Genomic DNA, 45078 nt, shown 5'->3' on the forward strand with positions numbered 1-45078 from the left:
GCGAGAAAGGCGAGGAGAGTGCTGAGTCAATACTTCGTAGCTTACACGGTTTGCGTACTTACAAATTTGAGACAGTGAAGAGTAAGTTAGACAAGCGTGCTCGTGTTTCTCAGAGTTTGGTACATTCACGTGGTGGTAGCTGTTTGCTGCCATGTCGTGTAACAGTGCTGAAAGTGCACCATCACCAGCACCATTGGTGTTCTTAATTTCAAGTGGGCCACCGAGGTAAGGGCCAATATGAGAATACACTTTTACTGGGTCTTTGCAGTCTTGCTTACGCATAGCGCGGCTAAATTCGTATTTATTGAATTCAGGGATATTACCCGGTAACAATGGCAGTGTGGTTTCGCGTTTCGCTGGCTCGTCAGTGTAACCTGCCATGTATAGGCCAATAGGGCCTGCAGTACATAGAACTAGGTCAACCCACTCAAGTGCCTTGTTAGCAGCCAATAGAGGATCTTTTTCACCCGTTAGCGCTTCACCTTCATCTTCGTTCATCGCGACGATGGTTACGTTTTCTTTCAGGTATTCTTGCCACCATTCAGCGTTGCCTTCGATCACATACTTAGTACCAAGTGTTAGTACAACAGGCACATTGTGCGCTTTCGCGTATTCAATCGCTTTTTGTACCGCTTTTGGCATCGGATCTTCAGGTTTGCCACGCATTAGGTATGACGACACAACCAATGCAGAAGCTTTCTCGAAGACTTTTTCAGGAATGCTTTCTGGAAGAAGTTGGTTCATGTGGCCTTCGTTGATTGCAAACGTACGTTCGCCATCTTCAGAAATCAGCGTGTAACAACGACCAATTGGACCATCAACAGTTTGAAGGTGGTTTAGATTCATACGAGAAGAAGTGCGGCAAAGGTAACGATAACCAAATGAGCCAACTTCAATCTTCTTAGACATTACGCCAAGCAGGACAGATTTGCTGTCCGCAAGTACGGAATAGTTGTGCAGTGTGTTGCCGATAGTATCGCCAGGATATTGATGCGTGATCAAACCGCGCTCAACTAACTCTTCATACAGCGCATCTGCTTTACTTTCTTCCAATACCAGTGAGTGACCTTTACTCAGCTCGTATTTTTCTAGGAACTCGTTGTCAACACGGGCTTCGATATCAACAATCGTTTGGCCAACACCCACAATCGTTGCGCGGTGAAGCTTAGGCGTTTGTTGAATTTGGTTGACCAACGGATCACGTGCGTGAGTTGGAAAGTAGTGCTTAGATTTACGCTGTCCAGGAAACTTCATATGAAAAATACAGTGAAAAAATTTTGCCGCATGATATCACATTTTGTTTCTGTTTCTTTCATTTTTATTACATTTTGAATCACCTGCACAATGTCTGTACAGGTGATTCAACTAACTATATGTTTGAAACTACTCGGTTGGCTGTACTAACGTCGCTGGATCAACGTAAGCCTCTGTACCCCATAGTGGAACAGTTGAAAGGCTGTGTTTGAAGCTACCTTCTGTTTCTTTGGTGGTGTAAGACAAGTAGAGCAGCGACTGATTCTCTGCATCGTAGATACGACGAACCTTCATTGTTTTAAAGAAGATACTTTTCGATTGCTTGAATACCACTTCGCCAGACTTACTCTTGTCTATTTGAGCAATCATTTCTGGTGTAATTTCACCTGTTTGACGACAAGATATAGAGCTATCACTTGGATCAGAAAGGCTAAGGTTTGCTTCGATTGATGCGATATGACAGGTAACACCCGCGATCTTATCGTCATCTAATGAAGACATCTTGATATCCTTCATTGTGAAGAAACCCAGTGAGACGTCGCCAACCTCGTTGTCCGAACAGCCAGCTAACATTGTCACGATACCTGCTGCTATTAAGGCTTTTTTCATAAGAAGTCCTTTTTATTTATATAGTTCTGTTTACTATAAGGATATTGAAAGCTTGGATACGAGTGTAGAGCTTTTCGTTAAGTTCTTAAAGGATGTTGTTGGATAATGAAAAATATGAAGCATTTAAAGTACTTGTTGGCCTTGGTCATGCTCTGTATGCTCTCTGCTTGTAGCTCGGCACCTCAGCCGACCGTATGTCTTCCAAATAACTGCGATATTTGGGGATACTAACCGTAGGTACTAAAAGAATGAATAACGAAATACCTGAAATTGCACACAAGAAAAACCAATGGCTATTTAGTCAGCTCGATATTGCTTACCCCGCAAAAGAGAGCCTCCTCGGCCGTGAACTTTATCAAAGCAAACTTCCATCCAAGACATACCAACTCCTAGCACAAGATCAAACTCCTTCCCAAATTGATGAACTGCATAAAGTCGATTTCCATAAATTGACCGTGCTATTTTCACTCAACCAAGCAAGCGTTTACCAAGATGAAATCGAAAGGGCACACATGCTTGAGTTCTTGAGCCAAATTATGCTTTCTGACGATCATGTATTATATATTGGTACTCAAAACGGTGAAGTTGTGGCGAGCGCTATCGTCACAGAAGCGGATGGTTCCCTATTGATCTCGGATGTCGTTGCTGAAAATGGTCAAAGTATCAACAACTTTGCTAAGCAGTTACACGATTTTTGGGCACAAGATCATGCTTCTTGCGATAAAGTATGGATCGAGAACTAAAGATTCTTTGACAAAGCGTTAATCTAAGTACAATACCCCGTTTTATTTAAAGGGTATTGTATGTACAAGCTATTGATATCAATCGCTGTATTATGTGTTAGCGCTTATTCTTCACTCAGTTTTGCTAACGACTGGGATATTAAACGCATCCTAGTTTTACACTCATACGAACCTTCTTATCAATGGACTGCTGACTTCCAAAAAGGGATAGACAGTGCGTTCAGCCAGTCTCAAACCGAAGTTAAACTCTCAATAGAGTATTTGGATTCAAAGCGTGTCCACAGCCCAGAGTATTACGACTCTCTCGCGAACTACTTACGTGCGAAGTATGCAGGTTATAAATTTGATGGCGTAATTGCGACGGACGATAACGCAGCCAATTTTCTTGAATCTCTGCCTAATTTGATTGATCGCTCCACACCTGTCGTTGCAGCTGGCATCAATGATTTCAGCACCGACATGTACGCGGTGTCTGACAGAGCAACTGTGCTTTACGAGAACGATCAGATAGACGTTAATATTAAGCTGATCTCCAAATTAAGACCTAATCTAAAGAATCTCTATTTTGTAAATGATTACAGTGTCACGTCTGAATTGATTCATAAAGAAATGAAGAAAATGATGGCTGAATTTTCAAATATCAATCTCGTAGAAATTCGCGACTTGTCGCTGGAGCATACGAGCCAATTTTTGGAAGGGATCTCTGCGGACGATGCGGTATTGCTCAGTCATTACAACACCGAGTTAAAGCAAGGGGTTTATCACACTTACCAAGAGATTGCGGATACGTTGTCAAAATCGAGTGCTGCTCCGGTGTTTGCTTTATGGCAGTTCTATATTTCGGGTGATGTACTCGGTGGTTACGTTAATCACTCACAAAGCATGGGTGAACAGGCCGTCGATGCGTTGGATAAATACCTTCCACTTGGTTTTACTACACCGTTAACTCCCGGAGACAACAAACGTTTTGTATTCAATTACCCTGCAATGAAGAGATACGGGATTAGTGGAAACGCGTTACCTGACGAAGCGGTTTTCATTAACGAGCCTTCATCCTTTATTCGCAAAAACTTCCAGTTGTTATTGGGGCTGTCGATGGTGATTGCGGGTTTGAGCCTGATCATCTTGATGCAATTTGTCACTCTGCGCCAAAAGAAAGAGTTGGCGAATAAGAACAAACGAATCTTAAAGCTTCAGAAACAGACCTTGAATATTCAAAAGGATATGATTCATGTTCTCGGAGAGGCAATTGAAACCCGCTCTGGCGAAACTGGTAATCACGTTAAGCGTGTAGCCAAGTTGTCTGCACTGCTTGCTAAGTATCGTGGCTTGAGCCATCGCGAGGTCGAGATGATTGAGATCATCAGCCCAATGCACGATGTGGGTAAGATTTCAGTCCCTGAATCAATCTTGGATAAACCTGGGAAATTAACCGACCAAGAGTGGGAGGTGATGAAGCTTCATACTACGGCTGGCTATAACTTACTAAAGAGCGGAGCGGGTGATATTACCAACCTCGCGGCAATCATTGCTAACGAACATCACGAGCGTTGGGATGGTGCTGGATACCCGAATGGAAAAGTGGGTGATGAAATACACCTGTTTGCTCGTATCACTGCCGTAGCCGATGTGTTTGATGCGCTGCTTAGTGCACGTTGCTACAAAGAACCGTGGCCGTTAGATATGGTGGTCGATTTGTTTGAGCGAGAGTGTGGCTACCAGTTTGATCCTCAGCTAACTAAATTGCTACTGAAACACTTATCCGAGTTTGTCGCTATCCGAGATTCGTACCCCGATACTGGAACTGTAGAATATGCGTCTTCACCTTCGCTTGAAGCTAAGGTCTTAGAAGAGTCGGTTGTTAGCTAATTGTCGCTCTATCTGAGTAGCCTATAAGCCATTTTTTTTATCGATTCACCACGATCCGGCTAGGAAGTAGTGATTTATATTTTCTCCTGAAATTGAGTCGCTTATGTAAACCTCGCAGTATTTGGTTTCGTAGAATCTGGGTTAATTTAATGAAAACTGTTGCTTATGCTGAGCGATAAAGTGATCAACTCCATATTTCGCGAAGAGAAATAAGCATGTATCTGCAAACTGTTACCTCAATCATCTCGCGCATTGAAAGAACACTATAGGATAAAACTTGGATTCAATCTGAGTGAGATACCTATGCGGTTAGAACAGACTAAATGTGTGATTTTCGATTGTGACGGAACACTTATCGATAGTGAAAAGCTGTGCTGCCAAGCTTTGGTGAACGTTTTCACTGGCTTTGGAGCGGAGCTAAACGTCAACGACTGCTATGCGCACTTTCAAGGCGGGAAGCTAGCCGACATCTTAATGGATACACAAGAACGTCTTGGGTTATCTATCTCGATTGATACACTTGAGCCGTTATATCGCAATGAATTACAAGCACTGTTCCAGCGTCATTTAAAACCGATGGATGGCGCTATCGAACTTATTGAATTCCTCAAACAACAAGACATCGAGTTTTGTATTGCTTCCAATGCACCGAAATCTAGGGTTGAATCTTCATTGGCGATGACAGGCATGCTAGACGACTTCAAAGGCAAAGTGTTCTCAGCTTTTGATGCTAACAGCTGGAAGCCAGAGCCTGATCTAATCATGTACACGGCCATGAACATGGGCTTTCTGCCAAATGAGTGCATCTACGTGGATGATACGTTGAAAGGGATTGAGGCTGGTGTTCGCGCGGGTATCCAATCGTTTCGATTACGCCCGAGTATTGATGAAGCAATCGTAGATCCCGAAGCCGACTCAGCAGAACTCGCGGCTCAGGATATCTACAGTTTAGAAGAAATTTCAGTTTGGATTAATGGCAAGCACTGCTCAAATGGTGGTATATCGAATTCTGCAGCTTTGGTGGGGTAGAGCTTAGTTGAAGGCTGACTACCTTACTAAATTGTTTGGTGTGGAAACCGCAAGATGCACAAGTAAACTTTTCTCCACTTTCTGAAAGCAGATACTCGTCGTGTTGGCATAAAGGGCATGTAATGTCGTCGGTGTTTGGTGTTTCTGTTTTATTCATTATGTGTCACCTGCAGCAAGTGGGTAAGCGAAAAAAGACCCGTTCAATTAGATTACTCCTAAGCTCGAATATTAGACAGTTCTGACACTTCTTAATCTCTCCTTTGCGACTTGCTTCATGATAATTGATAATGTCATCGTTATTGACCATGGTTCTTGTAATGTTATTAAACAAAAGCCAAAAAGAAAGGACCCATTACGAGTCCTCATTAGTTTGTTTTCAATTCACGCCGCTAGTTCACCAGTTGATCCTTAAGTTCGGTAGCGTGCCAATGTCTGAGATAGAGAAACCGACGCTTCTGTTAGCCTAGATACGCCATTTGAAGAATTCTGAGCCACGTCTTTAATCACATCGGATTGGCTTCGAATATCGTTAAGCTCTGCTGCAATCGTATTGGCAACGTTACTTTGCTCATCGGCTGATGTTGCGATTTGGATACTCATGTCCATTAGCGCTTGAGCTGAATCTGCAATCGAGTTTACGTCGTGACCAATGTTTGAAATCAACTGGCTACTGGTTTGCGCTTGGTCAACCGTCTGTTCGGTGATCTTCGCGATATTTTGGCTCTCTTGCTGTAAGCGTTCAATCATCGCTTGGATTTCTACAGTAGCCGACTGAGTGCGGCTTGCCAGTGTTCTTACTTCATCAGCAACAACAGCGAAACCTCGGCCTTGCTCGCCCGCACGAGCGGCTTCAATCGCGGCATTTAAAGCAAGTAAGTTAGTTTGCTCTGAAATAGCATTGATCGTCGTGATGACCTCGTTAATTTGGCTCGTATTCACATTCAAGCTAGTAACAGAAGATGAGGTTTGCTCAATCAAAGAAGAAAGGGTGGTGATTTCCGAGATTGCCTGTTGAACCTTCGCGTGGCTATCGTTGATTTGCTGCGCGTCTTGTTCTGTTTGTTCAGTTGAGCGTGCAGAGATGTTAGAGACTTCATTTGCCGAAGCTGTCATCTGATCCATTGCTGTCGCTACAGAGTCTAGAGAGGCATTTTGGCTCATGATTTGTGTTTCGCTGCGCTTCATCTCAGTTTCGAAAGAAGCCGATGTTTCGCTTAGCGTTGCTGCACTGTGGTTTACGTTGTTGACTAACTCACTAAGCGTGTCCATTGAACGGTCAAGCGCACAACCAATCGTGCCGAACTCATCACGGCCAGGGTGGAAGCCAAGGCGTGATGTTAAGTCACCATCACCAATCTTTTGAGTCGTTGAATAAAGAACCCAAAGTGCGCCGCCTAGGAAAGTCGCTACCCAGTAACAGAAAAGACCAAAAGGCACACACCACAAGAAGCTCAGTAATAAAGTGTACAGTGCTTGCTGCTTTTGATTCTGTATATCGTTAGTTGAAACGGTAAGTGAGTAGTAGTTGCCATCTTGTGCGAGTGCTGTGGCAGTCACAGAACCATTATTTGAAATAGTGGTTTGTTGAGCGCGAGTTTGCTGGCTAACAGAGCGAACAGATGCCGGGGAATCTGATGCTGATAAAATGCCTTGCAGTTGATACTCGACCTGCTGTTTTGCAGTTACGTCAATGTGTTCCATTTTGTTGACGTAGTTCAGTCCAGCTAGGCTTGCCAGAGCGGCAAAAAAGATTAAGAAAATGACCCAAAACTTGTCGTTGATCGACATCTTAATAAACAGTTTGTCTATCGTTCGAAATTGTACTTCTTTCATAAAAACTCCACGGTAAATCCTTTACCGTGGACTCTAAATAACCGACCTCAATAAAAATGTGACTTCAATCGACTAATTGTGAAAATTAATGATAGTGATATGTCATTTATGAGATCTGAATCAAGTAAATTAGTTCTGTATAGGTTTATTAGCCTAAAGAAGGCAGTAACCCTACTGAAATAAGAACTTGAATCGCAATGATAAATACGCCAACGCTACCTGCTAAAAACAACGCTTTGCTACCGCCTAACACTTGGTAACTGGCTTCTGAAGATTGTGGTTTGACAGAGAAATCAGTGTAACGAACCTTGTAGACCATCACTGTTGGTAACAGAATCGCGAGCACTGAAAGTGCAATGGCTGCGTAGCCTAAAGCCATGATGAAGCCTTGTGGGTAAAATAAGGCAAACCCCAGTGGCGGTAAGAAGGTGATAGCAGCTGTCTTAACACGTTTTGCGTTACCTAGTTTCTTGTTCAGTGAGTCGCCCATGAATTCAAATAAGCCCAAGCTCACACCAATAAAAGATGTCAGCAGTGCAAGGTCTGCAAACACACCGACGATCACGCTTAGGTTGGATTGATGAACCGTTTGCGATAGCGAGACTAATAGCGCGCCCAAGCTTGTGTCAGACAACAACTGCTCTTGGCTAATCACGCCCAAAGTAACACTTTGCCAGAAAACGTAGATAACCAGAGGCAGTGCCGAGCCAATAATCATTACCTTACGTAAAGAACGAACGTCACCATCTAGGTATCGAACAATTGATGGGATGCTGCCGTGGAAACCAAAAGAGGTAAACACAACCGGAATAGCCGCAACAATCAGGCCTTGCTGTAAAGGCATGCTCATTAAGTATTGAGAGGTAATGTTTGGCGCTAGGAAGCTGAGTACCAAAACCATCGCGATAAGCTTTAAGCCAAACAAAACGCGGTTAACTTTATCAACACTGTGTGTACCAATCGTAACAACGCCGGCAACTAATAGGGTAAATAGAAGCGTGGTGATTTGAGCATTAAGTTCGATACCCGCGATATCCGAAATTCGTTGGTTAAATTGCGCACCGCCGCCAGCTATGTATGCCGCACACAGAGCGTAGAAAAGAAACATCACCGCGAAGCTCGCAATCCACTTTCCTTTTGTCCCCAAAATGGTATGAGCTAACGTGTGTAGGGTAGCGTCAGATTCTGCGAATTGGTGAAGCTCTACCATTAATAGCGCAGTAAAAGCCATTAACGCCCATAAACCCAGCATCAAGAAAAGTGAAGTTGAAAAGCCAATACCTGCAGAAGCAAGTGGAAGAGCGAGCATGCCAGCACCAATGGTTGTGCCTGCAATGATCAAAGTACTACCAAAAACCTTTGATTTATTCATTGTATATAATTCTTTACGTTAGGGTGTGTTTTCATTGTAATTCTTCTAGCTTAAGCGCATAAACCCAAAGAATATCTCGATTTTGAAGTATTCTGATTGAGTTTAATTCCAAATGCAATTCTTATTGTAATTAAAAACATCCACTGTAAATTAATATTTACACAAAGGGGCGTGTCAGCATTCAATTGAGCAAAGCAAACGTTTGACCATGATCGGTTTCAAAATTTATACAGTAATTTGTTGTACTTGGTGTAAGGTGGCAGTACATATGTCGTTCGCGTATACCCCTTTAGCGCAAAAAAGCGTTAATGATCGCGAGTAGCTTTAAGCTATGAATATGGAATGGGTAGAGTAGAGTGCGTTCATCAAAGTGACATAATATAAGTCCAAGATGGTGCACTAGTTAATCGGACATCATGTCCACATCAAGGAATAGAGGGGGCACAATGAGTGACCAATCTTATAACGACGAAAGTCTAGAGTTGTTAGATGCTATGGAAATTGGCATTGATTTGTCTGACTATGAGCAGACAGTGAAACAGTTAGCAGAAGAGCTTTTCAAGTCTTCGAACTAAGCTTTTAAGATCTTTAATTCAGTTTCAACTGAAACGTTTTAAAGCTAAAAGTTTTCTTAGCTAAAGCTTCTCAAAGCAAACAATTCTAAACTGAGCAAATCGTATTCGCTCACACGTCATACCAAAACTATCCTCATTAAAGTTCGCGAAGATAAACGAGTACGTTTACCATGTTACTTAGTTCTCGATACTTTAATGAGGTTCAATGAACTTTCTCGCACACCTTCACATCGCCAAGCACTGTAACAGCAACTTAGCAGGTAACCTGTTAGGTGATTTTGTTAAAGGCGACCCTAATAAACACTATTCTGATTCCCTTTCTGACGGTATTAGGCTTCATCGATTTGTTGATAGCTATACTGATCGTCATGATGTATCTCGTTCTGCAAAATCACTTTTCTCAGACCAAACACGACGCTTTGCGCCTATCGCACTCGATGTATTTTGGGATCACTGCTTAGCCAATCATTGGGATCAGTTTTCACAGCAGACATTAGAGCGTTTTTGTTTAGATAGCCATGAGCAGATCTTTGAACATCAAGAGCCACACTGGCCTGAAAATTTCGTTATGGTTCATCAGAAAATGGCTGAGCATAGATGGTTAGAGAGCTATCAAGACATGTCATCTATAGAGGTGGTGTTGCAGCGAATGGCGTTGAGAAGGCCTAAGCTCGGTATGCTCGAGGCATGTTACGATGACCTCGAACGTCACTATGATACGTTGCAGTGTCACTTTAATGAGCTTTATCCCAACGTTTTAGAGGAAGCTAAGCAGTTTAATGCGCTTCAAATGAAGAAAAATCAAAAGGAAAGGTAAACAGCGTAATGCAGGTTTGCTACAATCCGCGCCTATTTAATCTTTGAGCATCATACTATGTCTGAATCTACAAAATCTTTTAACCAACTAGGATTATCTGAGCATCTTCTTGCCACGTTGTCTGAGCTTAATTTTACGGCTCCTACCAGTGTTCAAGAACAAGCAATTCCATTGGTATTAGAAGGCAAAGATGTACTGGCTGGTGCTCAAACGGGTACAGGTAAAACGGCTGCGTTTGGTTTACCGATTATTCAAAGATTAATCGAGACAAAAGACAACGTTATTCCGAACCCTAAGCTCGTTCGTGCGCTTGTATTAGTGCCAACTCGTGAATTGGCACAACAGGTTTTCGATAACTTAACTAGCTACGCAAAGGGCACCGACATTAAAGTCGTGGTGGCTTACGGCGGCGTTAGCATGAAGGTGCAAACTGATAACTTACGCGGTGGCGCAGATATTCTTGTCGCGACGCCTGGTCGTCTTATTGATCACATGTTCACTAGAAACATCATGTTGAGCCAAACGGAAGTACTGGTGCTGGATGAAGCTGACCGTATGTTAGATATGGGCTTCATGCCTGACATCAAGCGTATTCTTTCTCGCATGAACGAAGTGCGTCAAACTCTGTTCTTCTCTGCAACGTTTGATAACAAAATCAAAGCGATTGCACACCGTATGATGCAGAAGCCAAGTGAAATCCAAGTTACGCCAAAAAACAGCACCGCTGAAACCGTAACACAGATGGTTTACCCGGTAGATAAGTCGCGTAAAAGTGAGCTATTAGCGTATTTGATTGGTTCAAAAAACTGGCAACAAGTGTTGGTGTTCACAAAGACTAAGCAGGGCACTGATGCTCTCGTTAAAGAGCTTAAGTTAGACGGCATTAAAGCGGCATCAATCAATGGCGATAAGAGCCAAGGTGCGCGTCAAAAAGCCCTAGACGATTTCAAGTCAGGCAAAGTTCGTGCGTTGATCGCAACCGACGTGGCAGCTCGTGGTATTGATATTCAGCAGCTAGAACAAGTTGTGAACTATGACATGCCATTTAAAGCAGAAGATTATGTTCACCGCATCGGACGTACTGGCCGTGCGGGTAACAGCGGCTTAGCGATCTCTTTGATGAGTCAGGATGAAGCTTACCTATTGGGTGACATTGAGCGATTACTTGATACGCGCTTGCCTCAAGAGTGGCTAGAGGGCTTTGAACCAAGCCTTGAAAAAGATCTAGCGCCCGATCGTGGTGGTCGCAGCAAGAGCCGTTCATCAGAAAAACGTAAGATGAAAGCGAAGCTTAAGATTCACCAAAACCGCGGTAAAGCACGTCGTTAACAAGCTGGACAAAGCTCCAGTTTAAAGATCTATACATATAAAAATGCGCCGTTACAGTGACTTCTGTAACGGCGCGTTTTTGTATCTTATAAGCTCATCATGGGTATGAACCCGATTAAGCTTTATGTTCCTGGTTACATTTCCATTCACATGGCACTTCATAAATCAGCTCTTCAATCGAGGTTGGGTTTAGAACCCACTCTTCATCAATATTGAACTTGCTGACCATCTGCGTGTTGAAAAGCTGCCAATGCTTAAGTAGGACATCTTCAGGAGAGGTGACCATATCGCCTTCATTCCAAGTGCTTTCCATAAAGGGAGTGAGGCATACAGCGCCGTTTGCGTACATGATCATTTGCCATTTAACTTCGTAAATGTTGATCATTTTGTCTGGGTTAGCTGCATTGTACTCAGCAGCAAGCCCGTTAATCTCTTTTTCAACATCGCCGACATTGTCGATGAAGTAATCAACTAGGTTGTCTTCTTGGCGAACAGAGTCTGAAATAAGCTGCATTGGCCTACGTGAGTGAATCATGTTGGTGAACAGACGCATGCTAAACAGGTAGATAGCGATATTTGGCGCAACATCTTTTGGCAGCTCTTCCATAATCTTACTGATGTAAGACTGAAAATAATCGTGTAAACAATCACTTATTGCATGCCAAATCTTTTCTTTGCTACCAAAGTGGTGGCGGATAAGGCTATGCGAGACGCCTGCCTTTTCACTGATGTTTCGCAGTGATACACGATCGTAGCCAAAGTCACAGAACATGTCTGCGGCAACGCTCATGATCAAAAAACGCGTCTCTTCGGCGTCTTTTGCACTTCTTCTACCTTGCTTCTTTTCGGTCATCTTCATTTCACATAATTACCTGATTACAACATTCTACACTGTTTTTACTGAAATAAAAAATACTGCACAAGTGGAAAGTAAAGCTTGAGAATTATTTAATATTAAATATACTGCCCACCTGTGTAATAAATCATAATAATTAAACGGAGAGGCATCATGCAGTTCAATTTGTCTATCAATGCCATATCGAGCAAGCGCATGGGATCTGTTATTGCAGCACTATTGCTCGCAGGCTCTCTAACTGGATGTGACAAAGTTCAGTCAGAGGAAAATGTGCAGGTAATCAAGCCAGTCAAGCTGTTCGAAATCCCACAACAGACTGATATTGATCTCGATAGCTTCATTGCAAAGGTTGATGCAACCGACCGTGCGGCACTTTCTTTCCAAGTGGGTGGAGATATAGAAACCTTCGATGTTCGTATGGGACAAGAAGTGAAGAAAGGTCAGGTGTTAGCCGTATTAGACGCGACGGATTACCGTATTGCCGTTGACGCAGCCCAAGCTAAATTTGATCTGGCGAACAGCCAATACAAACAAGCTTCTGAGTTGTATGCGAAAAAACTGGTCAGTACCGATTACTACGACCAAGCCGTAAACACCTTTACTGCCGCTGAAGTTGAGTTGGACCAAGCAAAAACAAACCTTGGCTACACCACCTTAGTTGCTCCATTCGATGGCGTGGTATCGATGGTGTTTGGAAAGCAATATCAATTGATCGCAGAAAAGCAGCCTGTACTGAATATTTTGAATCACAGTGAAATGGATGTGACGTTTTCAATTCCAGTATCAAAGCTTGAAGACCGTTCTATTCAAGACCTAACGAGCTCAAACATGTGGGTTGTGATGGACAGCCACCGCGGCATTCGTATCCCGACTCGCTTTAAAGAAATCTCAACGCAACCAGATGAAGATACCAACAGCTACCAAGCGGTTGTGTCTATCGAAAAGCCAGAAGGCATCAATCTACTTTCTGGTATGACAGCGCAAGTTGAAGTTCAGAAAAGTAAATCTGACTACGGCATTGGTATTGTGGATTCAGCTTGGTTAAACAAAGACGTAGGCCATGGTGAACTATGGCGTTATAACCCTGACTCTCAACTGATTTCTAAAGTACAAGTCCTTCTTGATGAGCAAGGCAAGGTTATCGACGGATTGTCGTCTGGTGACCTTATCGTTGAAGCGGGTGTGGATGTGTTATCAGACGGACAACAAGTAAAAGCTTGGCTTCGTGAGGGCGGTATTTAATGAACCTTTCAAAATTATCAGTTGTTGTCGCGTCGGTTCTGTTACTTCAAGCCTGTAACAATGAAGCTGTACACCGTGAACAACCACCTTTGTTGGTTTCTACCTTTGAAGTTGGCGCACCGCTTACTAATCAGTTCAGAAGTTTTAATGGACAGGTGATGCCAGCTGAATTGACTCCCTTGGCATTTAAGCTAGCAGGCGAGATTCAACAAGTATTAGTAGAAGCGGGCGACAATGTCGAAAAAGGGCAGTTATTAGCCACCTTAGATAACGCAACGTACGTACAAGATCTGACTGATGCTCAATCTCAATTCAAACTGGCAAGCAAGCAGTTAGCCCGTGGTACGGAGATGTTTGGTAGCAAGATGTTGTCGCAGTCAGAGCTAGACCAACTAACGGCTAACTATAAGCTCGCATCGGCGAATTTGGCGGCGGCGAAACGCAAGCTGAGTTACACAGAACTTTTAGCGCCGTTCTCAGGAACAGTTTCAACTGTCGATAAGCAACGATTCGAAAATACGACGCCTGGAGAAACACTACTGAGTGTGTACCAGAACGACAAGGTGTATGTGCGAATTCAAGTATCAGATTCGATCTTGGCGTCAATTAGCCCAGACATGCGTTCAAATAGCTATCGTCCTGAGGCGACCTTTGGCGGTCACACAGGCCAATATCCACTGACGTATCTAGAACACACCAGTGAACTGCACCCACAATCCCGTACCTACGAGTTTTGGATGCAGATGCAGCAGCCTGAAAGTGAAATTCTGCCGGGCACGAGCGTTACGGTCAATGTAGATATGGCGAAAGCGGGCCTGAGCGATGTTCAAGGCTACCAGTTACCAATGACAACACTAGAAGCGGGCTCTGAAGCGAATCAGTTCTATGTGTGGAAAATGGAAGACGGACAAGCATTCAAAAGCGAAGTAGAAGTCGACAAGATCAGTGGCCAAGGCGCACTCATCGCTCATGGTGTTGAGCAAGGTGAGCTACTCGTAAATTCGAATTTAAGAAAACTCCGTGACGGAATCCAATTGTCAGGAAAAGCAGAATGAACATCGCAGAATATTCAATAAAGAACAAAGTAATCAGCTGGCTGTTTCTAGTCATTTTGGCCATTGGCGGTGTGACGTCTTTTGGTAATCTATCCCGTTTAGAAGACCCAGCTTTTACCATTAAAGATGCAATGATTATTTCAACTTACCCTGGCGCTACGTCAATGGAAGTTGAAGAAGAGCTGACTTACCCACTAGAAAAAGAGATAAGACAGCTTCCGTACATCGACAAGATTACCTCGACATCATCGAACGGTATGTCCCAAATTATGGTCAGTATGAAGATGGACTACGGTCCAGACGAGCTGCCTCAGATCTGGGATGAAATGCGCCGTAAGATCAACGATCTACAACCAACACTGCCAAGTGGTGTAAATTCCGTTCAGATCATCGATGATTTTGGTGATGTGTTTGGTGTGATGATCATGCTGACCGGTGATGGTTACGATTACGTTGAGCTCAAACAGTACGCAGATTACCTAACGCGTGAAATCGAACTGGTTGACGGTGTCGGTAAAGTTAGCATTGCAGGTGACCAACAAGAACAACTGTTTGTTGAGATGTCACTGGAACGCTTAGCCGCATTGAACCTAGATATGTCGACGGTGACAGCATTGCTAACACAGCAAAACAGTGTGGTATCGGCAGGCGAGGTGATGCTGAATGGTCAAAGCCTTACGATCAAGCCAAACGGCACCTTAAGCACGGTTGAAGAACTAGAAAACCTGATCATTCATGGTCGCGATACAGGTAACCTGATTCGCTTGAAAGATGTCGCTGAAGTAACTCGTGGTATTCAAGAAAAGCCGGGCAATGTATTAACGTACAACGGTAAACCAGCAATCAACTTGGGTATTGCGTTCTCTTCTGGTGTAAACGTGGTTGAGATTGGTAAAGCACTGGATGCGGAACTGGATCGCCTAGAAAGCATTAAGCCAGCGGGTGTAGAACTGAATTACTTCTACAACCAAGCGCAAGAAGTAGACAAATCTGTGGCTGACTTCTTAATCAGCCTAGTTGAAGCGGTAGCCATCGTTATCATTGTATTGTTGTTCGCAATGGGCTTACGCAGTGGTTTGATCATCGGTTTGGTTCTTCTATTGACGGTATTCGGTACCTTCATCCTGATGGATTACAACGATGTTGAACTGCACCGCATCTCTCTGGGGGCACTGATCATCGCGCTGGGTATGCTGGTGGATAATGCGATTGTTGTCGTTGAAGGTATTTTGGTGGGCTTGAAGAAAGGCAAAACCAAGCTTCAAGCAGCGAAAGACATCGTCAAGCAAACACAATGGCCACTGTTAGGTGCGACCATTATCGCTATCACAGCGTTTGCACCGATTGGTTTGTCGAAGGATGCGACAGGCGAATTCATGGGTTCACTGTTTTGGGTACTGTGTTTCTCACTGTTTTTGAGTTGGGTAACTGCACTAACACTAACGCCATTCCTTGCCGAGATGTTGCTTAAAGAAGAAGACAAGGTTGATGAGAACGAAGACCCATACAAAGGCATTCTGTTTGTGGTATTCGGTGCGTGTCTGAAAGTAGCACTTCGATTTAGATGGCTTACTGTAGTTAGTATGGTCGCTCTATTAGCAGTTTCTGTCGTCGGTTTTGGTATGGTGAAGCAGCAGTTCTTCCCGCCGTCAAATACCCCAATGTTTTACGTAGACATGTGGATGCCAGAAGGCACCGATGTTCGTGAAACCATCAAGCAGACAGAAAAAGTTGAAAGCTACATTCGCCAGCAAGACGACGTGGAGTTTGTAACGACAACGGTTGGGCAGGGCATGCAACGTTTCGCACTGACTTACCAACCAGAGAAAAGCTACGAAGCGTACGCCCAGTTACAAGTAAGAACCACTGACCGCGACACTATGTTTAAGGCTCTAGCGGCGCTAGACAAAGACTTAGCGAACGAATTTGAGCAACCAACGTTCCAGTTCAAGTTGATTGAGTTTGGTCCGTCACCCGCTTCAAAAATTGAAGCGCGTATTATCGGTGCCGATCCACAAGTACTGCGTAACATTGCAGTTGAAGTCGAAGACATCTTGCTTGCCGATCCAGGCTCTCGAAATGTTCGTCATGACTGGCGTGAACGCACTAAAGAACTTGTACCACTGTTCAACGAATCTAAGGCTCGTCGCCTAGGCATTTCAAAAACTGACTTGTCTGAGACATTACAGATGGCGTTTGGCGGTTACAACATCGGCCTACTGCGTGATGGTACTCATATGTTACCTATCGTGGCGCGTTTACCGGAAGAAGAGCGTTTTGATTTCGAATCGCTAAACAATGTGAAGATTTGGAGCCCATCACTACAAACTTACATCCCAGTTGAGCAAGTGATTGATGGCGTAGAGCTTCAATGGTCTGAGCCACTGATTCAGCGTCGCGACAGAAAACGTACGCTAACAGTATTGGCTGACCACGATGTTCTTGGTGATGAAACGCCAGCGAGTCTGTTTGCTCGTGTGAAACCAAAGGTAGAAGCATTAGATTTACCAGAAGGCTACAGCATTAGCTGGGGTGGTGAGTACGAAAGCTCTAAAGATGCGCAAGAATCTCTGTTTGGTTCACTGCCAATGGGTTATTTGCTGATGTTTATCATCACGATGCTTCTGTTTAACTCGGTTCGTAAGCCGCTTGTGATTTGGTTTACGGTTCCACTCTCTATCATTGGTGTTTCAATTGGTCTGTTAGGTACCAATATGCCATTCAGCTTCACAGCGTTCCTTGGCTTATTGAGTCTAAGCGGCATGATTTTGAAGAACGGCATTGTACTGCTTGACCAGATCAACAGTGAGCTATCAACAGGTAAAGACCCATATTTAGCGGTTGTCGACAGTGCGATTAGTCGTGTACGACCGGTATCTATGGCAGCATTAACGACTATCTTGGGTATGATTCCTTTGGTATTCGATGCATTTTTCGGCTCGATGGCGATTACCATCATGGCAGGCTTAGGCTTTGCTACCGTACTAACGCTAATAGTAGTACCGGTGATGTTCGCTATTTTATATAGAATCAAACCGTCCACTGCGGGTTATTAGGGAATGATATAAAACAGATTCTTTTAAGCCAGCCCAGTCAAATTTGACTGGGTTTTTTATGCGTGTTGTCCCGTCCTGAAATGTGTTGACACGTGAGAGCGGTAAGAGGGTACGAATAGGCAAGCATTAAAAAATCCGCTACTCAATGGGCAAGCGGCTTTAAGAACAATAGGGCGATTCTAAATTGCTAGCCGTATGTCTAACTCAATCGGCTTTGGCATGGCTAAGTGATAACCTTGATACATATCGAAGCCTAAATTTTGCATCGCTGCGAGTTGTTGTTGGGTTTCTATCCCTTCGATTACCGTCTTCGCACCGATTTGAGTAGCAAGCTTTAGGGCCAACTCCATTTCACTTGTGTCGCCTTGTTCAAAATCCAACATCACAGAGCGATCTATCTTGATGATATGAGGATTAATATGGCGAACCCGCTGTTCTGTTGACGCTTGTGTTCCGAAATCATCAACAGCGATTTGAAAACCATTTTCCGCCAATGAATGGGCTGCGTCTTTCAAACGTTCTTCACTCTCTACATTAAGCTCGACCAACTCCATCACAATTTGTTCGCACGATAAGTTAAGCTCATGCAGGCGCTTAGCTAACAAGCTATCGCTCACTTTCTCTGCGGCAAATAACTCGCCAACATTAGGAAGAACATTCAAGAAAAGGTGTAAATGACGAATAGTCGACTGTGCGAAGTTGCGTATATGAATGGCTCGGCTCAGCCTCTCGACATTAATTTTGTCTGTGCATGAGGTTTCGTCGGAATGAAAGAAGTGATCAGGGCGAACAATGGCACCTTTGCTGTTCGAAATTCGAACTAAAGCCTCTACACCTATCTGAGTCATAGAAGAATCAAATATAGGTTGGTAGACACTTCTAAGTGTTAGGTCTTGATATTTCGCAATAAACTGCATATCGGCATCCACAGATATACAGCTAATAAATTCACTTCTGTCTGATAAAATCATAGTCGCTAATAAAGGTGTTTATTTAATGACGAGAATATACGTCACGGCTGTCACAATATTGACAGGTGTTACTAAATTGTCAATTAATAAAAATTCATTTGTAACGTCAATATTTAAATTAATATAACTAACGAAAAATCAGCATGATAAATGACATTAACCATTAAATTTACTTATCATTGACTGTGTTTGATAGTTTAAGTGAATCTAATGGCTGAGTAACGTCTCACATATTAACCCCAACCAATATAAGGCTAGAACGCTGATACACCAGAGAAAAGTAGTGTTAATGGCTTAAATTATGGGGGAGTGTCAAAGTTACATTATTAACAAACAACTCTGTTTGCATATAAATGATATCTACTTCTCAAAATATGAACGATGAGCTGATAAGTTATTATTTTATCGAAGATAAATTTTGATTGATTATTGGGTAGGGCTTGAGTTGGGTTTTATAAAATATTGGGATGGAGGTCTAACTATTTACTTTCAAGACTGATTAAAAAAGTTGACCCGTATTCTTACTGCCATTGAAGTACTGCGTAAAGTTGCAGGTATTTACGAACCAGTTGTTGATTTCCTGACCGCTTTAAAGGGTGTCCAAATTTAATGAAGCAAGGGCTGATTTTAAAATTATTATTTAAGTCAGTAGCGAATTGAGAATCACTCTCTCTTAGCGTGATACCTTGTTGGCTATATTCCGTGATCTCGTCTGGGAGTTCACCCATCCACCAATGCAATAATTCACCACTGTTTTTACTTCGGCTAATCCAATGGTCGGAGACAATGATCAAAACGTCATTGGGTTGAATGGAAAATCCATACTCTTGTTGCCAATTATGGATGTCCAACATTAACTTTCTACGACAGGTTTTCCCGGCGCTCACCATATGATGACTGATCATCCAAACGGTACCAATTTCGGAAGATATTCGGAAGTGTCGAGGCGTTTCGCCAGAAGAAAGCATTTCAAGTGGGCTGATGTTGCTTGCATGATTAAAGCTAACGAAGGTGTGCTCCATTCGGCGGGCAAATGCCTTACCTATATGGTGCTCACTGATCCCTTGATTGTGTACAGTAGGGTAGTGGCGTTCACAGAGCTTTAGGCAATCGTCTTGAAATTGATTAACGCTTTTAATCACTAGATCTAATAACAATGAAGTCCCTTATACACAGCTACTATCTTATTGATGGGCAATAGTACGGTAATTGCGGTTCCGTTACCTATCGTCAAAGTGCGAGTTCTTGATCTCTCTATCAAAATTAACCATTGCTGAGTGATTTTATGGATAGCACTGGCGCTCTACAGGTCTGTATTCTAAATTATGAGGAATTCTAGCTAGTTACCTCGACTATAGTCTAGTCAGCAAATCACAATTGATCTACTTACTCTTTATTTGGAAACATTCATGACCATTCAATTAGATTCGAAACAAAAATCTGAGCTTACTCATACGCTCCAAAAGTACCTGCAGGATGAACTTGATGTGGAGCTTGGTCAGTTCGACACGGAATTCTTGGTCGATTTCATAAGTAAAAAGTTTGGGGCGGTTTACTACAACAAAGGGATAGAAGACGCTCAAAAAGTCATGGAACGTAAAATGTTAGATATCTCAGATGAGCTTTACGAGATCGAACAAATCGTTGAAATCTAACGTTTAGCCCAAACTTGTTCAAATAATTTGAATAACTCGTTTAATTTGAAATGATGTTACCAATGTAAAGCTTGGTAAATAATATGTTACACAAACTTGGTGTAGGGTACGCTTTTCGAAACTACACTACTCGTTAACATTCGGAAGAGATGCATGGACAACAACGTTAGAAATTACAACCCTTTAGCAAGAGCGATGCATTGGATTTCAGCTCTCGCGGTATTTGGCTTATTTGGTGTAGGCCTGTGGATGGTTGATCTTTCATACTACAGCGAGTGGTACAAAACAGCGCCAGACTATCACCGCTCGGTAGGCATTCTTTTGGCTGCCGTTACCGTTATCCGCTTGGTCTGGAAACTAGTTACCGCGTCACCTAAAGTGGAAGGTAAAAGCTATGAAGTTGCAGCAGCGAAGATCGCTCACGGCTTCATGTACATCAACTTAGCGGTTTTGTTTATTTCAGGTTATTTGATTTCGACATCAGATGGCCGCGGGATAGAGGTATTCAATTGGTTCACTGTACCAAGTATGGGCGAACTGTTTGCAAACCAATCTGATCTCGCAGGTACGGTTCACTACTATGCTGCATGGGTACTGATCATTATGGCATCAGTGCACGCCTTAGCGGCGATAAAACACCACGTTATCGACAAAGACGATACGCTACGAAAAATGATAGGAGCTTCAAAATGAAAAAGTCAATTATCGCTACAGGATTAGCATTTGCTATGGCAATGCCTTTCGCTGCGAACGCCGCTGATTACGTGATTGATACAAAAGGTGCGCATGCTTCAGTTAACTTTAAAGTTAGCCACCTAGGTTATAGCTTTATCCAAGGCCGTTTTAACACATTCTCAGGTGATTTCTCATTTGATGAAAGCAACGTTGAAGCATCAAAAGTAAACGTAACTATTGATACAACAAGCCTTGATTCAAACCACGCAGAACGTGATAAGCATATCCGTAGCTCTGACTTCATTGATGCAGGTAAATTCTCTGATGCGACATTCAACAGCACAAAAGTGGTTGATAAAGGCAACGGCAAACTTGAAGTAATGGGTGACCTTAAGCTTCACGGCGTAACTAAGCCAATCGTTATCGAAGCTGAATTCATCGGTGCTGGTCAAGACCCTTGGGGCGGTGAGCGTGCTGGTTTCGTGGGTACAACTCGTCTAGAACTTGCTGACTTCAACATTCCAGTAATGGGCGCTTCAAGCTATGTAGACATGGAACTACACGTTGAAGGCGTAAAAAAGTAATCTAGCTTTCTAGCTCTCTGACAGGTATCAACATTATTTAGAAATATCAAAAGTTTGGTCGATACTAAATAGGTCAGCAGTTAGAAATAGAGAAAGGCGCAAAGTTTTCACTTTGCGCCTTTTTTATTGAGATAAATGGCAACGCGTTTAGGTCTGTTTTGTGTCAAACCGTTTAGTACGTTAAAAGCCACCATTTGCCTCTAGCCAGTCAACGTTGCCATGACTGAGTTATCTAATTGAACTACTAATCCCTAATAGTTCAACTTACGATTAGTTAAGCTGTTTCTAGTTCAGCTTGAGGAACCACGTTTAGTCGGTCACCGTAGATTGGACGCAGTGCTTGCATCACTTCAATGCGAGTCAACACACCCACCATCACGCCATTTTCTAACACTGGAAGCATATGTGGTTGGCTTACTTTCATCGCTTTTGCACGCTCTTCTAGAGAAAGAGATGTCAAGCGAGTTGCGAAGCCCATGCTTGTCGTCGGGTACAGTTGCTCTTTGTCGATGCATAGGAACTCAGCAACGTCTACTAGCTTGTCGTTTGCATCGATTGCCACAACGTCACGGCTCATTAGGTCTACGACTTTTTGGCCTTTAGTTGGGATGTAATCTTGGCACCAAAGGTCAACCATTACGTCATGAACAGAGAAGATACCCACTAGACGGCCTTCAACATCACAAACAGGAGCGCTAACAAGTTGCGCGTCTAAAAGTGTATCAATCGCGACTGATGTTGGCATTTCAACGCTCAATGTAATTGGTTGAGTGTTCATGATTTGCTTGATAGTAGTTGCTGTGTTCATTGTAATTTCCTTAACTGACGTAATTTCTGTTGTTTGTGTAATAGCGGTAATTTTTGCTGCTTTAAGTTGTGGGCGACGGTAGATACTCCAGTTGGCTAAGCCGACCAATACTGAACCACCTACGATGTTGCCGATTGTCACTGGTATTAAGTTTGCTGTGACAAATTGCATGACGTTTAAGTCTGCGTACTGCGCTGGTGTTGCACCGATTTGCATCCAGAAGCTTTCCGGGGCGAATGTTTGAATCGTGATGCCTAGAGGAACCATGAACATATTCGCCACACAGTGTTCAAAGCCTGAGCTTACGAACATTGCAACGGGTAACACGGTCATCATTGCTTTGGTCATTGCGTTAGCGGAGCTGAACGTTAACCAAATCGCTAAACACACCAACAAGTTACAAAGCACACCCAAAGCAAACGCTTGAACTGGGCTGTGGTGCAGCTTGTGTTGAGCAATGTTTAGAGCGTTTAAGCCCCATTGGCCGCCATCCAGTTGATATAAGCCTGCTGCGCTTACCAAAGCCAATAGGAACATGGCACCGATAAAGTTGCCGACATACACTTTGCCCCAGATAGACAGCATCTTAGTGAAGGTGATTTGCTTGTTAGCCCATGAGATGCTGGATAACACTGAGCTGGTAAATAGCTCACCACCGCAAATCACAATCAAGATCAAACCCATACTGAATGCAAGACCGCCGGCTAAGCGACTCAATCCCCATCCAGCATCAGCGCTGCCCGTGGTTACCGTGATGTAGAACAAAAAAGCAAGCCCGATGAATGCGCCAGCCATGATTGCCAAACTCAATGTCATGCTGCTGGTTTTATTTGCTTTACTTAATGCAAACTTCTCTGCTTCCGCCATCATTTCTGTTGGTGAGAACAGTTGATGATTTTCAGAAGTGCTGGTTGCCATATCCCCCCCTTGAACAATCCGTCATGTGTAATTCCTAGTGTTAATGACTTGGTTAATCCGTAATGGTTAATCAGTAATGTTTTGCAGGGCTCGTTGTGTCCTGCCATTCCAGATTAGGGCGTTGATGGGTAGAGGTAAAATTGATAATTTTTAGAAACCACATCAAATTTATTGATATAGATTGGGTTACGCGTAGAATGAAATTGATTGCTCATTGGCTTTATAAAAAACGAGCATCAGGACACAAATAATTAAAAGCATTAAGGATGAATTTTGCGTTATTCATTAAAGCAACTCGCGGTATTTGATGCAGTAGCAGACTCCGGGAGCGTTAGTCAGGCAGCAGACAAATTGGCGTTGACTCAGTCGGCGACAAGTATGTCTCTTGCACAGTTGGAAAAAATGCTCGGCAGGCCTTTGTTTGAAAGGCAGGGCAAGCAAATGGCTCTTACTCATTGGGGGATGTGGCTAAGGCCTAAAGCGAAGCGTTTACTGCAAGATGCGCAGCAAATTGAGATGGGTTTTTATGAGCAGCATTTACTAAGTGGAGAGCTCAAACTCGGTGCAAGCCAAACACCAGCGGAACACCTAGTTCCTGACCTCATCAGTATTATTGATAACGACTTTCCTGAGATGCGAATCTCGCTCGGCGTACAAAGTACCGATGCGGTTATTGATGGCGTATTAGATTATCAATATGACTTGGGTGTTATCGAAGGTCGTTGTGATGACAACCGAGTTCACCAAGAAGTGTGGTGTACGGACCATTTAACGGTGGTTGCATCGGCTCATCACCCGTTTGCGAAGCGTGAACGAGTAAGCTTGGCGCAATTAGAACAAGCAAAATGGGTATTACGTGAACATGGTTCGGGTACTCGCAAAGTTTTTGATAGCTCTATTCACCATTTAATTGGTGATCTTGATGTTTGGCGAGAGTATGAACACGTTCCTGTTTTAAGAAGTTTGGTTGCAAACGGCCCATATTTAACGTGTTTACCTTATCTCGATGTCGAACAGTTTGTTGAGTCTGGTCAACTGGTCACATTAAATGTCCCTGAGCTTGAAATGGAAAGAACCTTGTCCTTTATTTGGCGTGCAGATATGTCTGAGAACCCACTTGCTGAGTGTATTAAGCGAGAAGGTAAGCGCATGATGAAAGGCAAGCCGTCGGTTCTGTAACGATAAATTGATAAAATACTGATAACCAAATATGTTGAATAAGCGATTTCGGTCTCTATCTAGTGATAAATACACATCTGCATACATTATTAATGTGATCGTGATCGGCTAAATAAGGGCTATCTTCCCATAGTATGCTTACTTGATTTTAAGTGAGGCTAAATCCGGTTGCGTTCAATTACGTAATTAGGCTTTAGAAATAGTATGAGTACATTAGTCGCGATTTCATTAACAACAGGTATTTTGTCAGGTCTATGGGGATGGATTGCTATCTCTTTCGGCTTATTGTCATGGGCAGGTTTCTTAGGTTGCACCAGTTACTTTGCTTCGCCAACAGGCGGCGTTAAAGGACTAGCAGGTAGCTTATTGACCAACATGACTGGCGTATTCTGGGCAATGGTGATTATCGAAAGCTCAACCTTCGCAGGGTTAGAGATTTTAGGCTACATGATTACTGCTATTGTGGCTTTCTTTATGTGTATTCAAGCGAAACAAGCGTGGCTAGGTTATATCCCAGGCACCTTCATTGGTTGCTGTGCGACGTTTGCTGCAGGTGGTGATTGGCAACTTGTAGTGCCATCTTTACTGCTTGGTGGTGTATTTGGATACTTGATGAAAGCAACGGGGCTATGGCTTCACGAGAAATCGACTCAATCTTCGGAAGTTGTTGAACAACACGCTAAACAGGCAAAGGCTTAATTCGTTAACCTAACCTCAGTTTAGTCACTGTGAACTCTTGCAAGAGAACCCCCAATTAATTTGTATATCGATTTATACAGGCACACCGTTTGGTGTGCCTTTTTTGGTTGAGGCGACTAGCTAAATATTTCATCAGTAGAGCAACTGATAGCATCTATAAAACAAATTATGTTTAGGTATTTCCATTCGCCATGGTGATCACGCGTTTTAATGTCCACCTTAATAAAAGCGGAATGCATTCTTGTCCTTGATTCTCGCAATGAGAAACAATGGCGAGTGCAAGGTCGGGTTTTGCATGTTTCTTCAATACCTTGGCAACCACTTTCTTTGGAGGGATAGGGTGATCGTATGGAATCTTAACCATGTCACGGAAAAAGCTCTCAAATCCATTCATATATAGGTAATGCTCGATATCTTTATCTGGCAGTTCCGTGAGTCGATGTCTTTCCTGATCATTACCAAGCTTCGATAGCACCGTTGCTGCGTATTTTTTACCCGCCGCATCGCCGTCAGTTACCACATGCCAATCGATGCCAAACTCTTGCGCGACCTTAATCAGTGCCTTAAGTCCTGATTGGGCGAACTCAATAATCTGCACACCTTCTGCTGCTAGGTTATAGCCACATTGGTTGGCAAGTTCATTGAACAACCAAACCTCGGTTTCACCTTCTACTAATAGCCAACAGCGAGCAAATAGTGCCCCAGAGCGGTGGAAGCGGATATGAAAACCAATTCGTCGAAGTTCATCCTTACTGAAATGGTTCATGTTGAGTTGATTGGCGATGGTTTTGTCTGACTGACGAACCAAGCGACGAATCGATTGAAGTGGGACCGCCGCAAGTAGGTCGCCACTGTTGGTGGTCAGGATTTTCTGCATGGGCAATTTCTGCATCAAGCTCCAAGCCCTTGCCAAGTGTGTTGGGTGCAATCGACCTTCTGGATCTTCAAGGATCAACAGAGGGCGCGCACATCGCCTTAAGTCGTTTGGCCCTTTAGCTTGTAGATAAGCGTTAAGTAACCCCATGAATAATAAGCGAGTTTGTTTGTTCTTGGTCTCTTCGACGAGTTGATGAATACTCTGATCATTGGTACCCGCAGAATAAAGCAATCCGTCTCGCTGTTTTCTAGGGTTACGACGAGAAGTACTTTTGAAAGAAAAATAGTGCTCAATCAAACTTTGCATCGACTCTAGGCTACTGCGCATTTCACCTTTATTAACATGTCCGGGTATCGCCATAAGACGGCGGCAGGTGTTGTCTATTCGTTTTTCTATTCTTGCTTGTCGACCATTACCGTTATTGGCGCCGTTTCCATTTGTTGTGCCATTGCTCGTGTGATGGTTCCCGTTCCCGTTTGAATTTGCATTAGTTGCGTGAACATTAGTCGGCAGGTGAGCATTGTGGTTAAGGGACTTGCCGTTGAAAGGACGATCAAAGTGCCTTGCATCACGCAAACGGATAACGGGATGTAAGGTCATTAATTCTTGAGCAAGCTTTTCTGAATGATGAAGCTTGAGCGGATTACCGTCCAAACCAAGAAATGCATAGTGTGTTGTTGTCTCATACTGTTCTAACGTCGCGCTGATGCGATAGTAGATGCGAAATACGCCAAATTCATCTTGAACCCAAATAGGTTTGAGTTTGCGATAACGACCTGCGTTAAGTTCGCTCTTATCGTTAGCTTTTAAAGCGAGAACAATTTGAAGATGTTGAGACTGCGGGTGTGAAACAGAGTAATCGACATGAAAATCGGTCATTTCAAAGTGATATGGCACACCGTCTGAGGGCAGAATGACGGAAAGGGCATCCAATAATGAAGACTTACCCCAAGTATTTTCACCAATAAGCGTGGTTAGCTCGTCAAACGCGAGTGACATGCGCTTGATACCTCGAAAGCCAGAAATCTCGATTCTTTCTAGTTGCATAGGCTTACTCCTAACGGAAGGCTCTGCTAATTATTTGAAAGCTAACAGATATCTTTAATCATAATCGAAAAATCCAAATCCGGTATGCTCACCTGTCACAAAACCCGTTGTTTATTAATACGGTGCAAAATGAGATTTTTGATCTATCTCGAGTATTTTTTTGCAGTGCAGTTTCATAAAATTCACGATTCTGTCATGATTCTCGACCTAGTATGAAGGGACAAAGAGAGAAGAAAATATGACTAAAAAGAATAAGCCGACAAAAATAGTGTTGGCACACATCAACGACACCCACTCATACTTTGAACCAACCTCGTTACAGCTATCACTTAAAATGAACAACCACATCATTGAACCTTATGTCAGTGCTGGTGGCTTTGCTCGAATTTCAACACGCTTCAAACAAATAGAACAAGATGCCCAGCGTCAGAAGGTTGGAACCTTGTTCTTGCACGCTGGTGACTGCTTCCAGGGCACGTTGTACTTTTCCTTATTCAAGGGAAAAGCCAATGCCGATTTGTTGAATGCCCTTAATATAGATGCCATGACGCTCGGTAATCACGAGTTAGACATGGGTAATGAGCCCGTTGCGATTTTCGCGAAAAGAATCAAATTCCCGCTGTTGGCCGGTAACTGGAATCTATCGAATGAGGATATCAATAAAACTCATACGCTAGCGGACAACGACATTGTTAAGCCTTATCTGCCTGAAACACGAAGTGCTTCTTTTATAACGAAAGAGTTTGATGGCGAGAAGGTCGCAATATTCGGCTTAAGCATCGACAAGATGGCAGGCATCGCTAACCCAGATATCGATACACCGTTTGAAAATGCTTTGGAAACAGCAAAAGGGACCATTGAGCAAATCCATCAAGCAGGTATCAACAAGATTGTGTTACTTAGCCATCTTGGTTACGAAGCTGATTTAGAGTTAGCAGCCAACGTAACAGGTATTGGTGTCATCGTTGGTGGTCATAGTCATCGCTTACAAGGTGATTTCTCTGATATCGGCTTAGTTAAAGATGATGAATACGGTGTGAAAATTGGCGATACCTATGTTGTGCAAGCGGGTTTCCACGCCATGAGCTTAGGACACTGCGAAATCGAGTTCGATTCTCAAGGCAAAGTGACGCACTTCAATGGTAAAAACGAACTGTTATTAGGCCGTCGACTCTTTATAGACGCGAAACTGAGTGAAGTAGGGCAAGACGATGCCCACGATATGGCGTGTGAGTTTTTAAACAATCACCCTAATATTGCAGTGTGTAAGAAAGATCCTGAGCTGCAGAGCATTCTGACGGATAAATACCAGCCGCGAGTTCGAAAGCTTCAGCAACAAGTGATTGCTCATGCAGACACTAAACTTCGCCATGTACGTATTCCAGATGCTAAAGGCCCGAGTCAACTAGCCCCCTTGGTTGCTCAATCATTTCACCATCTAATGAACAAGAAAGGGCATCAGGTTGACTTTGCCATTCACAACGCCGGTGGTGTAAGAAATTCACTGAATAGCGGCGATGTCTCTGTTGCCGATATTGCCGGAAAACTACTACCGTTTGCCGTACCTATTGGTGTGTATGAAGTAAAAGGTGAAACGATCGCTGGCATGCTTGAAGGTGCAATCAATAACGCGATTGATAATGGTGTCGTGGGCACAGGTTCAGGTAGCTTTCCTTATACACATAATTTGAGGTTTTGTTACCACAAAGAAGCGCCTATAGGACACAGGATTCACCATCTAGAAATTCACTCTGATGATTCAGGTTGGCAAGCTGTTTCTCGCAACCGTATTTACCGGGGCGCGTCGTCAGCCTATACAATGAAAGGCAAAGAGGGCTATAACGCTGTGTTGGATATGATCGGTGATGGCACGGTCACCACTGACTCTATGGCAGACTGCTTCATCGAGTTTCTGCAAGACCACCCAGAGTCGCTTCAACTCAATGAACCGTTGAATTGTATGGAGTGTTTTAGATAACTAAAGCTGATACTGATATTTAACACTATTACTTTGGGTTATTTATAAAATTGGCATTGTTTATGCTTTATCTCTGCAGGTCGCCTTCTTGTGGAGATATGCATGGATAAGAAAGATTGGTTAGATGCGGTAGCGGTTGTCGGTTGGGTATCAGTTTGGTCAGCGTTAGTGTATTTAATACCTGCCGCAGGGCTGTAAATTGCTCTTTTTGCAACTTCATTACGCAGTGCAATAGTGTGTTTGACTTGCGAATTTATTCTTAGAATCAATTCGCGTGTTTATTTGACAAAGTGGCATCAATCAGAAAGGAGCGTTTGCTCCTTTTTTGCTTTTTCCGTGCAAATTTATATAGACGAAACACAACCAGAGGATTATTATCCACGCGTTTGGGGAGTAGTTAGCGCAAGTTTACATATCGTCATCTCGTTAGGCCAAGAGTCTATCCGGTATGTAAAAGTGAAATCCCATATTTCACTTCAACGAGACCAACGCAATCACAGTCAAGATCCGTAATGGAGCTTGATATGCTTTGTTTGCGGAAGGTCTTTGTACAGTTCTTCCGCCCGGAGGAATAATGAACTCAACTCAATCTCTATTATCTACCAATAGTGAATCCTTTTTTTCATCGCCAATCATGACGACTTATGCGGGCTTTTTCCTGCTAACGGTTATTCTCGTCTCTATTGATATCTATCAGACTCGTGGCGGTAACGTTACTATCAAGAAAGCGGCAATCTGGAGTGTTTTCTGGTTTGTACTTGCGTTTTTGTTTGCTGGCTCGATTTACCTATTTTGGGACATTTATGCGCCGAACAGTGACTACACAGCGCAAAAAGCAACCGTGTCATTCATTACGGGTTACTTGTTAGAAAAATCCCTTAGCGTAGACAACTTGTTTGTTTTTGCGATGATCTTTGCTCAATACCAAGTTCCTGAGCATCTAAGACCTCGTGCGCTTCTTTGGGGCGTAATTGGTGCATTGGTGCTTCGTGCAATTATGATCGCACTAGGCGCACAGCTATTGGCGGAATATCACTGGGTGCTTTACGTGTTCGCTGCGTTCTTGATTGGTACAGGTATTAAGCTGGCATTAGACAAGGGCGAAGAGGAGAGTGTGAATACTCTGCCTGAAAAGCTACTTCGTAAAGTGATGCCGGTAACAGAGGACTTCCATGGCCCTGCATTAATGGTTAAACAGGGTGCTAAATGGGCATTCACTCCAATGATGTTGGTCATCGGTGCGATCGCAGTCATGGACGTGATGTTTGCATTAGACTCTATCCCTGCGATCTTTGCGGTAACACAAGAACCGTTCTTGGTACTTGCGGCTAACGTGTTTGCGTTACTTGGTCTTCGCTCGTTGTATTTTGTACTGCAAGGTATGATGGACAAGTTCATCTATTTGAAACCCGCGCTTTCATTCATCATGGTGTTCATTGGTGTGAAAATGCTTCTGGTTGATAGCGAGTGGGCTATCCCAACTTACTGGTCATTGGCGGTATTGGTTTCTACGATGACGATTGCGGTTATAGCGTCGGTTTATGCGAAGAAGCCAGGCATTGAACAAGTAAATTAAAAACAAATATAACTTATCGAAAAGTCGATAATGAACACGTGGCTGATGAAGTGGAAAATTAATTTATGTAAATTTTCTGTGACATTGGCCACTGTTGTTTGCGGGGTATTTGTACTAAATGCATGATTTAAACACTATATTGAATTTGTACTCACATAATCTGCATATCTATTTTGTGACATTGTTAATGGTTTGTTTTATTAGAAAAACTAATCCCAAAATCTAATTTTAGTCATTTTTTAACCTGCAAAAGATCACCTATTATTCTTGTCATCAGAACGAAACACATTAATAAATTTATAGAGAGGCAATCATGGCTCAAGCAGTACAAATGAATACTATCGCTGTTCCTAACTCTATGGATAAGAAAACCTACTCGGTTAACTTCAAAGGATTGATTGCACACATTTTCGATATTCTTTTCGTAGACAACTCTCCACGTAGTTACTACGCAAGCGACCTATCTGGTCACATGCAACGCGATATCGGTATTAACCGTTAATCTCAGCGTTAACATGTAAATATAGAATTTTAAGAAAACGCCAGCTTCTAAAGCTGGCGTTTTTGTATCTGAAATAAACTCAATCTCTTCGTAAACTAAGCACCTGAAAGAAAAACCTAGGCATAACGGTCTGTATTTGAGCGCCATTCAATTCGCTTTGTACAAGGATCTCGGTATGTCACACGCCAAACGCAATTCATCATTGATTAAACTTTGTTTATTTGCCTTACCGATCGGCTTCTATTCCTCAGTGTCGCTTGCACAAACCTGGAGTAATGAAGGCCAGCCCGCACAGGTTATCGAGCTCTTCACCTCTGAAGGTTGTTCAAGTTGTCCTCCCGCTGATCAGTACCTCAGTACTTTTGAAAACCATCCAAAACTTTGGACACAAGTTATTCCGCTTGCCTATCACGTCGATTATTGGGATTACTTAGGTTGGGGCGACAAGTTCGCGAGTAAGGCGTTTAGTCAGAAGCAACGCTTGTACAAAGCTTATGGAGTAACAAGTGGGGTTTACACACCCGGCTTTGTTGTCGATGGAAAAGAGTGGCGCGGTTACTTTAACTGGTTAGACAGAACGTTGCCTTCGCTTAAACAACAAAATAACCCCAAGCTAACGGTCAACTATAAAGGCGATACGTTCAGCGTAAGTTACGAAGGCAAAGGGGATTATGTTGCTCATATAGCTTTGCTGGCGATGAACGAAGTCACCAGCGTTAAGGCGGGCGAGAACAGGGGTAAGAAACTCGAACATGATTTTGTTGTGGTTTACGATGGTTATCAGCGTGGTGAGTCTGAATGGCAATTTAATATCAATTTTGAGCCACTTGTCGCTACACCAGACGCAGTCGCTGTTTGGTTAACCGAGCCGAATTCGTATGCATCGGAACAAACGGTAGCAGGTTGGCTGAACTAACTGCAACCCACGACAATTGTGTAGCTGGAATACTCTTAGACGAAGTTGGTACGGCGAGTATCGAGGTTCTCACATCGAAAACTTCGCTTCTGACGGATATTAATCAGTGAAATAGAAGCGAAAGGGCGATTTAGTTACGTAATACTGCTGAAATACGTTAATATAGCGCGCTATTATTTTAGCTTTGAGTTCCTGCAATTAATGACTAACACCACTACACCAACCAACTTCTCTGATCTTGGCTTAATCTCTCCTTTGATGGCTCGTTTATCTGAGCTTGAATACCAACAGCCAACGCCTATCCAAGCGCAAGTTATTCCAAGTGTGTTAGCAGGACGCGATTTAATTGCAGGCGCAAATACCGGTTCAGGTAAAACCGCAGCATTTGCACTTCCACTGTTACAAAAGATTCATGAAGATGCCCCTCTGGACCGTCGTTCAGGCAAAGGTAACTTTGTCTCTGGCCTTATCTTGGTTCCTACTCGTGAACTTGCTAAGCAAGTGGCTGACAGCGTTAAATCTTACGCTGTGCATTTCAATGGCGCGATTAAAACGGTTTGTGTATTTGGTGGTGTATCGGTAAACACTCAGATGCAAGCGCTACGTGGCGGCACTGATATCTTGGTGGCAACACCGGGTCGTTTGCTGGATCTAATCTCAAGCAACGCTATCAAGCTAGATAAAGTAAAAACGTTAGTGCTTGATGAAGCTGACCGAATGTTAAGCCTTGGTTTTACAGAAGAACTAGACGCGATCTTGAAACTTCTACCAAGCAAAAAACAAACCTTGTTGTTCTCTGCGACTTTCCCCGAGCAAGTTAAAACGCTGACTCACGAACTACTGAATGATCCAATTGAGGTTCAACTTCAAAGTGCCAATGCGAGCACACTGGTTCAGCGTGTATTCGAAGTAGAAAAAGGTCGTAAGACCGCGTTACTCGCACACCTAATTCAACAACATGAATGGCGCCAAGCTCTGATCTTCGTTAATGCGAAGAACAGCTGTGAGCACCTAGCAGACAAGCTTTACAAGCGCGGTATCATCGCAGAAGTATTCCACGGCGATAAAGGGCAAGGTTCACGTACTCGTATCCTAGAAGATTTCAAATCTGGCGAGATTGACGTTCTGATCGCGACAGACATCGCGGCACGTGGTCTGGATATTGAGAAGCTTCCAGTAGTAATCAACTTTGATCTACCGCGTAGCCCGTCAGACTACATGCACCGTATCGGCCGAAGTGGTCGTGCAGGTGAGGTTGGTCTTGCGTTATCTCTGATCGATCACGAAGATTACCACCACTTCAAAATCATCGAGAAGAAGAACAAGATTCGTCTTGAGCGTGAGCAAATTGAAGGCTTTGAAGTGGATGAAGAAGCGACAGCTGAACTGATCGCAGCACTAAAACCTGTTGCGCCACCGGCCGGTACTGGCAAGAAGAAAAAGAAGAAGAAAGCTCCAAAAAACCAAGATGTGTGGCTGAACAACAACTGATCTTGAGTCAGCAAGCCATATAAATCAGCAAGCCATATAAATCAATAAGCTATATGAGTCAGCAAACAATAGACATTCAAAAGGTGCTTAATTGCGCCTTTTTTGTGTCTGTAGGGCTGGGATTTGAGTCGTTAATAAACGACTGTTGCAGTGTTAAACAACCCGATAAGCCGTTCGAAGGATAGCGTCCTCCATAAGAGATTCGGCGATTTAACGCTTTGCTCATAACCTGTTCGGGTTTTGAGCAATTGGGTAACCGCGTGAAGACCTCGATTAAACAATTAGTGCTGGCCACTTCATTTTTCCTGTTTACCCAACACTCTTCTAGTGCTGCTGAATTTGAGGTTAAAGGGGTTAATAAAACTCTCACCGAAAATGTAGAATTATATTTAGAACCTTTAGCCGATGTTCCTGCATCACAGCTATCGAAAACGAAGCTATCTAAACGTATTCAAGATGCACTCAACCCTTATGGTTATTATCACCCACAGCTCGATATCGACCTCAATGATTCTGATAACGTGATCATTAACATCGATTCTGGTCCTGTCATGCGCATCGCAGAATCGATAGTAAAAATAACAGGTGAAGCTAGCCTAGATGCGGAGTTCATCAATATACTCAATCAAAGCAAGTTAGGCTCAGGTTTAACTTTGTCTCACCAAGAATACGACCAAACTAAGCGTGCGATTTTCTCTTTAGCAAAGCGGAAAGGTTATTTTGACGGCAGGTTTATCGAGTCAAAGATTGAAGTTATTCCTAGCGAGAACATCGCGAATATACACTTGTATTTTGCAAGTGGTCCACGCTACAAGTTCGGTTCTATAAGTATTCCTGATGATGGGGTTGACCCTACTCGTATCGAGAAAATACCCACCTTTAAAAAAGGTGATGACTTTGACACCATCAAGTTAGGTGAACTGCAATCTGATTTGTCAGACACTCAATGGTTTCGAAGTGTCATCGTACATGGTGACTTTGACAAACTTGATGACAACCTAGAAGTTCCAATTGAAATCATTGCCGAGCCAAGTTCTCGAAATATCGTGCAGGTCGGTGGCGGCTATTCTACTGATCTCGGTTTACGCGCCTCTCTCAGTTGGTCAAAGCCTTGGTATAACCGGAGAGGCCACAGCTTTGAAACACAGACATATTTGTCTGAACAGGAGCAATCACTTCAGTTGGGGTACAAAATCCCCACAGAGAAAGTCACAACGGATTACTTTGGTATTCAGTTTGAATCGAAACGAATTGATCATCGAGACACCAATAGCTTTACAAACGATCTTAAGTTCGAACGTTACTGGCAATTAGACAGTGATTGGCAAAGCACCATTTATGTCAGATACTTGCACGAACAGTACCGTCAGGCGTCTGAGGAAGAGCAATCGCAATTGCTGTTACCTGGCATCAGTTTTTCTCAGGTTGATCGTAAAAATGATCAGTTGGAGCTCAATCATCGACACATCTATTCTGTCGAGTATTCTGACCCTAGTCTGTTCTCTGACTCAAGGCTGTTGCGGTTGGAAGGAAACAGTGTCCTTTCATGGGATATTAGTGACAGGCAGAAGCTCCATTTCCGCTCCAACGTAGGCATCAACATTGCCAAATCATTATCTGATGTGCCGTCGTCACTGCGGTATTTTGCTGGTGGCGATGGAAACCTGCGAGGTTATGGTTACGAATCTATCTCCCCTAGAGACGAGAATGGTGAACTAACGGGGGCACGTTATATGTTAACTGCTGGGCTCGAATATCAGCATCAAGTCTATCGTTCAATTTGGTTGGGCGCATTTCTTGATGTGGGTGATGCATTTGATCAACAAGCGGATTGGAAGCGTGGGACGGGCGTGAGTTTGATTTGGAACTCACAGTTAATGCCAGTTAAGCTCGATTTTGCTTACGGCTTAGATGCGCCTGAAGGCGACGAATTTCGTATTCATTTTTCCTTGGGTACTCAATTCTGATTTTTGTACGCTGTTTATGCACTCGCGAGGATGCGAACCATCTAATAGGATTCAAGTAAATCGAAAGAGCGTAAAAACCTTTGTGCTTTAACAAACACAAAGGTAAAAACAATGAAAAAGCTACGATTCGGTGTATTTGGTAATATGGGCCCTGAAGCAGATGCTCTGTTCCAAGATATCGTCGCCAAGAAAGAAATTGAACACGGCGCACTTAAAGACTAAGACCACATGGCCATGATAGTGGTGAAAAACTCAGATATCCCCGATTGATCTGAAGTGATTAACGAAGGCGGTACCGATCCTGTGCCTGAACTGATTGAGTCAGCGTGCATTTTAGAACATGCCAATGTTCAGTTTGGCGTAATGACCTGTAACACCGCTCATTACTTTAGACCTGAGGTTCAAAAGCACACCAACGTTTATATCGTCGACATGCTTCAAACCACCGTTGATCAAATCAAAGAGCAGAACTCTGAATCTGTTGTTGGTATTTTATGTACCAACGGCACATACAATTCGGGAATCTATGATCGTTACCTAACGGACGCGAATCTGGTGTTCGTTAAGCCAGATTCCTTTGAGCAAGAGCATAACGTGCATAGTGCTATCTATGGTGAAGTAACCGGTGAGATGACAGAGTGTGGACAAGCAATCCGAGAAACCAACGGGATCAAAGCGGGCGAGTTTGAGCGTAATGCCGCACTGCTTGCTGTAGCGATTCAATCCATCGTAGAGAAGGGCGTTGATACGGTTATTTGGGGATGCACGGAACTTCCTTTGGTTAGAAAGCAACTTGAAACGGCATTTCCAACAGTCACTTTTATTGATCCTATGGAAGCGGTAGCTGAGCGTGTCGTTGATATTTACCGTCTCGCTGAGCAATATGTGGAGCGTGGACATGTGGATTACAACATTAATGATGTTAATTAGATCTTCACAACGCTTGATATGGTGAACTACGTAGCCCAAAGAGCGATGACCTACCGTCTATAAGCTCAGATACGTGTATTTGAAACATGAAAAAGCCGCGAATTACGCGGCTTTTTTACATTTGGACTGGAGAAAATTAAAAATTAAGATTCGAAGCTGAACACTTAAAGCTCGAACTCGCCATTCATTTTTCGAAATAACCAATCAGGTACCTTGTTCCATGAACTGTAGTTCGGGTTCTTAGTATGGATTTGTTCCTCTGAAGCCCAGATGGTGTCACCTGATTGTTCTCGCGACACAGCCCAGAACAACTCCTCTTTCTGACGTGTTAAGTAGTGTGTCACTTGCTTCGCAAACTCTTCACTGTCAACCAACACCCCAAACTCAACGTTGAGAAAGTCTGATCTTGGATCGAAGTTAGAAGAGCCAATATAGGTGACACGCTCATCTAAAATTACTGTCTTGTTGTGGTAGTAGGTATCAACATGAAAGTAGTGATCATCATTGATCGCTTGGCTTTTGTACTCATAGATACTTACGCCTTTGTCGAGTAGAGTCTCACGGTGTTTTTCGTAATACGCAGGCACAAAGCCCGAATCATTAGAAGCCGATGAATTCGTCAGTAAGGTGACTTCGGCTTCGCTCTCTCTAAGTGCATCGACGAATACAAACTTGTTATCGCTTGGCACCATATAAGGCGTAGAAATAATAACCTTAGAAGGTGTCGGTACTTTTTGCTTCATCAAGTGTTCAATACGTTGGCGAAAGTAGGGCTTGTTGTCATTGAGTTTCTCCAGTGAGTCAAATACCGGCGTGACAGAGGCTGAAATGAACTTCGGTTGGTTTAAGCTCTTTATCTGCCTTTCGACTTCAGACGTGATCAATGCTTGATTCTTTTCACCTTTGTTCAACGCTTTGGTGAACGCTTGGTATTGCTCTTTCTCTTTGATTTTAATGCGTTCTTGAATTGGCACTACATGCTCACTGTTCCACAACGCTTGGTAGTTTCGGTCGAAAGCAGCAATCACGTCGCCTTTAAACAGCACATCCATATCAAAGAAGTTGGCACTTTCGCTGTAGCCAAAGTAGTCATCACCGATGTTGCGCCCACCGAGGATCATCGATTGGTGATCAACGTTAAAGTATTTCTCATGCAGTCGATTATCTAACTGTTTTTGATGAGTAGAGAAGTTGAGCGCACGACCAATCCAGCCAGCTTTACGTGACTCAAAAGGGTTGAACAGTCGAATCTCAATATTGGCGTGTGAGTCCAACTCCGCAAGCCATTTGTCATTGAATACCAACAAGTCATCCAGTGTGAGGCGCACGGCCACATCGCGGTCAGCGGCGTGTTTCAGCTCGTTTAACAGCATCAGACCCAGAGTGTCGTTTTCCCAAGAGAAGTAAGTCATATCAATCGAGTGTTTTGCTTGGCGAACCAGATCAATGCGGCGCGCAAAGGCTTCAGGCGCACTCGGGATCAAATAGACTTCGGCTTGATGTTCTGTGCTTTGCCAGTTAGCTTCGAAGTCAGGTTCAACATCGGGGTAAGGTTGGGCACATCCTGTGACCAAAGCAATCAACATTATTGTGCATGCTGTTTTTAGTTTGCTAAGTGTCATAACTAACCTGCGTTTAAACATAAAATTTGGATATAGAAACGGCCAGCGAGCTGGCCGTTAAAGTAGGAAGGGTGTTGAATATGTTTAGTTTAGGTACCAGTCCCAAGGCATAAGACCTTGCTCTGCTAGACCCGTTAAGCGACCTTCACGAAGCTTAGGATCAACACCTGGGTTTGTGACATAGTCCCAGTCGAAGGTAGTGCTGTTGTCGCTGAATCCTGCACCATCAATGACAAGCACATTGTCGGTAGCATCGCTGTACTGGTAGCTCTGGAACAATTCATCGCTAAACCAAAGACGCGACATTTCGTTCATAAGGGCTTTATCTTTGCTTGATGGATTTACTTCGCTTCCATCAAAACGTACAGCTTTGTTGAACATAAATGGCAGTTCTGAACCGTTACATGCACCGCTGATGCAACCAATCGTTTTGAATAGATCAATGATTGGCAGTTGGTCGTATTCGCCCGTTTCTTCATTTAGACCTGTTTTATAGTTCCACATGTTAAAGCTTGGTTTGTGCTCAAAGTGGTATAGCGTTGCTTCTACTCCGCTGTTTGCTGCCATGTGACGAGCTGGACCATTGAACAAGGTGTCATTTAGCAAGGTTTTAAATTGCTTCATGTTGTCAAGAGCGCCACCTATGTCAGCTTCTGAGTTAGGGTAGAAATCCGTTAGAGCCAGAATATCTTGGGTTTGCTGGTGGCTAGTGATCTCAACAATGTCGACCAAGCAACCTACGGTACCCGCAATATCGTTGGTATCAATGCATCCAGTCATTTCAAGTAGATCACCTTCTAGCTTGGCACCATAAAATAAGCCCGTTACTGCGCTGTACGCACTGCTTGGCAATACAAGATCTGCTGAAACTTCATCACTTGCTTGCTCAGATAGTTTTTGTTGCAGAAGAACGATGTTGTTTTCATCTTCTAACCAGTTAACCATAGCTAGAGCTAGCTTTGTTGGATCTTCGTTAGTAAGCAGTTCAGGTTCATCATTTGTTAATAACTCGATGACCGTCGGGATTAAGAACGTAGCGCTAAATAGCATGCCAAAGCTGTTCGCTTCATGTGCATTTTCACCTAGGACAGTTGGTACTGAGAAGCCTGCTTTCATTGGTGACTCTGCTGATTCGCTACAGCTACCAAGGAGACTTGTTTTTTCACACAATATGTATGGAGCAAAAGGCATCAGGTTTGACATTGGCGTCTCATCTGCGGCTGGGCTCAGAATTGGGATTTGCAAAGAACCTAACAACCAATTTTTTAGCTGTTCAATACCATCCAAAGCTGTTTCTTGCGACGCCATGATCTTGTCAAGCGAAGTGTCTGCTGTAAAACCCTTACTGCGATCTTTTGCAACTTCATAGCTTGGATACTCAAACCCATAAGGGTTGCTTTGCATGATTGCACGTTGGAAATATTGACCTGCGATATCATGATCTTGCTGTAAGAAACCAATAGACATAGCACCAGAGCCTTGACCCATAACGGTTACGTTTTGAGCGTTACCACCGAAGTCAGCGATATTGTTATGTACCCACTCTAAGGCACGCCTCTGGTCACCTAGGCCATAGTTGCCATCTTCGTTCGCGCCTTTAATCCATTGAGTACCTAACTGACCAAGACGGTAGTTAAAGCTTACATAGATGAAAGGCTTACCATCGTCGCTTCCTTGAGCAACCACGGTATCACCTTGGATGAGCGGCTCTGCACCAGAACCGTATTCGAAATCACCACCGTGAATGAATACATAAACCGGTAGTTCTGCGTCAGCATCTACGCCTACTGGGCGCCAGATATTGAGGTTAAGGCAGTTCTCATCTTGTGTTTGTGTTGTCGTTTTTAGTTGAGGACAAGCATAACCGAACTGAGTCGCATCCAAAGTACCTTCAACAAGGTTTACAACTTCACTGGGTTTAAAGCGCTGAGCCTCTGCATATTGAATCCCTTTGAAAGATTCAACAGAAGCCAGTTTGTCGTCTTCGGTATTCGAAGTTATAACCAGTTCTTCTATCGTCGCTTTAATCGTTACGTTACCGATTTGAGCATCAAACGGTTTAGCCGGTGCCGGAACTAACGGTTCGGGCTTGTCTGGGAATGGAACAGTAGGGGCACTATCAGTATCGCAACCTGCTAAGGCAGTAGTAATAGTAAGAGCGATCATTGAACGGTATGCAATAGTCATAAAATGAGTTTCCACAATAGTATTCGGCGTAGTCTGTTTCATCGCTATCTGCGTAGATAACAGAACTACAAAATTTCTTATTAAGAACAACCTGGTTTAAGGGCTAGGCTGGTAATCAAAGTTCGGTGACTAGAATCGGTAGCCAAGGTTCAATGTCACAGCCGAACGAGTTTCGCCTTTGTTGTACAACATGGTCATGTTGTAGTTTTTGCCGATCTGCTTGTTAAAACCTGTTAGGAATGCCCACTGGTCGATATCGACGCCAACGTCATAATCAAATTCGATGTCTCCGGTTTTTACAGTACCTTGCATACGTGAATCTAAACCTTGGTATTCAGCACCAACGAAGAATTGAGCGCGATAATCAACTAATTGGTAGCCCAACATTGGCTGAATCGTGACAATGCCATCACCCCAATCATCCAACCCTTTCAGGCGTGTTTGGGAGTAAGTACCCGTCACTGAGGCAAAGAATTCTTTGTAACCAACAGATAATGTGGTGCCCGCGCCGCGTAAGTCATATTCAAGATGAAGTGGTACATTCAAACGACCACTGTTACATAAGGCAGAGACACCTTCGCAAAGTGCGTTACCTAGCCCTGGCAATTTGTTATTGAGCTTGTCTTTTAAGTATTCACCTGCGGCGCCGGTATAAGAGGCGTCAATATTCGCATCAACGTTTACCTTTCCTACGTACCCGAATACATTCCAGAATGGCAGAATATTCACATCACCACGTATTGAAAGACTTTCTGCTTTAACCGTTGCAACGCTATCTTCAGGGTCGAATAGGTCATTCAAGCGCACACCGCCAATCACGTAATCTGTCATGGGTATATCCATATCTTGATTGCGATAAGCCACTGATACGCCGAATGGAAGGGGTAAATCGATACCTTGACGACGCACCATGTCACCCATTAAAGGGAATACTCGATCTAACTTAACACTCGCTTCTTGCATACGAGGATCTGAAACTTCTTTTAGACGCTCTTCATGCAGGACATTAACGCCGTTGTCGTCTTCATAAATTGCGACGGGTTCAGTTACAGCGCTCATGGTCATCGGTTTCGTTTTAGACGTACCCTCGATGTTAGTTGTCTTACGTTCAATAACGACTTTACCAGAGTCTAACGTTTGGAAATCAATCACTTGGTAATAGGTATCGACTTTTGACTTACCAAGATTAAATGGCTTGTCGTTGGTGATTACCATGCGTTTTGGTGTGCCGCCTACAAGTTCAATATCAACATTCAAGAAACGGAAATAGGCGATGTCTTGTGGTAAGCCGTATTTCGAATAGTTGAAGCTAATGGTCACGTCGCCGTTGTCTTTTTCATTGACTTTCACTGACGATGGATCGAAGCTTTCTGCATAATTTCTTAGTCGATACTCAGTGCGCGTAAACTCTTCAATTTCATCGATCAGTTTTTCGTTTTCATCCAGCTCTTGCGGGTTGTATTTGATGCGCAGGTCGATGTTGCCTTTGCTGTCTGTGTTTTTTATCAGATAGACGCTTGAGTCACGAACCTCATCGCCAATTTGTATGGTTCGATGTGCGTGTTCAACTAGGTGTTCGCCCTGTACGAGCGAACTGATTGCTAGCTTTGGTAAATCATGACTGATGCCATATTTGTCAAATAGTGCTCGACCTTTTTCCATAACCTCGCTGTAAGTATTGGTTTCTGCCGCAGACGCAAAATTGGGGGTGGTAAGTAATAGGGCGCACGCTAACACAGAAAGAGTATGGGTCTTACAGGCGCTGGTGCGTATTTCAAAAAAACTCATGACGGTTCCCACGCTGAGTAGCCTCAAACCTTCGAGACTCAAACAGTCGATGTAATACTGAACGTCGTGTTCAGTTGTTATGTATTTATCCGTTAGGATTGCTAGTGTGAATGTCGCGACTAAAAATGCATTGCGTCAATCAATGAGAGGATTTTAAGAGGAGGTGGCAGATCGCGTTAATCGCTTTTGATGGACGCTATCCTCATTTAGTAATAATTAGCGTTAATCAATTGATTTATAATGATTTTCAATAGATAAAAAACGGCCTGTGAAGTAAAAATACTTGGCAGACCGTTTTGTTGTGAGTTGTTAAGCGCATTTAGTTCTAAGCAGTTACCCTCACTCTAAATAGATCAGTAAACAACTTCGCTATCATCAGAATAATCAAAATGTTTACGAGCATCAAAAGTGGCGTTTCAATTCCATAAACAGGTGTGAGGTTGAGCGCACCAGATGTGAGAACAACTAATAAGTTAATACCCAATATTCGGTGTACCATGAGCTTAGGTGTCGCGAACACTTTCCATATCACCATAATGTTAAGGAAGTAGAATAGTCCCAGCTCCCATAGTTCTGTCATTAATGGCATCACAAAGATGTATTGCAACAGAACCACCGACCCTGTACCCAACACACCATAAAAAGCGTCCTTAATAACGCTTGGTGGCATGGTCGGCACCATAGCAGAGAATACACCGGCTAACATAGGAAATATGAAACCACCTGGAACTGGAAGATAAATCCAAACCAACAGCGATGTGATAAACATCGACACGCCTTGCAGCACTTTGCGCCCATCTTCATTCAAATGTTCAACAAACGTGCGATGTGCATGATGCCAAGACACGTCTTTATGATCACCTATGACATTGAGTTCACCCTCAACAAGAGATTGTTCTGGTGTTAATACATCGAACGTCTTCAAGTTGTGAGTAAGAACTGCCCATTGGATATCTAAGTCTGATTCGCTGTTACTTTGTTTGAGTAATGTATCTTGGATATGTGCCATTTCATCGATACGCAAGCGCCATGTTTGGATGTTCTCTTTAAGGTGGTAGCTTCCGGTCAGTGGCAGATCTAAAAGTTGATACAGCTTATCAATATTCGCGGTGTTGCTTTCAAGTGCGGCAATGTCGATGTTGTCTGTTTTTTCCATCGCATCTAACAACGCTTGTTTACTGGTTTCGAAACGTTGTACAAAGTTGAGTTCAGTATTCACAGGCCACACGATGCGATACACAATAGAGAACACAACAACACCTAATAGTGTTTCTTGAAGTCTAAGTACAGCAAAGTGAAAGGTGGTTTGGTTATCAAACCCGCCCAGACAAGCAACAATCGAACACACGGTAAATCCTATTGAAAAGATGTAGCCGTATTTCTCGTCACTAGACATGAAAATACAAGTGCCTAAGAACAAGGTAAGAAATGTTAGAAACAAAAATCGATCTTGTGAAAACATCGCAATGAGGAAAAAGGCATAACCGGTCCCTAACAAGGTTCCCATTAACCGGTTATGGCCTTTGTTTATTGAATGGGCGAAGCTCTCGTTCAATGCCATCACTGCGACGGCTATCGCAGCCCAATACGGTTTTTCCCAACCAAACCACAACGCTAGGCAGATTGCGATAACGATAGAGAGTGCGACTTTAATCGCGTCTTTAGTCGATGCAGTGAACATAAGAATCACCTAGCTATTTTTGATTATTTTGATCGAGGCAGTCATACCAACACGCAGTTGTACGTCTTCTGGTATTTTGTCTAACTTCACTTTGATAGGGATGCGTTGAGCTAGGCGTATCCATTGGAAGTTTGGATTCACGTTTGGCAATAAATCATTACCTGTGCTGCCGTCTTGCTTCGCGATACCAAAACCAATACTTTTGATATGTCCTTCTAGCTGAACATTGTTGTGCATCATTAAGGTCACATAAGCAGTGTCCTGAGCATCGACACCGACTAAATCAGTCTCTTTGAAATAACCTTCAATCCAGAAGCTATCTTCATCAATTAGCGCAACCACAGGTGAATTCGCGACAACTTGAGAGCCAACACGTAGGTTCAGATTGGTGATATAGCCGTTAGTAGGCGCATATACCTTGGTGTACTCAAGGTTGAGATGTGCTTCTTCTACGTTCGCTTTTGCCAGTTCGACATTTGCGGCGCTGGTTTCTACCGCGTTGTTCAAGTTGTTTAGTGTCAGCACGGGCACGGCACCGGGCGTTCTTTTCTCTAAATTCAACGCGCGTTGCTCTTCGTTTTTGGCTTTGGCGAGTAGGGCAAATGCTTGTTTTTGAGTCGCAAGTGCTTTTCTGTAGGTCGCCTTGTAAATACTCGGATCGATCTCAAAAAGAAGATCGCCTTTTTTTACCTTCGAGTTGTCTTCGACATGCACTTCAATGACTTGACCCGTGACTCGAGGTGTAATCGAGACGATATAAGCGCTGACTTGTCCGTCTCTGGTCCATGGGTTACTTGAGTACGACTGGTAATAGCTATAAACCACAGTTCCCGCAGCAGCCAATAATAAAAGTGTAATGAGATAACGTTTGATCACAGTAAGTGCCTCAAAAAATGGTAATAAAATGGCCGATAGCGCCAGTAAAAATCACGATCAAGCTCAGTTCTGCTATTGCAGGAAAGGCGACGTACTTATGAAGGCCAAACCGTGTCGCGATTGACCCTGTTAGCATTGTCAGTATGTAAGCCAGTGCGATAACCAATAACAGCGGTGGGAAGTAGACTTCATCCCACACAAGCTCATGCGGCATGGTATTCATGGTTCTGTTCTCTATTTGTTTGATGAATGCAACGATAACGGAGTTCGATTTATTGTGATAATCGCTTATAGAGGATCGTACCCATCACAATCCAACTTTATTCGGTGATTATGCCAACTGCCTCTTTGTTGAGAGCCGTAAGCCAGTAAAAAAACGGTAGGAGGTTGTCGTTCTTGAAGTGGAAACACTTAATTGAAATTGATTTCGAAAATCATCTATTTTTGCCGGTTTAAGATAAATATATTTAAAACAATCACTTAAGATGTAAGTTGCACTTCAAAAACTATGC

General features: G+C 43.3%; 36 protein-coding genes (1 of these 36 cut by a window edge). 21 read left to right on the plus strand and 15 right to left on the minus strand.

Annotated features, from left to right (window positions below; genetic code table 11):
• A protein-coding gene (locus AB4375_RS13180; protein ID WP_017064646.1) for an inosine/guanosine kinase crosses the window boundary here: on the minus strand, positions 1–1254 show its 5' portion. It extends 51 nt beyond the left edge of the window; only the first 1254 of its 1305 coding nucleotides appear in the window; its start codon is at positions 1252–1254; its stop codon lies beyond the left edge, outside the window.
• Between the two features lie 129 nt (positions 1255–1383).
• Positions 1384–1863 carry a CreA family protein gene (locus tag AB4375_RS13185; RefSeq protein ID WP_017064645.1) on the minus strand — a complete coding sequence of 160 codons (480 nt, stop codon included), beginning with the start codon at positions 1861–1863 and terminating at the stop codon, positions 1384–1386.
• Between the two features lie 248 nt (positions 1864–2111).
• On the opposite strand from AB4375_RS13185, the gene AB4375_RS13190 reads away from it, so the two are divergent.
• The 3 genes from AB4375_RS13190 to AB4375_RS13200 all read left to right on the plus strand — a co-directional run bounded on the left by AB4375_RS13190 (position 2112) and on the right by AB4375_RS13200 (position 5504).
• Positions 2112–2606, plus strand: coding sequence for a hypothetical protein (locus AB4375_RS13190; RefSeq protein ID WP_017064644.1), 495 nt, complete (start codon positions 2112–2114; stop codon positions 2604–2606).
• A 60-nt stretch (positions 2607–2666) separates the two neighbouring features.
• The gene (locus AB4375_RS13195) at positions 2667–4475 is read left to right on the plus strand and encodes an HD domain-containing phosphohydrolase (protein WP_017069886.1); all 1809 of its coding nucleotides are present in this window, start codon (positions 2667–2669) and stop codon (positions 4473–4475) included.
• Positions 4476–4778: 303 nt separating this feature from the next.
• The gene (locus AB4375_RS13200) at positions 4779–5504 is read left to right on the plus strand and encodes an HAD-IA family hydrolase (RefSeq protein ID WP_017059834.1); all 726 of its coding nucleotides are present in this window, start codon (positions 4779–4781) and stop codon (positions 5502–5504) included.
• A gap of 408 nt (positions 5505–5912) precedes the next feature.
• On the opposite strand, the gene AB4375_RS13205 is transcribed toward AB4375_RS13200, so the two are convergent.
• Positions 5913–7337 carry a methyl-accepting chemotaxis protein gene (locus AB4375_RS13205; RefSeq protein ID WP_017064641.1) on the minus strand — a complete coding sequence of 475 codons (1425 nt, stop codon included), beginning with the start codon at positions 7335–7337 and terminating at the stop codon, positions 5913–5915.
• A 148-nt stretch (positions 7338–7485) separates the two neighbouring features.
• Entirely contained in the window at positions 7486–8709 is a 1224-nt protein-coding gene (locus AB4375_RS13210) for an aromatic amino acid transport family protein (protein ID WP_102393231.1), read from the minus strand.
• A 446-nt stretch (positions 8710–9155) separates the two neighbouring features.
• Between AB4375_RS13210 and AB4375_RS13215 the strand changes: the two genes are divergently transcribed.
• From AB4375_RS13215 to AB4375_RS13225, 3 genes are all read left to right on the plus strand, one after another.
• Complete coding sequence (locus AB4375_RS13215; RefSeq protein ID WP_017059831.1) at positions 9156–9284, plus strand: hypothetical protein; 129 nt, start codon at positions 9156–9158, stop codon at positions 9282–9284.
• Positions 9285–9489: 205 nt separating this feature from the next.
• A complete protein-coding gene (locus tag AB4375_RS13220; protein ID WP_017059830.1) occupies positions 9490–10101 on the plus strand; it encodes an ACP phosphodiesterase in 612 nt (203 codons plus the stop codon).
• Between the two features lie 57 nt (positions 10102–10158).
• Positions 10159–11430 (plus strand): DEAD/DEAH box helicase, encoded by a 1272-nt coding sequence (locus AB4375_RS13225; protein ID WP_017059829.1) that lies wholly within the window; start codon positions 10159–10161, stop codon positions 11428–11430.
• Between the two features lie 115 nt (positions 11431–11545).
• Here AB4375_RS13225 and AB4375_RS13230 read toward each other — a convergent pair whose 3' ends face one another.
• Positions 11546–12289, minus strand: a complete 744-nt coding sequence (locus AB4375_RS13230; RefSeq protein WP_017069888.1) for a TetR/AcrR family transcriptional regulator — start codon at positions 12287–12289, stop codon at positions 11546–11548.
• A 150-nt stretch (positions 12290–12439) separates the two neighbouring features.
• Here AB4375_RS13230 and AB4375_RS13235 point away from each other — a divergent pair, with 150 nt between their 5' ends.
• Genes AB4375_RS13235 through AB4375_RS13245 form a run of 3 tightly spaced genes read left to right on the plus strand, consistent with a single transcriptional unit; the run spans position 12440 to position 17639 of the window.
• The gene (locus tag AB4375_RS13235; protein ID WP_372051766.1) at positions 12440–13528 is read left to right on the plus strand and encodes an efflux RND transporter periplasmic adaptor subunit; all 1089 of its coding nucleotides are present in this window, start codon (positions 12440–12442) and stop codon (positions 13526–13528) included.
• Positions 13528–14583 (plus strand): efflux RND transporter periplasmic adaptor subunit, encoded by a 1056-nt coding sequence (locus AB4375_RS13240; protein ID WP_372051767.1) that lies wholly within the window; start codon positions 13528–13530, stop codon positions 14581–14583. Before AB4375_RS13235 ends, AB4375_RS13240 begins: the two co-directional genes overlap by 1 nt.
• The gene (locus AB4375_RS13245) at positions 14580–17639 is read left to right on the plus strand and encodes an efflux RND transporter permease subunit (RefSeq protein ID WP_372051769.1); all 3060 of its coding nucleotides are present in this window, start codon (positions 14580–14582) and stop codon (positions 17637–17639) included. The genes AB4375_RS13240 and AB4375_RS13245 overlap by 4 nt, the downstream gene beginning before the upstream one ends.
• 179 nt (positions 17640–17818) lie before the next feature.
• Here the strand turns inward: AB4375_RS13245 and AB4375_RS13250 are convergent, their stop codons facing one another.
• Both AB4375_RS13250 and AB4375_RS13255 read right to left on the minus strand, forming a co-directional pair.
• On the minus strand, positions 17819–18556 hold the full coding sequence (locus tag AB4375_RS13250; protein ID WP_004730894.1) for an EAL domain-containing protein: 738 nt from the start codon (positions 18554–18556) through the stop codon (positions 17819–17821).
• Positions 18557–19131: 575 nt separating this feature from the next.
• Positions 19132–19767, minus strand: coding sequence for a hypothetical protein (locus AB4375_RS13255; protein WP_017069925.1), 636 nt, complete (start codon positions 19765–19767; stop codon positions 19132–19134).
• Between the two features lie 252 nt (positions 19768–20019).
• Between AB4375_RS13255 and AB4375_RS13260 the strand changes: the two genes are divergently transcribed.
• The 3 genes from AB4375_RS13260 to AB4375_RS13270 all read left to right on the plus strand — a co-directional run bounded on the left by AB4375_RS13260 (position 20020) and on the right by AB4375_RS13270 (position 21524).
• Entirely contained in the window at positions 20020–20265 is a 246-nt protein-coding gene (locus AB4375_RS13260) for a DUF2164 domain-containing protein (protein WP_017059821.1), read from the plus strand.
• 153 nt (positions 20266–20418) lie between these two features.
• Positions 20419–20958: a cytochrome b gene (locus AB4375_RS13265; RefSeq protein ID WP_017067366.1), complete on the plus strand. Its 540-nt coding sequence runs from the start codon at positions 20419–20421 to the stop codon at positions 20956–20958.
• Positions 20955–21524, plus strand: a complete 570-nt coding sequence (locus tag AB4375_RS13270) for a YceI family protein (protein ID WP_017064630.1) — start codon at positions 20955–20957, stop codon at positions 21522–21524. The genes AB4375_RS13265 and AB4375_RS13270 overlap by 4 nt, the downstream gene beginning before the upstream one ends.
• A gap of 274 nt (positions 21525–21798) precedes the next feature.
• Here AB4375_RS13270 and focA read toward each other — a convergent pair whose 3' ends face one another.
• Complete coding sequence (gene focA / locus AB4375_RS13275) at positions 21799–23250, minus strand: formate transporter FocA (RefSeq protein WP_017064629.1); 1452 nt, start codon at positions 23248–23250, stop codon at positions 21799–21801.
• Between the two features lie 273 nt (positions 23251–23523).
• Here focA and AB4375_RS13280 point away from each other — a divergent pair, with 273 nt between their 5' ends.
• Positions 23524–24429 (plus strand): LysR substrate-binding domain-containing protein, encoded by a 906-nt coding sequence (locus tag AB4375_RS13280; RefSeq protein ID WP_017064628.1) that lies wholly within the window; start codon positions 23524–23526, stop codon positions 24427–24429.
• A gap of 204 nt (positions 24430–24633) precedes the next feature.
• Positions 24634–25128 (plus strand): DUF1097 domain-containing protein, encoded by a 495-nt coding sequence (locus AB4375_RS13285; protein WP_017059817.1) that lies wholly within the window; start codon positions 24634–24636, stop codon positions 25126–25128.
• Positions 25129–25300: 172 nt separating this feature from the next.
• On the opposite strand, the gene AB4375_RS13290 is transcribed toward AB4375_RS13285, so the two are convergent.
• Entirely contained in the window at positions 25301–27052 is a 1752-nt protein-coding gene (locus AB4375_RS13290) for an ATP-dependent endonuclease (protein WP_017059816.1), read from the minus strand.
• A gap of 238 nt (positions 27053–27290) precedes the next feature.
• On the opposite strand from AB4375_RS13290, the gene AB4375_RS13295 reads away from it, so the two are divergent.
• The 7 genes from AB4375_RS13295 to AB4375_RS13325 all read left to right on the plus strand — a co-directional run bounded on the left by AB4375_RS13295 (position 27291) and on the right by AB4375_RS13325 (position 36412).
• The gene (locus AB4375_RS13295) at positions 27291–29030 is read left to right on the plus strand and encodes a bifunctional UDP-sugar hydrolase/5'-nucleotidase (RefSeq protein ID WP_102333460.1); all 1740 of its coding nucleotides are present in this window, start codon (positions 27291–27293) and stop codon (positions 29028–29030) included.
• A gap of 574 nt (positions 29031–29604) precedes the next feature.
• Positions 29605–30606 carry a TerC/Alx family metal homeostasis membrane protein gene (locus tag AB4375_RS13300; RefSeq protein WP_017059813.1) on the plus strand — a complete coding sequence of 334 codons (1002 nt, stop codon included), beginning with the start codon at positions 29605–29607 and terminating at the stop codon, positions 30604–30606.
• A 313-nt stretch (positions 30607–30919) separates the two neighbouring features.
• Positions 30920–31108, plus strand: coding sequence for a hypothetical protein (locus AB4375_RS13305; protein ID WP_017059812.1), 189 nt, complete (start codon positions 30920–30922; stop codon positions 31106–31108).
• 175 nt (positions 31109–31283) lie between these two features.
• The gene (locus AB4375_RS13310; RefSeq protein ID WP_372051771.1) at positions 31284–32024 is read left to right on the plus strand and encodes a DUF1223 domain-containing protein; all 741 of its coding nucleotides are present in this window, start codon (positions 31284–31286) and stop codon (positions 32022–32024) included.
• 201 nt (positions 32025–32225) lie between these two features.
• Entirely contained in the window at positions 32226–33515 is a 1290-nt protein-coding gene (locus tag AB4375_RS13315; protein WP_372051772.1) for a DEAD/DEAH box helicase, read from the plus strand.
• 248 nt (positions 33516–33763) lie between these two features.
• Complete coding sequence (locus tag AB4375_RS13320) at positions 33764–35482, plus strand: autotransporter assembly complex family protein (RefSeq protein WP_029235664.1); 1719 nt, start codon at positions 33764–33766, stop codon at positions 35480–35482.
• Positions 35483–35758: 276 nt separating this feature from the next.
• Positions 35759–36412, plus strand: a complete 654-nt coding sequence (locus AB4375_RS13325) for an aspartate/glutamate racemase family protein (RefSeq protein WP_372051773.1) — start codon at positions 35759–35761, stop codon at positions 36410–36412.
• 164 nt (positions 36413–36576) lie between these two features.
• Here the strand turns inward: AB4375_RS13325 and AB4375_RS13330 are convergent, their stop codons facing one another.
• From AB4375_RS13330 to AB4375_RS13355, 6 genes are all read right to left on the minus strand, one after another.
• A complete protein-coding gene (locus AB4375_RS13330; protein ID WP_029235238.1) occupies positions 36577–38034 on the minus strand; it encodes a phospholipase D family protein in 1458 nt (485 codons plus the stop codon).
• Between the two features lie 84 nt (positions 38035–38118).
• Complete coding sequence (locus AB4375_RS13335; RefSeq protein WP_372051775.1) at positions 38119–40221, minus strand: carboxylesterase family protein; 2103 nt, start codon at positions 40219–40221, stop codon at positions 38119–38121.
• Positions 40222–40350: 129 nt separating this feature from the next.
• Positions 40351–42009: a hypothetical protein gene (locus AB4375_RS13340; protein ID WP_372051776.1), complete on the minus strand. Its 1659-nt coding sequence runs from the start codon at positions 42007–42009 to the stop codon at positions 40351–40353.
• A 325-nt stretch (positions 42010–42334) separates the two neighbouring features.
• A complete protein-coding gene (locus AB4375_RS13345) occupies positions 42335–43690 on the minus strand; it encodes an FUSC family protein (RefSeq protein ID WP_372051777.1) in 1356 nt (451 codons plus the stop codon).
• Positions 43691–43699: 9 nt separating this feature from the next.
• The gene (locus tag AB4375_RS13350) at positions 43700–44566 is read right to left on the minus strand and encodes an HlyD family secretion protein (protein WP_017059803.1); all 867 of its coding nucleotides are present in this window, start codon (positions 44564–44566) and stop codon (positions 43700–43702) included.
• A 10-nt stretch (positions 44567–44576) separates the two neighbouring features.
• A complete protein-coding gene (locus AB4375_RS13355) occupies positions 44577–44789 on the minus strand; it encodes a DUF1656 domain-containing protein (protein ID WP_017059802.1) in 213 nt (70 codons plus the stop codon).
• Between the last annotated feature and the right edge of the window lie 289 nt (positions 44790–45078).

The sequence above is a fragment of the Vibrio sp. 10N.261.51.C6 genome, from assembly GCF_041471785.1.
In the GTDB taxonomy this organism is placed as follows: domain Bacteria; phylum Pseudomonadota; class Gammaproteobacteria; order Enterobacterales; family Vibrionaceae; genus Vibrio; species Vibrio crassostreae_C.

Bases quoted from the DNA above. Each gene is read 5' to 3' on its own strand.
- AB4375_RS13250 (WP_004730894.1), bottom strand. From the start codon at position 18,556: ATGCAGTTTATTGCGAAATATCAAGACCTAACACTTAGAAGTGTCTAC.
- AB4375_RS13285 (WP_017059817.1), top strand. From the start codon at position 24,634: ATGAGTACATTAGTCGCGATTTCATTAACAACAGGTATTTTGTCAGGT.
- AB4375_RS13200 (WP_017059834.1), top strand. From the start codon at position 4,779: ATGCGGTTAGAACAGACTAAATGTGTGATTTTCGATTGTGACGGAACA.
- AB4375_RS13215 (WP_017059831.1), top strand. From the start codon at position 9,156: ATGAGTGACCAATCTTATAACGACGAAAGTCTAGAGTTGTTAGATGCT.
- AB4375_RS13220 (WP_017059830.1), top strand. From the start codon at position 9,490: ATGAACTTTCTCGCACACCTTCACATCGCCAAGCACTGTAACAGCAAC.
- AB4375_RS13245 (WP_372051769.1), top strand. From the start codon at position 14,580: ATGAACATCGCAGAATATTCAATAAAGAACAAAGTAATCAGCTGGCTG.
- AB4375_RS13340 (WP_372051776.1), bottom strand. From the start codon at position 42,009: ATGAGTTTTTTTGAAATACGCACCAGCGCCTGTAAGACCCATACTCTT.
- AB4375_RS13335 (WP_372051775.1), bottom strand. From the start codon at position 40,221: ATGACTATTGCATACCGTTCAATGATCGCTCTTACTATTACTACTGCC.
- AB4375_RS13330 (WP_029235238.1), bottom strand. From the start codon at position 38,034: ATGACACTTAGCAAACTAAAAACAGCATGCACAATAATGTTGATTGCT.
- AB4375_RS13240 (WP_372051767.1), top strand. From the start codon at position 13,528: ATGAACCTTTCAAAATTATCAGTTGTTGTCGCGTCGGTTCTGTTACTT.
- AB4375_RS13355 (WP_017059802.1), bottom strand. From the start codon at position 44,789: ATGAATACCATGCCGCATGAGCTTGTGTGGGATGAAGTCTACTTCCCA.
- AB4375_RS13260 (WP_017059821.1), top strand. From the start codon at position 20,020: ATGACCATTCAATTAGATTCGAAACAAAAATCTGAGCTTACTCATACG.
- focA (WP_017064629.1), bottom strand. From the start codon at position 23,250: ATGGCAACCAGCACTTCTGAAAATCATCAACTGTTCTCACCAACAGAA.
- AB4375_RS13235 (WP_372051766.1), top strand. From the start codon at position 12,440: ATGCAGTTCAATTTGTCTATCAATGCCATATCGAGCAAGCGCATGGGA.
- AB4375_RS13185 (WP_017064645.1), bottom strand. From the start codon at position 1,863: ATGAAAAAAGCCTTAATAGCAGCAGGTATCGTGACAATGTTAGCTGGC.
- AB4375_RS13225 (WP_017059829.1), top strand. From the start codon at position 10,159: ATGTCTGAATCTACAAAATCTTTTAACCAACTAGGATTATCTGAGCAT.
- AB4375_RS13300 (WP_017059813.1), top strand. From the start codon at position 29,605: ATGAACTCAACTCAATCTCTATTATCTACCAATAGTGAATCCTTTTTT.
- AB4375_RS13310 (WP_372051771.1), top strand. From the start codon at position 31,284: ATGTCACACGCCAAACGCAATTCATCATTGATTAAACTTTGTTTATTT.
- AB4375_RS13305 (WP_017059812.1), top strand. From the start codon at position 30,920: ATGGCTCAAGCAGTACAAATGAATACTATCGCTGTTCCTAACTCTATG.
- AB4375_RS13190 (WP_017064644.1), top strand. From the start codon at position 2,112: ATGAATAACGAAATACCTGAAATTGCACACAAGAAAAACCAATGGCTA.
- AB4375_RS13265 (WP_017067366.1), top strand. From the start codon at position 20,419: ATGGACAACAACGTTAGAAATTACAACCCTTTAGCAAGAGCGATGCAT.
- AB4375_RS13295 (WP_102333460.1), top strand. From the start codon at position 27,291: ATGACTAAAAAGAATAAGCCGACAAAAATAGTGTTGGCACACATCAAC.
- AB4375_RS13230 (WP_017069888.1), bottom strand. From the start codon at position 12,289: ATGAAGATGACCGAAAAGAAGCAAGGTAGAAGAAGTGCAAAAGACGCC.
- AB4375_RS13290 (WP_017059816.1), bottom strand. From the start codon at position 27,052: ATGCAACTAGAAAGAATCGAGATTTCTGGCTTTCGAGGTATCAAGCGC.
- AB4375_RS13270 (WP_017064630.1), top strand. From the start codon at position 20,955: ATGAAAAAGTCAATTATCGCTACAGGATTAGCATTTGCTATGGCAATG.
- AB4375_RS13345 (WP_372051777.1), bottom strand. From the start codon at position 43,690: ATGTTCACTGCATCGACTAAAGACGCGATTAAAGTCGCACTCTCTATC.
- AB4375_RS13210 (WP_102393231.1), bottom strand. From the start codon at position 8,709: ATGAATAAATCAAAGGTTTTTGGTAGTACTTTGATCATTGCAGGCACA.
- AB4375_RS13205 (WP_017064641.1), bottom strand. From the start codon at position 7,337: ATGAAAGAAGTACAATTTCGAACGATAGACAAACTGTTTATTAAGATG.
- AB4375_RS13315 (WP_372051772.1), top strand. From the start codon at position 32,226: ATGACTAACACCACTACACCAACCAACTTCTCTGATCTTGGCTTAATC.
- AB4375_RS13195 (WP_017069886.1), top strand. From the start codon at position 2,667: ATGTACAAGCTATTGATATCAATCGCTGTATTATGTGTTAGCGCTTAT.